We start from the raw sequence: 57,671 nt of genomic DNA on the forward strand, positions 1-57,671 counted from the left end.
AAGGACCATCTTAAGGTCCTTTTATTATTTTTATACACTGTTAATTTGGTAGCGGGGGCTGGATTTGAACCAACGACCTTCGGGTTATGAGCCCGACGAGCTACCAGGCTGCTCCACCCCGCATCGACAGGATGAGATACTACTGAATTCGCCGACAAAAATCAAGTAGTAAGTTAGATTTTTATTAATTAATGTGGTGATTAAAGTAAAATTCTAAATTGAATGATGCCTTTATCCACTATACAATAGCTAACATTCGTAATATTAATATTAAGTACATACCCATGGATAATCATGCTAACAATGATAATCATTATCCTCATACGCTATCTTTAGCACACTACCTTCAAATGATTATAAAACGTATTAAACTATTTTTAGCCATTCTTATTTTGGGCTTTCTGATAACAATAATCGCTTTTATTTATAAAAAAAATAATTATGATTACTCATATAACTTGACACCACCTGAGTATTTTTTTAATGCAAAATTTCAAAATATCATTGAAAACACAAAGCTTAATAACTATGTGGATTATTACTTAAGTAGATTTATCCAACAACAAAAAGTAGTTGAAGAAAAAGATTATGCAAAACGGATTCAACAGAGCTATTTAAAAGCTGGTACAAGCACTGCATTTATTAACCTAAGCCTTAAAGGCAATAAAAACGAATTAAAAATGATTACACAAACGTTAGATGATTATGTGCAATACCTTCAGAATCAATTTGATAGCAGTATTATCCAAAAATTAAAGCTTAGTTTAAATCTAAATAAAACAACACTTGAGAATAAATATTCGAGTTTATTAAAATTAAAAAATGATTTGGATAATAATACATCTGAAGTTAAAGAAGTACTAACACACAATACTTCGGTTAAAAGTAAAACACAATTCTCTCAAACTATTTTAGAATCAGATGCTTATCTAGCACTTGCTAATAAACAATTTGATTTATCAGTAAAATTAATTAACTTAAAAAATGATATAAACTCTATTAATCTAGCCATAGACACAATACAAAATCTACAGACACAAGGCCGACTAATTGAAAGTGATCAGTTAATTGGCTTATCAAAAATGGATGTTTTAATCATTGGTATCATACTGACAATTATTCTTGCTTTCACAGTGGTGTTATTAATTGAATCAATCAGGCTTAATTATGCTAAAACTACATCCAACAAATCAATGAATTAAATTCTATAAGGTCCTAACTCTATGGAAGAAAACAAACAATTAACCAACAATCAAAGTAGCAATGTAATTACTATAGCCGATCTTATTTTGATCTTAATAAAACGCATCAAACTATTTATTAGTATTGTTGTTCTAGGCATTATCATGTCTATTATTGCCTTTATCTACAAACAGAATGCTTATCTATACGGTTACACATTAAATCCTCCTCAATATCTATCGATCAACACAAGTAACCCACCTTATAATGCCAACTCAAAAATTGTCAGTAATAATAAGCTAATTATGTATCTAAATTCTTATATTGCTGAAATGCAGCAAATTGCTAAATATGCAGATATAAGAGAAAAAATTAGTCAAATTCAGTTATTTGGCACGATAGATTACAAAGAAAGTCCATATGTTAGTATCTACCTTAAAGGGCACTTAAATGACCAAAGTCAAACGTACTTTATTTTAAATAAGTATATCCAATTTACTCAGCAACAACTGCAACACGATATTATTCAACCACATAAAAATGACCAATTAGCAGCTAAACAAGTGCTAGAACAACAAGCAGCTACAACTAAAAATAAAATTAATGAAATAGATAAAAACATTCATGATCTAGCCGTACTATCTCACAATAATACACAATCACCTCAAACACTCAAAAGACAGCTAAACCTCGCCTCAAATCAACAATCGCAATATACTAAAGCACTCGCTAGACTTCAGCTACAAATTAATGCTATCAATGCTAGTCTTAAGTCATTTACCAATCTTAGCATTGGTAAAAAAATAGCAAAAATTGATAAACCTGTGGGACTATCAAAAGCAATGGTCCTGCCGCTTGGCATCATACTATCTATTATAGTTGCTTTAGGAATTGTATTTTTAGTTGAATATGTAAGTAATCTGTTCATTGAAATCAAAAGAAAAAAGAGCGCTAATATTTTATAAAATAATACGACATAAAGTATGCTAGCTATACCAACCCGCCCCACTTTCGCCAATATTTAAATGCAGATTTAATTGCCTGATTCCTCAGCTTTTTATTTTTATAAGCATCACCTTGATATTCATGACATACTTTAACACTTGGCACATAAGCAGTTTTAGCTATCTCTAAAGCTCTTCTTGAAATATCACTATCTTCCATATAATAAAAAAAACGTTCATCAAAGCCTTCAAGTTGTTTAAATAATGCTGTTCTAAATAGCATAAAGCAACCCGTACAATTTGGTATATTATAAATTACTTCATCATATGAATAACCTACATACTCATAATTTTCAAGATATTTTTTAAAAATTACTTTCTTTTGTTTAAATACAAATCTTAAAAACTGTATCAATAATGTTGGATTTTTTTTACATAAAAATTGCTGATTACCGTTAACATCAAAAACAGCAGGTGTTAATAAACCAACTTCATAATGTGCTTCTAAAAAAGCTAATGCTTCTGTCAATGTATTTTCTTCAAATACTATATCTGGATTAACAACTAAATGATAATCACTATCTAATCGGTCTATTACAAAATTGTTTCCATAGCCATAACCACCATTTTTATCTGATTCTAAAAATACTATATCAACTGAATATTTTTGTTTTATTATATGAAACTGATAATCTATCTGTTTTTCTGTATCATTATTTACGATATAAAGGCAAGCTTGCATATCACTATATTTTGATAATAATTGATTTATACTTTGCTCATAAGATGCTAAAAATTTTTCTAACATTTCTAAAGGATGCTTATATAATATAACCACCGATGTCATTTCCATAATTGACTACTTTTTATTTTGTTTCTGTTTATTATTATAGACTTCAATTGCAGATTTAACTTGAGATCTTTTTTTAATTAGTTCTAATACTTCTTTGTTACCTACTTGGTCTTTACTCGGTGCAAATAAGGCTTTGCCTCTATCTGAGGCACCTACTGTCGGTTCACTTAAATAATAAATAGCCAAAGACCGGCGAGCCTGATCTTTAGGGCAATTAATTGCTTCAGGCAAACCATGCCAACTATTGCATGTTGTATCAAAAATCACTGCTCTATTAAATACAGGCTCTACTGATTTAATCAACGTTTTTGGTTGGTTATTAGCCTTATCATGTGACCACATACCGAGTGCTCCGCCCCACTGTGTTTGCCAGGTTTCATTAATGTAAATGATAATATTTAATCGACGCTCTAAGCCTAACTTAGGGTGTATTGAATAATCAAGATGCGTATTTAATTTACCACCAACACCATGGACATGCCAACCTCCACCATTTAATCCCATATCAGGCCAAAGCTCAATTTCTGGCACCATTTGATTTAGTTTATCTATAAAACGTTTACTATTTAAATAGGCAAATAATTGGTAAGTATATTTAGGAAATTTTTCCCAATGATTATAAGTTTTTTTATACTCAATTGCATTTTGATACTGATACCACATATCGCTATCAAGTGAAGGAAATTCAGTATCTATAGCTTTTGCTAAATTTAATTCTAAAAAATCATCAACAACAACATGTGGAAATGGTTTTGCCTTACTAAACTGATTTTTTAATGAGGCAAAATCAGAAAATACTTTTGTTTCTAAATTTAACATTTAGACTCTCTCCAAATAAAATTCTATTGTTTCTTTAAACATTGTTTCAAAATCTTCTGATGGGCTCCAACCCAGTTCATTGTATAGTTTTGAGTAATTAATAGCATAACGCCAATCATGCCCTTTACGATCATCAACAAAAGAAATTAAACGCTCATGTGGTTGATGTTCAGATCTGTACTGATCCATTAACCGACAAATCATTTTAACCAGTGCAATATTACTAATCTCATTGTTACCGCCAATATTATAAACTTCACCTAATTTACCTTTCTGTATAATACAGTCAATTGCCTTGCAATGATCTTTCACATATAGCCAGTCACGAATATTACTACCATCTCCATAAACTGGAATAGGTAGTTGCTTAATACAACTATTAATAACTACTGGAATTAATTTCTCTTGATGTTGATAAGAGCCATAATTATTTGAACAGTTAGATGTTGTAACAGGTAAGCGATAAGTATGGAAATAACTACGTACAATATGATCAGAACCTGCTTTGGAAGCAGAATAAGGTGAATTTGGCTGATAGGCTGTCTTTTCTGTAAAAGCTTCTGCATCTTTTGATAAGCTACCATAGACTTCATCGGTTGATATATGATGAAAACGGCACTTAGAATCAGTCCATTTCTTCTCATCTAACCAGTAGGCTTTTGCTTGCTGCAATAGATTAAATGTACCCATGACATTACTTTGGAAAAAAATTTTAGGTCCATCAATCGAATTATCAACATGGGATTCAGCAGCAAAATGCACGATGGTGTCAATCTGATGTTCTCTTAAAATATTATAAATACACTTTTCATCTATAATATCCCCCTGAACAAATACGTGATTTTCTATACTCTTCACACTAGATAAATTAGCTAAGTTACCTGCATAAGTTAATTTATCATAAGAAATAATCTTAATATCATCATATTGACTTAACATCATTTTAACGAAATGGCTGCCAATAAAGCCTGCAGCACCCGTAACCAGTATATTTTTAGCTTTATACATAATTATTTCTCTTTACTTAACCTATCTACTATACGAGCAACTTCATCCATCCAGCTATACTGCTTAATACTAAAGTCTGTTTTAATTTTATCTGTGTCTAGTGCAGAATTTTTTGGCCTTAACGCTAATGTTGGATATTGGCTACTGGCAATTGGATAAACATGCTTTGTTTTAACATCATTTATCTGATCATTTAATTGTTCGATACTATACAGTGCTAGCTGGTGCCATGTGGTTACTGGAAAATCAGTATAATGGTATATCCCCCATTTATTAGTTCCAATACCATTGAACTTTAATCGACAGATATCAAAAATAACCTTTGCAATTGAGTTTGCACTTGTCGGTGCACCATATTGATCAGCCACAATATTAATATGATCTTTTTCTTTCGCTAAACGAATCATTGTTTTAATAAAATTCGAGCGATACTCGCTAAACACCCAGCTAACACGCAAAATGATATGCTGATGCCAAGTTTGTTGTAATATGCGCTCACCATTTAACTTTGATAAACCATACTGATTTAACGGGTTTGTTTGATCTGTTTCAGAATAGGCTGTCGCTTTTTTACCATCAAAAACATAATCAGTTGAAATATGAATTAACGGTATTTCATACTGTTTAGATATAATCGCTAATTTTTTTATGGCTAAATGATTAACGGCATCTGCAGTTATTTTATCATTCTCAGCTTGATCTACTTGAGTATATGCAATTGCATTTATAATAAAATCAAAATCATGATACTGACTAAAAAATTCATTGACTGCTATCATATCAGTAATATCAAGTTCACTTCGACTTACTGCAGTAAATAAAACATTTTCTTCTCTAGTTTTTTCTACTAAAGCAGAGCCAACCTGACCATTTTTCCCTAATATTAATAGCTTCATCATATTACCCTATTAATACTTTGGTAAGTCATCAGATGACAATTCATTTAATTGAGAAGCTTTACTATCTTTTTCAGATAATAAAGGCATACCATCTATTGGCCAATTAATGGCAATATCTTGATCATTCCACAGAATAGATTTTTCAGATTGAGGATGGTAATAATCAGTACATTTATAATAGAAGTCCGCATAATCGCTTAATACTAAAAAGCCATGGGCAAAACCTTTAGGCACCCACAACTGCCTTTTATTATCAGATGATAGTTCAACACCAACCCATTGAGCATAGGTAGGCGAATTAACTCGAAGATCAACAGCAACATCAAAAACACAGCCAGTAATTACAGTCACAAGCTTACCTTGCATTTGCTGTAATTGATAGTGCAGTCCTCTTAAAACATTTTTTTCTGAACGCGATATATTATCTTGTACAAATGTTTCATGAATCTCTAACATTTGACAATAACGTTCTTGTTGAAAGCTTTCAAAAAAGAAGCCTCTTTCATCCCCAAATACCTGTGGTTGAATGATTTTTACTTCTGGTATCTTAGTTGTTATTATTTTCACGTTTGATCTATTTCCTAAATTAAACTTAAAAGATATCGCCCATAGCCAGTTTTCTTAAGTGGCTGCGCTAACTGTATTAACTGATCAGTATTAATCCATTTTTTTTGTAATGCAATTTCTTCAGGACAACCAATCTTCAACCCCTGTCTATGTTCAATCGTTGCAATAAACTGAGAAGCTTCCATCATTGAATCATGAGTCCCTGTATCAAACCATGCATAACCCCTACCCATTAAACCAACTTTAATATTTGACTGCTCTAAATATAATTGATTTAAACAACTGATCTCCAACTCTCCCCTTTTTGAGCGCTTGACTTTTTTAGCAAGCTTACAGACATTGGCATCATAATAATATAACCCGGTAACAGCAAAATGAGATTTTGGTTTTTTAGGCTTCTCTTCAATCGACAAAACTTCGCCTGATTGACTAAATTCAATTACACCATAGCGCTCTGGATCAATAACATTATAGCCAAATACATATGCACCACCTTCCTCTTCTACTATATTTTTTGCCTTTATCAGTAACTCTGGTAAGCCGTGTGCATAGTAAATATTATCGCCTAAAACTAGGCAAGCTGGTTGACCACTTAGAAAATCTTCAGCTAAAATAAAAGCTTGAGCTAACCCTTCAGGAGATGGTTGAACAATATAGTCAAATGATAGTCCCCATTGACTACCATCGCCTAATAAACGCTTAAAAGATGACTGATCTTGTGCCGTTGTAATAATTGCTATTTCTCTGATATTAGACAACATCAATACAGATAGTGGATAGTAAATCATAGGTTTATCATAAACAGGAATCAATTGCTTACTGATACCACAGGTTGCAGGATAAAGTCGTGTACCGCTGCCACCTGCTAAAATTATACCTTTCATTAATATATCCTATCTAATCTTGTTGTTGTGCTTTATAAGTTACTACAGCACGTTCAAATAACTCTGCACTTTTTTGCCAACGAAAATCATTCGCTGTAATAAATGCATTAGTCGATAATTTTTCTCTTAACTGATTATCATTGATTAGTCTTATTACTGCATCTAATAATGCTTGTTTATCACCTATAGGCACAATCAATGCATTTACCTCATTTTTTGCGTACTCTCTAAAGCCTTGACAGTCAAATAAAACACAGGCACAACCTCTTGCCATAGCTTCAAGCGGCGGCATGCCAAAACCTTCGAATAATGAAGTTGATATAAATATATCACATGTATCATAAAATTGAATACATTCCTGATCACTAGAAGCTGTAACTATCTTTAAATGATTCAAGTCAAACTCACTTAAATCATCATGGCTCATCACCTTTGCATCAAATAAAATATTTCTCTCTCTTAATGCATTGATTAAGGATATAAAATACATAAAGCCTTTTTGCTTTTGACTTCTCCCTACTGTAGCAACGCTTAATCGCTGTTTATGACATTCACGCTTATTTAAGAAGTAACTATCTGCTAATGCTGGCTGAATATTCTTATAAAAAATTCTATCCTCTGCTATTAAATAAGGTGGCTGTAAAATTTTTTCACGCACAAAGTTAGAATTAACTAGATAAAATATATGCTTATTTTTATATGACCGGCGTTGCAAATACTTATAAACTTTAAGCATAAGGCTATTAAATTTAGGATGACCATTGAAAAGATGATAATCATCAGCCTGCATAAATCGAATATATTGCACTCGAATTATACTTAATAATGAACAGATAATTGGATCAGAAACAATAACTGTTTGAGCATTTTTTCTAACATAAAATAATAGTTTAACCAATGCTACTAATCTGCCAAAAACTGAAGATATTTCATAAATATTAACTTTTTTATCAATCATATTACGTAAAGTTACTTTAGTGCTAGTCGCACAACTAGTTAAAGCACAGATAGTGACAACTGAGGTTTGACTCAAAACATTAGCAATTTGAATAAATACCTTATTACCGCCTCCTATGTTTAAAGAAGGCAAAACAAATAAATAATTCTTTTTATGATGCATCATACTTAGCTCCATAATATAAAATGCATAATGCTAAAGCCAACCAAATAACACCAAGTGAGTATTGAAATAATGGAGCGACAGATGATATCACCAAATAAGCAAGTAATATTGTTGCACCATATACTCTGCTATAGTCTGTTACATTTAATTTCTGATAACGAACAAACACTTCAAATAATGATAAACCAAATACTAACAGGCCAAACACACCAAACACATAAGGTATAAATAATAACAATGAAAATGATTTTGCTCCCGTTGCCGCTCCAGATACTGTCGCATCAGCAACTGAACTCCATACAAAACCATGACCAAATAGCATAACCCATATATTCTCTGCAATACCATAAAAAGTTAATACAATAGATTCATAACGCCCATGGGCGCTTAAATCATGTAGCTGTGCCCTTTGCATAAAATAGGAAAGTTTTGACAAGAATATTTCAGGACTTAGCATATAAAGCGCAAATGCGGTTAAACAACATAGCGCCCAAAGGCTAAATAGTACTTTAATATTCCATATTTTAATATTATATAAACATACGATAATCAAAGCCAAATAAGCTGCTCTTGTGGTTGTAACGGAAAGTACAGCAAAGCATAAGATTAAAATTAGCCATAAGCTAGGTAAAGCAATCATCTTTATTTTTTTCATATACATGGCTAATAATAATGTTAAGACTGAACATTCTGCAACCCAAGTCGTTTCAGAGAAAAAAGATGCTGGTCTCATTTCAAGATTAGTCAGTTTTATATTAAATGGATTACCTTCCATACTAAATACATAATTGCCCAAAAATTGTGCCATTGAAAAAATTAGCGCAATAAGAAAAATTGATAAGCAAATGTGTAGTGCACGTTTATAATCAAAATTTAAATAACAGTATAAGATAAGAACCATCAATATATTAACAAAATAGTATTTAAAAGCATACAAAACTCCCATATCAGTCTGATTTATAAAATAATAAATTAGTGTAAAAAAGAAATAATATAGGGATATATAAAGCATAAATTTATTTATTTTAATTGTTCTTTTCAACATTAAAAAAAAAATCAATACGAAACTTGCAAAATACCAATAATAAAACCTACCAGCAACAATAAAATACTCATTTGATAATAAAAGTAAAATTAAAAAAACAACAAATGTAGTTGCTAAAAGCTCTCTATTGACAAGAAAATAGTAACAAACACACCAAATAATCCACAGCCATATGGCCAATACACTACCTGTATTTAAAGGGAATATCATGCACAACGCTAAAAGCGCAATAGAATTCACAATCACAGCAACGAGCATGCTTTTATCCGTTTGCTTTATTTTTATTAGAGCGTTTAAAATGGCTACAAACAAAGCATTATTTTTTGTTATTTTCATTATATTTCTCATGCTTATTGCTAATATAGTTCTTATAAAATTGACGAAATTTCTTTAACGGCATTTTAGAAACGAGATATGCCATTGTATTAACCATTAAAGTTTTAGTTCTTAATAAAATACCAATTTTATGGGCTTTTTGAATACGCCATATTTCTAGGTAAGAAGCATAATTAGAAGACATGCCACCTTTGCGCATAGCGGTTAATACTTCTGCCACATTAATAAAAGGGTAGTCATTTTCATATAAAGTTAGAAATAAATCCTGATCTGCTGCTGATTTATATTCGCTATTATACGTATATAAAGCATAAATATTTCTATGCACAAAACAGGTTGGATGATTTAAACACATAAAGCTTTTTAAATGTTCAACATTTAAAGGTGCTACAACATAGCCATCATTAACATCATAATCAAATGTAACAAGCTTGCCATAATAAATGCCCTCTCGCTTCGTACTATCAATCGCATTTTTAACCCGTGCTAGAGTATTTTTCATATAAAAGTCATCAGCATTTAATATCGCAATAAAATCACCTTTAGCTCTTTTTATACCTTTATTCATGGCATCATAAATACCATTATCAGGCTCAGATACGACAACAGAGAAGCCATCTCGATATTGTTGAATAATATCTAACGTGCCATCTTTTGAGCCACCATCAACAATGATATGCTCAAAATCTTTATATGTTTGATCTCTAATACTTAATATCGTTTGTTCAATGGTATCAGCAGCATTATAGCAAACTGTAATAATGCTAAACATAGTCATAAGGTTTCATTCACTTGAATATTAGACATTATAAACACCTAATCTTAACAAAATAGATTTGATTATTCTTTTATATATACTTAAATCATAGGATAATCCAGTACTACCAGAAAATCCAATAATAATAGGCAGTTCTTTAAATGTAACTTTATTGTATTTAGTCTTGCTCTCTCCGGACAGTTTATTATTAAAAACATCATAAAACAAATGTTCCATATAATAGCCACCTTTATCATTAATCTTATTAATATGCTGCATAATTTTCGATTGATACATATGGCAACTCATTTTAAAAAATCGTGTATCAAAGCTATCTCTATTTGAAATACCACTACGAATAAATACATTCTCATCATTTTGATGAATTTTTAGTAAGTGGTTAACGTTTTTCAATCTAACACGACCTGTCACTTTATAAAACTTTTGTGTTTTATTCTGTAAAATATCACTATTTCTCAATGCATAGTCAATTAACTTACATTCCAAATAACCTTTACTAGCATTGTTTGAATCATTCATCTGTTGATATATCAGAAACTCAAGTTTTTTATGATATAATTCTGCCAATTCATGCCAAAATGATTGATTGATCGACGCAGCACTATTCTCGCAAAAAACGATTTGATCAAAATTAGAATGACAAATCCAATAAAATAAACTTTCATAATATTGCTTTCTTCTTTGATCTCTATCTGTAATGGTTAGAAAGTCTGAGCTTGGATTGATTGTTGCTGTCATTAGTAACGTATTTTTCATATCATCCTCTTAAATAGCTTTCTTTTAAGATTATATGCAACACAAAGCATCAATATTGCAACGACATATTCACAAATCACCACAGAAAATGCTAGTGCCATTGCGCCAAAACGACTCACAAATATCACAGCTAATAAAACATTGATAATTCCAGAAATCAAATAAATCTTAGCGCAGATAGCTTCTTTACCAAATGGCATTAAAAAATGCATACTTAACACCGAACTAAATGCCACAGCTGGTAATATTGCTGATAAAACATTCAAAATACTAACTGCCTCTATGTATTGATTACCTAAGAGTATTAAAATAAACCATTTAGCAAATAATATGACAAAGATATGCATACCAATACCCAACAACGTTACAATCATAAGCATCCACTTAAAGATCCTAAACGCTTGATAGATATCATTTTTAAATCTAATTGACATCTCGGGTAAAAATGCTTGAGATATAGGTGCTAATAATGAACAGCCTGCACGAACGATCTTCTCTGAACCTGCAAAATAGATCAACTGTACGCCAGTCGCCATAATACCTAAAAATACAACATTAAATGATGTATATAAACTAACAAATGATACGAGAAAAAAAGCCGAAGATGCGCTTTTAATTTCATGTAGAATATTTAACAGACTAACTTGCATGCCTTTAGTTGAAAAATTATGCTTAACATATAAATAACAAACAATAAGATTAAGCATTCTAGTAAACAATAATGAAAATATAACCCATATCAATGTTCCTGATAGAAAAAATATAGCTAAAATACTTAATATAAACAATAAAGTACTCGCTAACTCTGCAACTAATAGCACTTTAACTTTTTGTAAACCTTGAAAAAACCAAGTAAAATTTAAACCCAATAAAACTGCATACAACCAGGCTAATAAATAAATTAAGTTATTTGAAATAAAATAAAATCCAATTGCAAAACACAGTAATATAAAAGATAAAAACAACTTACTATTATTGACTATCTTTAGCTTATTTTGTATAAAAGTTATCTCATTTTTATTTGACGCAATAGCTCTTGTCCCACTGATAACAAACCCAAATTCAACAATTAAGCTCATCCATGTCCCTAAGCTAATTAAAAACAAATAATAAGCAAAGTCATCATGGTTTAATAACCTAGATAATAAGGGTAATACAACAATTGGCGATAGCATTAAAATTATACGAATGATATAAAATGCTGCTGTATTGTAGATTACTTTTTTCACAATATTAACTACTGATTAAAAATTATTTTGATAGGCTTTATAAGTAGCTTGAATACCATTTTCTAAGCTCATATGATACTTCCAGCCTAAACGCGTTAAGTTTTCGACATCTAATAACTTTCTCATTGTACCATCGGGTTTGGTTTTATTAAGTACAATATCACCTGAGTAGCCAACAATTTCTTTTACCATCTTTGCTAGCTCTAATATAGAAATATCTTCACCACAGCCAATGTTAATTAAAGGTGGGTTGGTATCTGAGACAATTAAAGTATTATATGTTCCATCATCTAAATTCATTAAAAAAATGCAGGCATCTGCCATATCATCTGAATATAAAAATTCTCTTTTTGGTCTGCCTGAACCCCAGACTTCAACCTGAGCTTGATTGTTAATTTTTGCTTCATGAAATTTACGAATCAAGGCAGGTAAAACATGCGATGTAGTTAAATCATAATTATCATTAGGCCCATAGAGATTCGTCGGCATCACTGCTAGATATTGAGTATGGTATTGTCTATTATATGACCAGCACATTTCAATACCTGCAATTTTAGCAATCGCATAAGGTCGATTTGTCAACTCTAAAGGACCGCTTAACAAATAATCTTCTTTCATTGGTTGAGGACAATTTTTTGGATAAATACATGAGCTACCTAGAAATAACAAACGTTTTATTTGATGCTTATAAGCCTGATCTATCACATTTTGCTGAATATTAATATTCTCTCGAATAAAGTCCGCAGGATAGGTATTATTAGCATAAATACCTCCAACTTTAGCTGCTGCTAAAAAAACATACTCGGGCTGCTCTAATGCAAAAAAATCAGCGACTTTTTGTTTATCGGTTAAATCTAACTCTTTATGCGAACGCGTCACAATATTTGTATAGCCATAAGCTTGTAACTGGCGCATCAAAGCTGAGCCAACTAAGCCATTATGACCGGCAACATAAATTTTTGCATGCTGACTCATAAAATTCATTATTCCAACCCTCGTTTAATTTCGTAGCCACCATCCATTAAATACTTATCTTTTTTCATCAATGCTAAATCTGAGCGCATCATATCTTTAACAAGCATTACTAAATTATATTTTGGCTTCCAGTTTAATTTTTGATAGGCCTTAGTTGGATCACCAATAAGCAAATCAACTTCAGTGGGTCTAAAATAACGCGAATCAACTGCAACGACTTCTTTACCAATAGGTAGTTGATAATCAGGATCTGCACAAGAAACAACATAAGCTTTCTCATCGATGCCTTCACCTTTGAATTCAAGCTCAATATCTACTTCTCTAAATGCCAATCTAACAAACTCTCTTACTTGGGTTGTCACACCTGTTGCCATCACCCAATCTTCAGCTTCATCGGCTTGTAAAATTAACCACATCATCTCAACATAGTCTTTTGCATGGCCCCAGTCTCTTTTAGCATCCATGTTGCCCAAATACAATGTATCTTGTAAACCTAAAGCTATTTTAGCCGCTGCTCTTGTAATTTTACGCGTCACAAATGTTTCACCACGAACGGGAGACTCATGATTAAATAAAATACCATTACAAGCAAATAGATTATAAGCTTGTCGATAGTTAACGGTAATCCAATAGGCATATAACTTGGCAACCGCATAGGGTGAACGCGGATAAAAAGGTGTTTTTTCATTTTGAGGAATTGCCTGCACCTTACCATATAGCTCTGAAGTAGAAGCCTGATAAATCTTCGTTTTGTTATCTAACTGCAAAACTCTAACTGCTTCTAAAATACGCAATGTACCTAACCCATCAGCATTGGCAACATATTCTGGTGTTTCAAAACTAACATGGACATGACTCATTGCTGCTAAGTTATATATCTCATCGGGTTGAATCTTTGCAATGAGTCTTGTTAAATTTGAGGAATCAGTCATATCACCATAGTGTAGATGAAAATCTTTACTGGATTGGTGACCGCTATATAGATGATCAATTCTATCTGTGTTAATTAAACTACTTCTTCGAACTAAGCCATGGACTTCATAGCCTTTATTTAATAAAAATTCAGCGAGATAAGAACCATCTTGACCAGTAATACCCGTTATAAAAGCTTTTTTCATTCATACAATTCCTCAAACCGTTCAATATCATCATCTGAAAGATAACTACCTGACTGTATTTCTAACATTTCAGCAGGCAAATGCCCAATCGAAATTACTTGATGCTTTTGTAGCGGTAGTATATTAATCGACATACCTTGAGATAGCAAATGCTCTTTATTATCAATGCGTATTTTCACTGCACCACATAATACGGTAAAGTATTCACTCTTATGATAGTGCATTTGTAATGAGCTTTTTGAATTTACTTTAAAATAGAGTTTATTGACTATAAAGTTATTTCCTTTTGCAATCTGATCACTATAACCCCAAGGTGCGTAATGTCGTTTATGCTTAACAATCTCTTGGCGACTATCCAAATTTAGCTTATTAACTAATACTTTTATCTCTTGAGTATGGTTTGTATCTGCTACTAATATTGCATCTGCTGTTTCGACAACTATTAAATTATTAATCCCAGCAGTTGCTAATAGTCGATCATGAGAGCGCAAATAACAATCTTTGGTATTGACATGATAAACATCGCCTTTAACAATATTACCATCTTGATCTTTTTTAGCTAAATCAAATAAAGCTCTCCATGAACCAATATCTGACCAGTTTAAGTCCATCAATGGGATCAGTGCAATTTTTTCTGATTTTTCCATCACCGCATAATCAATTGAAATATCCATACACTGTGCAAAACTTTCACGATGAACACGAATAAAATCTAAATCTTTTTGTTTTAGATTAAAACTTTCAAGGCATTGTTGATATATTTGAGGCTCACTTTTTTTTAATTGATCTAAATAGGTTGATGCCTTAAACAAAAACATACCACTATTCCAATAATAATTACCTTCAGCTAGATAAGTTTTAGCCTTTTCTTTATTTGGTTTTTCAACAAATAAGTCAACATCATAAATAAAGTCATTTTTTTTATTACCAAGCTTAATATACCCATAGCCTGTATCAGGTGATTTTGGCTGTATACCAAAGGTATATAAATAATCATCATCTAATTCTGCTTGAGTTAGTGTTTTAATAACATGATCAAAATTATCGATATAATGATCAGATGGAGATACGAGCATATAGGCATCTTCATTTTCAAGCACTGCCAATGCAGCTAACGCAATTGCTGGTGCTGTATTTTTAGCTAATGGTTCAAGAATAATACTAGCGTTGTCAATTTCTAGCGCCCTTAATGACTCTGCCACCTGAAAGCGATGATCTTCATTACAAACGATAATTGGCGCTTCAAATAAAGACTCATTAACATAACGCAAACAGGTATTTTGCAGCAGTGTATGATCATCAATTAACTGAATAAATTGTTTTGGTGACTTCTTTCTTGATAATGGCCAAAGCCTAGAGCCAACACCTCCTGAGAGAATTACAGGATAAATCTTGCAACTAAAATTTGCCACTATAAAACTACCTTTTCTTTTTTATTAGAGACGATATTTTTTACATCAATGATCACATCTTTTGCATTGATTAATGTTTGAATTTGACTTTGTTTAAATTGATCATGGGCTACTGCAACAATCACACAACGACATAAGCTTAATGTTTCAATTGGCTGGATGTCAATATCATAGGCATTTTTTGCATCATCTTTATCTGCTTGGTCATCAATAACCAACGGCTCAATATAATATGATTTAAGTTCATTAATTATATCAATTACTTTTGTATTTCTAACATCAGGGCAATTTTCTTTAAAGGTAAACCCTAGAATGGCTACTTTGCTATTACGTATGGATAAATTATGTTTAATCATTTCTTTCACCGTTAATTCTGCAACATATTTACCCATGCTATCATTTATACGCCGCCCCGATAATATTACTTCAGGATGATAACCTAACTGTTCTGCTTTATAGGTTAAATAATAAGGGTCAACACCAATACAGTGCCCGCCAACAAGCCCAGGTTTGAATCTCAAAAAGTTCCACTTAGTTTCAGCAGCTTCTAACACTTCATAAATATCGATATCCATCAGATGAAAAATCTTGGTTAACTCATTAACAAAAGCAATATTAATATCACGTTGTGAGTTTTCAATCACTTTAGCAGCCTCAGCAACTTTGATCGAACTTGCTTTATAAACACCTGCTTCTATCACTGATGCATAAACATCCGCTATAATATCACAAATAGCTTTTGTTTGCCCTGATACGACCTTTTTAATCTGAGTAAATGTATGCTTTTTATCTCCTGGATTTATTCTCTCTGGCGAATAACCAACAAAAAAGTCACGCCCACAAATAAGCTTTGATTCTTTTTCTAATATTGGCACACAGTCTTGTTCAGTTGCACCTGGATATACCGTTGACTCATAAACAACAATATCGCCTTTTTTTAATGCTTTGCCTATTGTTTCAGATGCCTTTAATAAGGGAGTTAAATCCGGTTTATTTGCTCGATCAATTGGCGTTGGTACTGCCACAATATGAAAATCTGCTTTTTTTAAATCAGCTATATCATCAGTTAAAACTAAATTTGCTGATTGTAACGTGTCATTTGTTACTTCCAGTGTATAGTCAGAACCTCTTTTAAGTGCTGCTATTCTTCTGGAGTTAATATCAAATGCAATGACTTGCTGTTTTTGGCCAAAAGCCACTGCAACAGGTAGCCCAACATAGCCTAAACCAATTACTGAAATAGCTCTTTCAATCATTTATCAGCCTTATTTAAATGAGTATCATATAATTTTAATTGCCCTATGATTCTTTGACTAGCTAAACCATCTCCATAAGGATTAACTGCTTGCGCCATTTGACTATATAAATTAGCATCATCGATTAATGCTGAAACTTCATTAACAATATGCGCTTTATCTGTACCTACTAATTTGGCTGTTTTAGCACTAACACCTTCTGGCCGTTCTGTTGTATTACGCATAACTAAAACTGGTTTAGCTAATGATGGCGCTTCTTCTTGCACACCACCTGAATCAGTTAATACTAAATAACAATGAATCATTAAATAGATAAAAGGTTCATAATCTAACGGTTCGATTAAATGCACATTATCAATCTCAGATAATAAATCAAAGACAGGCTTTATAACATTTGGATTTAAATGAACAGGATAAATAAAATGCATATTGGGATATTTTTTTGCTAACACATGAATTGCCTGACAAATATTAATAAACCCTTCACCATGATTTTCCCTTCTATGACCTGTTATCATAATAAAGGGCTGCTTATCCTGAATAATTTTTGTCGCACTTTTAAATAGTTTACTCCATGAATGTTGCCAACTAATGCGATTTTTTATCCAAAGTAATGCATCTATTACTGTATTGCCAGTAACGGTGACATGATCTTTTTTAACACCTTCTGATAAAAGATTATCTTGTGAAATAGGCGTTGGTGCAAAGTGTAGATTAGCAATACGGCTGACTAATTGGCGGTTTGCTTCTTCTGGGTAAGGCGATGATAAATTATAAGTTCTAAGACCTGCTTCAACATGCGCTATATTTATCTGGTTATAAAAGGCTGTTAATGCTGCTGCAAAACAAGAAGTTGTATCACCTTGCACAATAAGCCAATGCGGTTTTTCTTTTTTAAGAATATCTTCTAATAACGTCACTGTTTTTGCTGTGATCATCGATAAAGTCTGATTGGGCTGCATAATATCTAAATCATAATCAACCTTTAGTTCAAATAATGCCACCATCTGATCAAGCATTGAACGATGTTGGCCAGTTAAACATACAATACTTTGAAATTGATCATCTTTTTCTAGTGCTTTAATCACTGGTGCCATCTTAATTGCTTCTGGACGCGTGCCAAAGACACTTAAGACTTTTATTTTATTCATAAAGCAAATATTCCCTTCGCATCAATAACACATTTATCTAAAATCATTGATTTATCTAAGTTTTTAAACTCTTTGTGATCAACCAGAACTAAGATGATATCAGCTTGCTTTAATGCATTATCTAAATCAACAAGTTCAATACCCTCTAACTGATCAATATTGGGTTCTACTACAATCACCCGCGATGAAAGTTTATCTTGAATTTGTTTGATAATAGATAATGAAGGTGACTCACGTAAATCATCAATATCAGCCTTAAAGCTAGCCCCCAAACAGGCAACTACTGGACTTTTATATTTATCAGCTTGCTTAATAACCTGATTGATAACCCATTGCGGTTTATAATCATTAACTTCTCGTGCCTTTTTAATTAGTTTTGCCTCTTTTGGTGCTGCACTGACGATAAACCAAGGATCTACAGCAATACAATGTCCACCAACGCCGGGACCTGGTTGTAAAATATTGACCCTTGGGTGATGATTGGCTAGGCGAATTAATTCCCAAACATCAATATCTAACTTATGACAAATTAAAGATAATTCATTGGCAAAGGCAATATTAACATCGCGAAATGAGTTTTCTGTTAACTTTGTCATCTCAGCTGTACGTGCATTAGTTGCTAGTACTTTACCCTTTACAAAACTTTGATAAAATTCAAGCGCTTTTTCTGTTGATGCCTGATTAATGCCACCAATGACGCGATCATTTTCAACCAGCTCCAATAATACGCGCCCTGGAATGACACGTTCAGGTGAGTGGGCAATATAAACTTCCGTTAGTTTGGGCCTTAATTCTTTAATGACATCATGAATAAACTCAGTCGTACCGACAGGAGAAGTAGATTCTAAAATAACTAAGTCTTTATTCTTTAAAACATCACATAGTGTTTTAATTGCTGATTCAACATAGCTTAAATCTGGTTGATAGCCTTCTTTAAATGGCGTAGGTACAGCAATAATATGTACATCAGCATCTTGAGGTTTAAGTGATGCTTGTAATTTATTTGAATTAACAGCTGATTTGACCAAAATATCTAAATCTGGCTCAACAATATGTACTTGAGCCTTGTTAATCATATCAACTACTTTTTTAGAAATATCAATACCTAAAACATCATAACCTTTAGTTGCTAATAGTGATGCGGTAGGCAATCCAATATAACCTAACCCATAAACATTAATCTTTTGCATATAAATACTCACTAAGCTTTCAATAACTTCAATTTGATTTCATCCAACATTCTAATCGCAATCTGATTTCGATCAAAATACATTGCAACAAAATCCTTAATTCTTTTATGATCAAATTCTTCAACTTTCATTTGAGCAATCGCTTGATTTAAACTTACTGCGTCTTCTGGTTCAAACGCGATACCAGCTTGTGCTTGATTAATAACAATATCTCTAACTTCTCCTTTAACACCCATTAAAATTGGCTTACCTAGTGCCATTGATTCAAATACTTTTGATGGAATAACCGTTTCAAAAAGCGGCGTATTTTTTAAATGGACAATACTAGCATCCAACATATTAGTTACTTCAATGGCATCAAAGCGACTACCACTATCGATAAACGTTACATTATCTAAAGTTTGTGCTTGTGATTTAATTTGCTCAGCATAAGCACCTGTACCCATAATTATAAAATGAACCGATTGATCTTCAGTTAACTTAGCGGCCTCTATGATTGTATGAACACTATGTGCCATACCAATTGTACCAATATAGCCAACTAAAAATTTTTCACCAATCTGATACTGTAATTTAAGAGACTGAACATCTAAGGGTGGTTTGATTTGACTAAAGTCTATACCATTTTTACAGACGATAATTTTTTCTGGGTCAATGCCATCCTGTTGAATTAATATATTTTTAAAACTATCTGTGACTGAAACAATCATATCAGCTTTTTTATATAGTCGTTTAACTGACCAACCAAATAATCTCAATAGCAAATTTTGTTTTCCCATCGCATCGACTGCAACTACTGATTCAGGCCATAAATCACGTAATTCAAAAATAAATGCCTTACGCTTAAGCCTTGCTACAAACCAAGCGGCAAATACTGAAAATGGCTGAGGAGATGTACCAATCACCAAATCAACTTTTTTGATAAACAAGCCTTGTATAGATGCATGCATGCCAAAGCTTAAATAATCAACAATACGTTTAAATGAGCCTTTATTTTGTGCAATAAAGCTTTTTATACGAATAACTTCTATTCCATCAACTACCTCTTTAGATCGCCATTTGTTTTTATAACCTTGAAACACCTTACCCTTTGGAAAATTAGGAACGCAAGTTAATATAGTCACCTGATAGCCTTCTTTAACCCAAATTCTTGCATGATCATAAAGACGGTTTGCAAGCGCATTCGACTCTGGATAGAAATTATCTGAAATAAATAAAATATGCTTCATTGATCATCCCATCTAATCATAATACTCGCCTTATGCGTTTGATTGTCTAATTGGTAGCTAAATGTTTTTGTTGGTTGGAGTGTACCAAATGTTAGCGCATATTGACTATCTTGTATTTTATATACACCACTAAATTTAAGCATTATATCTTTTTGATTCGGCAATGTGATAGTAATGCCTTGGCTGGTAGTTTCTGTAATTTGACACAGTGGGTGTAAATGTAGTAAAAGTTGTGCTTTTTGACTAGTCTCTAATTGATCAGTAATTAATAACTCCCCTGACCTAAATTGCCATTGCCGCCTATGAATGGCTTTGTTTTCAAGGCGCTGATAACCATTATGCATTGCAGTAATGTGGCATACACCACCTTGAGAGTTTCTCTCTATTATTTGTGTTGTTGCTCGTCTAGCTACTCTAAAGCTACCCCAGATTTCAGATGAATTATGATCAGCCATTACTAATGTATTATGCGCTTTTGTACTGCGTTCAAAATAACGACGTTGAGAGTCTCCATAGCATGAAGTACCCAAATTAACAAAAACCGGAAAACCATCAATAATTAATTCAAATGACAAATTATCTGCATGTGCATGCCCTGGCAAATAAGAAGCACCAATATCAGCTGTATCTAAAATAGCTTTAATACGAGAAAAATTATATACTGTATAACCTGTTGCATCTAAAATGGTTAAGCCTGTTTTAGGACTCGATTGATACTCAAAACCAAGTCTTTTGGCGTAATCAAATAAACTTCTAGGTGCCTGAGCAATCTGATCTGCTGCATCATTAAAGTAACTAATCGAGTCATCATTTCGCCTCATAAGGTCTAACCAGCTTAGCATTTGATTGATTTGATTCGACCATAAAAACAAATCAGAACGCCCATAAAGATCAAATATCGCCTTTAAATCCAATAAGCCTTCTAAGATAATGCTATGATACATAGCTGATAGTTCAAAATGGCCACCATCCGCTAAAACTTGTTCTTTTATTTCTTTTTTTAAACCATTTGAACCTTTTTTAAGCCAAAGGCTTGCTTCTTTTGATTCAAAAAATAAACCCGCAAAACAAAGTGCCTTAAAATTCTCAAATAAATGATTACCCAAGATATGATATTCACAAATTTTATTTAAATAACGTGCTTGAACATAAAGAGAGTACTTTATTTTTTCACTGACACTACCACCGAGTAAAACATATTTAATGATATTTACAATACGTAATGATATTGGATATGGCTCCCATCCATTACCTCGCTTTGAGATTGGATTTTCTTTTTGCCAACGCTCTAATAACTGATAAGATAAAGCACGATGATGTAAATTCTGAGCATTTAAACTATCAAAATAATGTAAGTTATATAACCAAAGCTTTGCTTGATTTTTATCATTCCAAATAGCACTACTTGAAATATCAACACAGTGATTTAAAAAACAAGCTTGCCTATTGTTAAAATAACGATGCCTTTTATATAAAAATAACGAATCAGTGGCTTCTCTATAAGTATTTATTTTAAGATAATCAACTTTCTCTGAGACTGATGGCTTTATCAATCGATACCATAAGCGAAATATAATTTGCTTGAATTTTAGATATTTAATTGTATGATAATAAAGACTTAATTTTCTTAAAGCCATCATTTTCTTAAAAGTTCAGCTATTTCGATCGACACGCGAGAAACTTCCATAATCTCTTCAAATAAAATAGGTGCAGCCGAACCTGTTTGAATCGCATCAATAAAAGCCCTAACACACTCGCTTTGTCCTTTATCTTGTTTTTTTAAATTTTGTTTTTTAAAGCCACTAAAACCAAAGCCTGTAAGCTTTCTAAAATTATCTAATTGTAAAATCTTCCCATCGCAAAACACTTCCAGACGTTCCTTAGGAAAGGATTTATGCCCATTGGCTAAGTAATGAATACTGCCACAAGAACCATCAGCAAACGTTAAAGTAATCATCGCTTTGTCATCATCTCCGCCAACACTAGAACTAACAGAGACAGCAGAATATGAAACAATTTTACTTTGAGCTAAGAACCTTAATAAATCTATAAAATGACAACCCTCACCGACAATTCTACCACCACCTACGGCTACATCTTGTGTCCAATGCGCTTGTGGTATCTCGCCTGCATTAACCGTCATAATAAATGATTTAGGTGCTTTTTGTTGACCAATCAATCGCTTAATCGTTTGGACTTGTGGTGCAAATCGACGATTAAAACCAACCATTAATAACTTATCATCTGCTTGCTGATAAGCTGCTTGAATTTCATTAAGCTCTTCTATGCTTAATGCTAAAGGCTTTTCAACAAATACATGCTTTTTAGCCTTTAATGCGTTAATTACTTGTCTTGCATGCTGATTATGTCTTGTTGCGACTACAACCACATCTAAATTACTATCTTCATATAAAACATTTTCATCGGTAATTGATTCTTGAAAGCCAAGCTTTTTAGCAACAAGTTTTGTTGAAATACCTTGACTTGAAACAATACTTTTTAACGTGATGTTTGTGTTTTTAAATGCGGGTGCTAATACCCTTGATGCATAATTTCCAGCACCTAAAAAACCAACGGCTATGGCCTCTTTTTTTGATGCCTGATGATTAACGATTACTTGGCGTTTTAATTTAAGCTCTTGTTGCGCTTGTCTATAATTTAATACAATCCCTAATGCACTTTTATCATTTTCTAAAATAGCATATGCATCATTAGCATGATCAAATTCAAAACGATGACTAATCAATGGTTTAACATCTAATTTTTCAGCTGCCATCATATCTAGTACAGCTTGAAAGTTTCTATTTTCACTCCAGCGCACATAGCCTAGTGGGTAGTCATGACCCTTTTGTTCATAATCATCGTCATATCGACCAGGACCATAAGAACATGACACTTGAAATGTTAATTCTTTTTCATAAAAGTCAGCACGTGAAAACTCATTACCAATCACACCAACTAAGATAATTCGTCCACGCTTTCTACACATGGTTGCTGCTTGGTGTAAAGGTTCGTTACTTTTAGTCGCTGCAGTAATAATCACAGCATCAACACCATTACCCCTTGAAAAAACCTCAGCAGCAGCAACTGGATCACTATTTTCAGATAAGTTAACGACTTCTGCACCAAACTGTCGTGCTAACTTACATTTATTTGCATCGAAATCAACACCTAAGACACGACAGCCAGAAGCTTTTAATAACTGCACTGTAATTAAGCCAATTAAACCAAGCCCAATAACAGTAAAACATTCACCTAGTGTTGGTTTTGATAATCGAATACCCTGTAATGCAATAGCAGCAAGTACTGTAAAAGCAGCCTCTTCATCACTAACAGTATCAGGTATTTTTGCACACAAATTTTTTGCTACTCTAACAATTTCTGCATGATTTCCATTAGAGACCACTCGATCCCCTACTTTAAAACCAGAAGCATTCTTACCTACTTCAAGTACTTTACCTACATTACAATAACCTAAGGGTATTGGTTGGTCTAGTTTAGCTTTCACTGCTTCAAGTGTCGTTGCCAAACCATCTGTTTTTATTTTTTCTAAGACCATTTTTACCTTATCAGGCTGTTGCTTGATTTTACCTAAAAGACTTGCCTTACCAAATTCAACTAGCATACGCTCAGTTCCTGCTGAAACTAAGCTTTTCGTCGTTTCAATTAATAGCGCTCCAGCACTATTTTTTGGACATGGAATATCTTCTATGACAGTTTCACCTGTCTTTAAAGACTGTAAAATCTGCTTCATTATCACTAATCAACCTTAAGGTAATTCTCATAATAAAATTAATCATACCGACACCAACTACAGTTGCAAACCATTTTATCTGAATTTAATGCTACAAAGCTTATTAATGATTGCTTTATAATTAATTGTTTATCGCTTAAAATAAGTACAAAACAATTATCTGTATTTTAAAAATGTTCAATAATCAGTTAGGCAAAATTTTAGTTGTTGGTGGCGCAGGCTACATCGGCTCGCATGTTGTATTACATTTACTTAAAAATAATTACCAAGTTGTTGTACTTGATGATTTATCAACTGGTACACAAGATGCTGTATTAACAGAGCATTTTTATCTGGGTGATTTAGCAGATCGAACATTATTAAAGCAAATATTCTCTGAACATCATATTATCGGTGTTATGCATTTCGCTGCTTTAATTGTTGTTGATGAATCAGTTAGCAAACCGCTTGAATACTATCAGAATAATTTTATCAAACCACTCACTCTATTAGATGAAATGATCAAACATCAAATTCATTATTTTATTTTTTCTTCAACAGCTGCAGTTTATGGCGAACCTCAATACACACCTGTTGATATCAACCACCCCAAAAGGCCGATGAATCCGTATGGACAGTCCAAATTAATACTTGAAGCAGCTTTAAAGGATTTTGATCGCGCTTATGGACTTAAATCTACGGTTTTGCGTTATTTCAATGCTGCTGGAGCTGATCCCAAAGGCTGCATTGGTTTTCATGAACCCATTACACATTTAATTCCACAAGTACTGAAAGCTGCCTCAGGTAGGAAAGAAGCCATTACTATTTTTGGTAATGATTACAATACAAAAGATGGTACCTGTATCCGAGATTATATTCATGTTATGGATTTAGCCTCTGCCCATATACTGGCTTTTGAACAATTACTATCAACCAAATACTCTCATACTTATAATCTCGGTAATGGTCAAGGCTTCTCCGTATTAGAAGTCATTGAATCGGTTAAAAAAATAACCAAAAAAGACATTAAAGTGATTCAATCGAATCGGCGAGCTGGTGATCCAGCGATTTTAATTGCTGACTCAAGCGATGCTAAAAAAAATCTAAACTGGCAACCACAATTTAATCAACTAGATCAAATTATACAAGATGCCTGGCAGTGGGAGTTAAATCCAAAATGGCATTAGATCAAATACTTAGTTACTAATTTTTTGCAATAGTTTTAATTTAGCATTACTAAACATATTGATTAACGTATTACCAAGTATATAAATAATCATTGCTACTGTACCAAAATACCATAATACAAAATTAAGATGCGTATGAATATATGAATGCGCCTTGGCTAAAACAAACCAGCTTAATGGGCTTAAAATCGATATGATTAAAAGAGGTAGTTGCTGCTGTTTTTTCTGATCACCATAAAAATAATGATAAATGGCAACAAATAAAGATATCATTAATAAATACTTAAAATAAGCACCTGATATACCATATAATAAAGGTGTTGGATAGGATGGAAACCAAAAAAAGTATAATAACACTATAATCAGTACAGGTGCATCTAAACTTTCGGTATATGCAGATGAAAAATCCATAGGATTACCATAAGTGCGGCGTTCAACATCATGAATTAAAATATGTTTTAAACCTAAAATGATATTATTATCAATCAAATAGGCATGGATAATAATAGCCATCATAAAGCCAACTAAACTTAAAACTACTAAATAAATAATTGCTTTAAATGCAGCTAAACGGCTAAAGTGATCACCTGGTAGCACAAACGCACAAACAAATGGCATAGATGCAAATAGTAAAATAGCACTTAAGTACTCATATCCTGCTGCTGATTTAATAAATACCGCAAGTGCAAATAATAGCAAATACAGTGAATATAACTTTCTATTATTCCTATAACTATAAGCAAGAAATGAAAAAAAGACAGGCAAAAACCATAAATAAGACACCCAATATAAATTTCTAGCAAATAAGACCATCCACGGTGAGAAAAATACTGAGACAAGAAAAGCTAAAGCTAACCCCTTGTCATATATTCGATAAAATGCCCACACAAGCAATAATATTGATATTGCTGTTAAGGTTGAATTTATCCAATGAAGCATACTGATACTAGCGCCCAGTTGATTATAAATAAATGAATACCAAATACCTTGAATACCAATTTGACTACGATAGGGTATATATTGCATCTGGTTTGATTGATCTAATTGATAACGCCCCAAGCCAAAAGGTGTTGCATTATTTGGATGAGTATGTTGCTCAAGTGTCGCATCAATAACCAAATTTTGTGAGACTTTCGCATTAAATTGCTTAAAATGATTAATCGATACAATATTAAACAAATCTAAATTAAAGTTAAGCGTCAATAAAAGTAGTAGTAATAAAGCTAATCCAGCGCTTAGCGTATAACCATTTAAAGTATAATGTTTTAGCTTCAAACACATGCTATTAGCTACTCCTTATGCTTGTGATAATCATCCAAACTATGATATTTTTTGTTTTTCAGCAATGATATTGTCATTATCATAGCGATTATTAATAAGGAGTCCTAGATACTTAATAATAATCGCAAAGCAGATAAAGACGCCTGTAAATGAAATCGATAAAAATAGCATTAATGTTGTCCAACCTGTAACAATATTATTCAGAAAGAAATAAGCACTCATGGCATAAATTGCAGCTAATATGGATATCAATGCAAATAAGATCGCAAATAAAATCGCAATTAATTTACCTAAATTAGTAAATAGCAATAATAAATCTGTAGCAAAATCAATTGTTGAGAATTTAAGTTGCCATTTTTTATGCTTTGCCACCGATGATTGATACTTAATAAAGGTATAATTTAGTCCTGTATTACAATAGGCATATTTTCGATAGTGAATGACTTTATTTAACTGATTGACACGATTAACGGCCCTTCTTGATATTAAATGGACGCGACTTTTGACAAGTAGCGTATGCTTACTTGAATATCGACTGACTAATCTATAAAACCAATGCTCCCAACTACATTTATAGTTTTCAGGCTGTAAAAACACAAAGTCATGCCCAATTAAGCATGCTTCATACATCTGCCACAGACTATCTTTTGGATAATCAACCATCGAGTCTTCAAACTCATAAATAAAATCACCAATACTTGCATCAATGCCTGCAAGCATTGCCTGCTCTTTATTTACCTCATAAGGCAAATTAACTAAGTTAGCTGTAATCGGCTGATTATGTAATAACGCTCTGAGTGAATCAACGAGTGCTTTAGAAGCATTATTATCAACAAATACAAACTCGTAATGCTCAAAGTATATTTTCGAAAAATCTAACATATACTGCAACCATGTCTCTATATGCCGCGATTCTTTAGTCAATAATAAGATAATTGAAATATAATTTTTTTCTTTATTTAGCATGAATTCTATAACACCTCTTCAAGATCATAGATTGTATTAATTTTTCCTGAAAAAATAGATAGCATATCAGGGTTGGTGTGAGACTTTTTAATCAATGTCGGACGCGCATCATCAACTTCACTAGATTGTAAAATTGCTTTAACTGCATATAAGGATTTGTGATAGGTTAATGTAATCTGATCATTCAAATATCTTTTAACTAATTGCCTCATATGCGCAAATGCACTTGAAGGTTTATAAGCGCATAAATTACAGTTTGCTAATTGACTTACTCTACAGTCTGTTGCATTATTTTGACAACTAAAGTTTGGATGCGTAGCTATTGATACATTATGTGGTGTATGCATCACAGAAGTTAATGAGTGATAGCCTGATTTGCCAAAAGGCATTAATGAAAAAAAAGGCCCATCCATTAAGGTGATACCAATATCTTTAATATTTGATGAAACATTACAAAGTGCAATTTCACATAATTCATATTTTAAATTTAATGTCTCAAGCCCACAAAGTGTTAAGACTTGATTTAAACTCGCATAAGTTGCATTAATCAAATAATTGGCAGTAAAGTGGCCATGATTACTAATCAATTGCCAGTTTTGATTACTGTGATTAATTTTATCCAATACTGCTTTATAATAAATATCACATTTACCGCTGGCATTTAGTTGACTTAATAAATATTCGCCAATCAATTTTGCATCAAAAGCATACTCTAGTGTTTCAAAGGCATTATCACAACTACCTTTTTTAAAGTATTTACTGGCTGTAATTGGCGCTATTGGAATACTGGCAGAGTGACAAAATTTACTGAATTGCTCTGCATTGGTATAAGAGAATTGATTAGCCAGTGCATAGATTTTTGTAAAACGTTTTAAAATTGCAAAATCAAACTCATCAACAAATCGATCAAAATAATAAGCTGATTTTAGTGCAGTTGCATAGCTTCTTGGATAATGATAGCCATTATGAACGCGTGCTTGATTAATCCAACTGGCACGTTTAAATGGTGCATTTTCATGCTCCAAAATAAGTACTTTTTGCCCCTTTTGTATACACTTTAGTGCTGCATATAATCCAAATATACCACCGCCTAAAATTATTTTATCATACTTGATCATGGCATTATGGATTATACTTTTTAAACAATAAGTTAACTAATACTTTCAACAACTGAAAATTCCCTTTAATAAAGCTTATCTTGGTCGGTATTTTACCTTTTTCAGGATAGCGTCTTGTTACTGGAATCTCAGTTACTTTATATCCAAGTTGGGGCGCTCTAACTGAAAGGTAAGCTAATAATTCATAGCTACGAAAAATTTCCCTAAATGGCTTAACTTTTTGATCAAGTAAATAGTTTTTTGAATAAGCCCTAAAGCCATTGGTTGTATCGCTAAAGTGATAACCTGCAATTAAGGAAATTACTGGAATATGAATCAGTTTAACTGCAATGTGTCTAATCAATGGTGTATTAATCGCTTTTCCATTTGTCATATAACGAGAGCCTTGAATAAAATCATATCCTTGGGCTAACTTTTTTGCCATCATGATGATATCTTCAACGCTATCTTTATTATTTCCATCGATTGTCACTATACCATCATAAGTTCTTTGATATAAAGCATAGTAGTAGCCCATTCTTAGCTGAGCGCTTAGCTTGCCTGTATCGCATTTAGTTAGTAAAAGTGATACACCATTAGCTAATAAAAGTTGTTCTGATAGTGACTGGTCATCACTACCACCATCACAAATAATAATATCAACATACTCACTAATATTAGCTTTATGCATACGCTTAAGCTGTGTTTTAATCTTTTCACCTTCATTAATCACTGGAATACAAAGACAGTATTTTTTCTTTTGTTTATGATACTCTTTAACCGTATAGTTAGGTATTTCAATTGTCTTCATATTATTTTCTATCTTGTATATACTGTTGTAATAAACTAAGTGATGCTTCTATTTGAGTTTTATCTGTATGAGTCATTTCAATAGATAAATAATGTTGATACTGATTTGATTTAACAATAGCTAAAAACTCATTAAGCCACTGAGTATATAGATGATGCTTTTCATTAAATGCATTTAAATATGGCATGCTAATGTGAATATGTTTAACATAGTCTAAACAATCAATAATTGACTCTGGCCTTTCTTGATTAATTAACATTGTACTTGTATCAATAATCATCTGAAAGCCATCACTTGAAACTGTTTCAACTAACCATTTTGCTTGCTTATGATTATTAATAAAATTAGTACCGTATACTTTTGGGTTGGCTTCAATACAAAAATAAACACTATGTTGTTGTGCATAGGCTCCAATTTCTCTAAAAAAATTAATCGCAATATGATTATCTAAAAGTTTATCGTGTTGTATACGTTGTTTGGGATTACCAAAAACTAATACAGGGCACTTCATTGCTTTTGCATAAATAATGGCTTTTTTGAGATAAGATAATAAACGATTACGTGCGCTCTCAGATTCAAACAGTGCTAAGCCTTTGACACCAAATAATAACGATTGCATGCTAATAATTGGTAATTGATAATCACTCAGTAAATGATTTTTAATCTTAAGTGCCATCTTAATATGATCGTAAGGATACTCACTAAATCGCGTTGGTGCAATTTCAAGACCTGAAAATCCATAACGCTTTAATAGTGTATAATACTGATAATCATCACTTTTCCAAGCAATATTTGAAATAGCAAGCTTCACTTAAGTACATCCTATGATATATTGTTTAATTTCTTCTAACAGAGTTGCTTTACGATAGATATATTGATGATTATCTGCATATTTAGAGTACATATTATATTGAATGGGTCCTTTTGAGGTATGGTTATTAAACTCACTACCTTGAACATATTCAACGAGTTCATCAGCTGAAATTGGCTCTGATGATAGATTATAAATAGGCCAATTGTTACTGATCGCTTTATTAATATCATTAAACAGATTTTTCAAATGATAAAACTGAAAAACACTACGACTATCGGTGAAGTTTAATGATGAAAAGCCTTTCGTTTTAAACATTCTAATTAGTTGATCTTGAACTGCTCTAGGCAGACTTTCTTTAAGTTTATAACCTAAATCCGTTTTTATATAATATTTTAAAATAAAATCAATTTCTTCTATATTATATTTAGATGATAATTGATCCCAAGTACTGATATTAATTAGTCTTGCTAGTGGGTTTATTAAATCAAAAATCAAATTTTTCTTTAAACCTTGACCGAATAAAGCTGGCAGACGAATGATATGGTAGTTTTTAAAGTTTTCATTTTGCATCACCCATTTTTCAAATTGATAGCGATTATATCCATAGGCATCCTGCTTAAGTTCATTAGGTCTATCATCTTCATTAACAGAAAGTGGTAAGTCATAAATATCGACTGTCGATATTAGAACAAATCTCTTGACCCTAACCTTAGATAAATGCCTTTTTAATTGGCTAATCTTTGCATAATCTTCTTTTGGATGTTGGTTAGCTCGCCACTTTAATGCGCTAATACCAGCACAAATGACAAACTCAATTTCCTTATCTTCTATTTCATTTATATTTTCACGATTATAACGAAGATCAAAATGATTCTCTAAAGACAAATTTGAGCCAACAAAACCACTATATCCAATCAAGGCACTTTTAAAATACATCGTTTATTATTTAATCTCTATAGACAAAAACCTTTATCAAATAATAATTTAAAAGAGTAACCAAGGCAATAGTAGTTATTTGTGCAATAACTTCATGTAACTTAAACTCTGAAACTAAAGTATATAAAACGATTAGATTCACTAGCAATGTTAGACAATAGACAAAGGCATATTTTAACAAACCTTTAAACATAATATTGACATTAAAGACCCACAGTGATGTAAAAACATAACCTTCAATAATGCCAAAAATATAAGTAATTGAACTTGCAACTAAATAATAAACACCAATATGTAATAACAAGATAAATAATAATAAAGAAATTAAAGTATTCAATCCGCCTGTTAATAAAAACATTATAAAATACTTTTGCTTATTAAACATTTCAAGCCATAGATACTGATTAAATTGACGTTATATTATGATGAACTAGCTGCTCTTTTTCCTGATAATTTGGATAATTAATCAAAACCGCCTTATACTTACCTTTAAAAACAAATAAACTGCCACAAGCAGCGCCAATAATAGGATATTTTGCAATTAGCTTTCCTACATCATCGAGACTACCTGCACCACCTAATACAGTGACAGGTACTCTGGTATGTTGATGCACCATATTGACTAAATCAAAATCATAGCCCTGCATCATACCATCATGATCAATTGAATTTATAACAATTTCACCAACACCAAGCGCTTCTATTTCTTCAATGAACTTTAATAAATCAAGCTTTGTCTTTTCTGTCGCATTATGTGTATAAATTTGATAGCCACCAAATAATTTTTTCTTAACATCTAAAATAGCAACAACACTTTGAGAACCAACTTCTGAGGCAATCTCTTGAATCACATATGGGTGCTTTACAATTGATGAGCTTAATGCAATTTTTTCAACACCTAGAGAGAAAATTTTACTTGCTTGTTGAGCTAGTTTAACACCACCACCATAACACATTGGCATTCGACATTCACAAGCTAAATTTTCAATCATCTGATAATCTGGCTCTTTCTCTTTAACTGTTGTATCAATCTCTAGTACAACCAGTTCATCTGCTTCTTTTTCATTGAAAATTCTTACAGCATTAATTGGATCACCAACGTATTTACCATCTTTAAATTTAACCGTTTTCACTAATCCTTTATCTTTAATTAAAAGACAAGGAATGATTCTTGGAAATAACATTGATTTAAAGCGCTCCAAAGTTCTTTAAAAAAGTAATACCATTATGATGACTCTTTTCAGGGTGGCACTGCATACCATAAATATTGCCCGCTTGAATAACTGAGCTAAATTGATCACCATAGTGTGTTGTTGCAATGATATTATCTTGATGATGACACTCAAAATAATATGAGTGCAAAAAGTAAAATCTTGCATGCTCATTTAATCCTTCAAACAAAGGATGCTGAGTTTTTGGGGTAATGTGATTCCAGCCCATATGCGGTAGTGGCAATTGTTGTTCATTGCTACTTTGCTTAAATTTATGTACTTTTCCCTTAATCCAGCCAAGCCCACTAAGCTTGCCTTCATCACTGTCTTCTGCTAATAATTGCATTCCAACACAAATGCCTAAAACAGGCAATTTCTGTTCTAATACTAAACGATCCAATCTATCCCTAAGACCTGAATTAGATAGTTTTTTCATCGTATGATCAAATGCACCAACACCAGGAAGAATCAGTTTTGTCACTGCATTAAAATCTGCTTGCCTCTGAACTAATTTATAGTCAAAATTTAAACGCTTATAAATCGTTGCAAATGCATTGATATTACCAACACCATAATCAATAATCCCAATCACCGCTTGCCACCTTTTTCTAATTTAAATAATCGCATAACCTTGGCACCAAGATCATAGATAGCTTGTTGTGATTTATAATCTTTATAGGTTTTATTTTCGGCCTTAAAATATGATTCTAGTTGATCAGCATTAATACCAAGTTTTGTCGCAATATATTCAAAATCATGTTTAATCATTTCAGGGTCATAAGCTGGTGTTTTTAATTTCTCTATTGCTTCTTCTCTTGTCATCTGCCCTGTTAGGATTAGGCTTGAGTATTGAACTTTGCGTGTATCATAACCAAATTTTTCAGGCAACCAGTAGCCCTCATAAAATTTAGTAAAGCGTGACTCAAAATGTTTTTGAGCATAGCGCTGATAACCTAATTCTTTTTCTAAAAACTGTGTTGCTTCTTCTTTAATATACGGAATATAATCCAACGGTCGAATTAATTTTACTTTCTTGATATAACGTAAATAGACTTTATGCCATAAAATACTTGTTAGTGGAAACCTCTTTAATGGCTGTCTACCAAATTGGCGATGAATATCTTTGATTTGTCTAGAATCAGACTGATAATACATCCACTCTAGTGGGTTTCTAATACATTCAGTTGAATAATTACCACCTGTTAAAATATATTTTACCTTATACTGATTTGCAAATTTATACATTGTTGCAAAAAATGCATGGTCTTGTGGTGTATCAATGTGGGAGACGCCTGACTTAAAAAACGCTAACTGCAAATCTTTCATCTCTTCCCAGTCGATCACTTCTGTATATAGATCAAGGCCTAATTTATCAACAATTTGCTCAATATTATGCACGGCTTGCTGGGAGTTCCAACCGGCATCAACATGAAAGACCAATGGTCTTAAATTTAACTTTTCTTTTGCGTACCAAGTCAAATATGAACTGTCAATTCCGCCACTCATACCAATAATACAGTCAAAGTCTTTACCCTTACCAGCAGCTCTAATTTTCTCAGCCATAACATTTAACTGCTGTTGGCCTTTTTCATCTGTATGCCAAAAGGGTAATATATCCTTATAAAATGTATTACAATGATCACAAACACCTTTCTCATCAAAAACAATTTTACTGTCTGTGGTATCCATAACACAATTTGTACAAATTTGGTAATGGCGAGTTTCTGACATTTTATCTCCACTATATTTTTTATCTATGTTGTAATCAATCGCAATGAGCATACATCATCATATAGTTAAAATCTACTAAAGGCGCTTCTTAGATGCTTGATAACATTGATACAAATAACGAAACGTTTCATCTGAAGTTTGCCGCCAAGAAAACTGCTTAACAATTTCAAACGCTTTTAATGCCATTGCTTCTCTTAAAGCACTATCTTGTAATAATGGTTTGACAGCTGTAACAATTGAGTCAATATCTTCAGGGTCAAAATAATTACCAGCATCACTTAAGACCTCAGGCATAGGACCTCTATTTGATGATGCAACTGGTAGCTTAGCTGCCATTGCTTCCATTAAAGTAATTGGCATATTCTCACAACTTGATGCAAAAATAAAAATATCAGCTTTTTTAAGATAATCAGGAATTTGATGATGTTCTACAAACGGCGTTTGCGAAATAAAATCACCTTGAGGATCTACTTCTTTTAAAGCTTCATCAACTAATGCTTGCGCTTTACCACTACCACCGCCTACAAGCTTTAACTTAATATCAAATCCAAGCTTGCGTAACTTACCCATTGCTCTGATTACATTCCACTGATGTTTATACATAGCGGCATTGGAAATATATAATAATTCAATATGATCTTTTTGATCTTTAATCTCTCGATTCTGTCCTACTGTTAGAAACGACTGATCAATACCATGAGGTATCACATGATAATTAATAAGCCCTGTTGTTTTTTGTATTACATCCGCTGCATATTGGGTTAAAAAAATACTCCCCAATGCGCTTTTTAACGATTTTTTTTGAACATATTTTAATACCCACAGCCTAAGCCAAGCTTTCGATGGCCAATAGCGCTTCATTGCGCCTGGTTCAAATGACAGCATATCTTGACTAATGGTAACTGATGGCTGAAATGGGCAAATACTACCAGCATCGGTATTTAAAACCATATCACAGTGATTGTTTTTTATTTCAATTGGTAAGTGTTTTTTTTGCCAATATAGCTGATGGACAATTGATTTTTTTAAAACACCTGGCGAGTGCTTGACTAACCAGGGTTGATCAGCTACTGCATTAGATAATCTCTCATATGCCCATAAATGAACTTGTTTAATGCCAAGCTTTGTTGGATCTTCAGATAATATACCGACCAAATGCGCAATCGCACCGCCTGATCGATTTCTTGAGGCATCAATTGCCAAAATCATTAAACCCTTACTCCTACTACGTTAAACACTCTTAATTTAAGAGGTTTGATTTAAATAAGTTGATAGATACTGGTATAACTGATCTATTTTGTGTTGCCACCTATAGTGTTTATCCATAAGCACACGTGCATTATCAGCAATTTCAGATAACTGATATGCACCTTGAGCCGTATTAACTAATACATCTAATAAAGCTTTTGGGTTATTTGCTGCTAAATAATGAAGTTTATCTTTTGCCTCTGGTATACCATAAAAGCCGACTGAGTAGCCGATAACAACTCTCGACATTGCCATACCTTCAAGTACTTTATTTAAAATGCCACAGTTTTTTAACACCGGTGTTAAAATGAGTGAATATTTTTCATAAACCACACGTAAATCGTCAACACCACCGATGATATTAACACCTAAATGCTCATAGCTTTGCATAATATCAGGCTTAATACGACTAACAATGGTTAAGCTTGCAGAAGGTACCTGTGCTTTAAATGCTTGCCATACTTCTTTAATAAAACGCTCAATATAAATTAAATTACCACCAGTTAAACCACCAACAAATAATAGATCAGATGCTTGATTATGCGTAATCTTTTTTTCTGTTGAGAAATAGTCAACATCAACACCATTTGAAACAACAAGCGTTTTAATTGATGAATTCAGTGCTCGAATATAACTTGCATCAACCTCTGAAACAAAATGACAACAATCAAATAATGGATAGGTCTGTGCTTCAAAACGTTTTGATTTTCTATAATTTAAATAAACCAATAAATGCTTAAGTTTGGACTGGTGAATTTTATAATGTAATTCATTATAAAAAGCCAATGACATCGAATCATTTGGTGAAATTATCTTAATCATTTGATTCGGTATCGCCTGATAATATGGTGCTAGATATTCGGCATCTATCACACATAGCTTTGGTGATAAATCAGTCAATTTTTGATTAAGATTTTCAGCGACTACTTTATCAAAAGCACCAACAATATATGATGGCTTAAAAGATATTAAAAATTTTAATAGCTTTTTTAATTTCGTTAACTTTTTTTTCTTTTTAAGAACATAAAAAAATTTGATACCCAACTTATTAAAATAGGTTTTATTTTTTGCTATATTTTCATCACTATCATCTGTGATGACAATAACAGCCAAGTTCAGGTACTTTAATAATAAAGTAATCATATAATAGCTTGGAATTCTCATACCATTAATCGGTGGATAAGGTAACTCCCCACACACAAAAGCAATATCAGGCTTAGTAGTATGATGATCACTAATTAAATTAGTACTTTCTTCTTGCTTCATTTAATTACTTTAACCTTTTGTCATGATCACACGCTCAAATAAAGCAATATATCGGTCAATGACCGCATCCCATGTATAAGTTTCACTTAGTACTTTAGCATTTTTCTTCATATGATTTCTTAAGTGTTCATTCTCGATAATGGTTTTAATTGATGTTACTAACTGAGATTTTGGTGCTTTAAGTAAAAAGCCACTATAAAAATCTTTAACTACTTCACGTGCAATACCCACATCTGTTGAACAAACAGGCACACCATAGAATAAGGGCTCTAAAATATTATGGCCAAAGGTTTCGATTTTAGATAATACAATTGCAATATCTGAGCGATCTAAAACCCAGGGAATATATTTTCGATCCACACGTCCAGGCATTACGACATTATCACCAATACCAAGTGTGCTCGCTAACTGCTTTACTTCATCAAATAAAACACCACTACCTAATAAAACCAAATGTGTTTTCGGATTTTGCCTAATTGTATCAGCTAATGAGTATAGTAAATTCTTATGGCCTTTATGTTTATGGAACTGCGCTAAGTAAACTATTTTAATTACATTTTGATCATCTAATACTTGTGCGAGTTTTTGATGCTCTGGTCTAATGAGTTCTTCTTGAGATAATCCTAAAGGAATAATACCACCAATATTTTTCTCAAAAATACGTTTTGAGTTAGCAAAAACATCCGTTGTATAGGCACACTGGAAATTAACATAGTCAGCATATTTTAAAAATTTAAAAGAATAATAATAAGATAACAATGGTCGATAAAATTTCCCATGACGAAACGCATTTAAGCGTATATAAAGAAATAACTTATCATGATACTTTTTTTTATAAGGAATTAAACTTGAAAACTGTAATAAGCCTTGTGTTAAAACAATCACTTTATCATACGTTTTATCATTTAATTTCTCATCAATTACATCACAAAAGCATAAGTAGTTATCAACTATTTTTATTTGATTTTCAGGAACTTGCTCTTTAACTTTATGCCATAATCCCTCATTTTGCTCACCTTTTTCAGATAGCAATAAAAAATCAAATATTTCGTAATTGTTTAACCTTTGCGAAAACTTTATTGATAATTCTGCAAAATGATATAAAAGGCCGACATTTTTCATCGAAGCCATAAACACGATACAAGCTTTCAAATAAATTACTCTCTATCTAAAATTCACTTTCAACACTGCATGCTATCGAGATTAGTCTTAAAATTCAATCCTAATTAAAAACATTATTTACAAAACCTAAGATAAAGATGTGATTAAATAGGTGTGTAATTGAGTGATTGACTCTAAAGACTGGTTGATAAACAAAGGTTCTTTGGCTAGAAGTTTTTTTATAACACGCGCATGATTTGCTTCAAAAACTACAATTTTATTTAATTTTCTTAAATGACGTTTTTCAACTAACTGAAATTTCATCAAATAGTAACATAAAGCTAAACCTTCTTTTATGCTAAGTTTTTTATTTGTTAAAAATTTTGATAGTAAGTCTATTAATTTATGATGAGATAAAAACAATATACTTTTGCTTAATTCCACATAGTTAAGTTTTCTACCTTGTAGCATAGAATCAATCAATACATAATTGCTCAATTTATTATCATCAGTTATCTGATGGCCATAAGTTAATAAATGCTCGATTATAGGTTTCAGTAGGTTTTTTTTATCAGCTAGGTTAAAACATGTAATGGTTAGCCGTGGCAATTGAGCATTAATTGTATTAAAAACATCTAAATACCGCCGCCATATGTTTGCCACATCGGCTTCATTTATTTGATGTAATTGAATTTTATATTCTAGTAATTGTGATATAGCTTTTAACTTAACTGTTAAGTCACCTTCAAATTGGCTGATTAAATACTGTATATATGGATTATCATGTGTAATTTCATACTCATTAATCCTATCTGGTTCACCAGCAGCTAATGCGATCGCTAAACAAACAAGGTCAAGATTTCTCGGATGATAATCAACATTATCTCCATCAATTAAAACAAGCTTATCTTGATAGTACATAATATTTGACGGTACTAAATCACCATGTTGAATGGATATATCTTGACTATGTCTATCATTAAGTTTGTTGGTACTTAATAGGTTTAAACACAAATCTATATCTTGAGGAGTAAAACTTTTTTTAGCTATAAATTGTTTCGATAAAATAATATATTTATTAACACGCCGATAGCCTTTAAAAAACTTAACCAGCTGATTTGATAAAACTTGATAACCATTTCGATAAATAGTCATACAATAGTGCTTATTTTGTTTATTTTGATAAAATAGAACAAGCTTTTTCTCTGCTATAATCATTTGTGACAAGTGACGCTTTCTCGTAAATAAAAATAGACAAAACCACTTCAATGACAAAATTAACGTTTTAAGATATTGGCTAGATTTTCTAATATAACTATCTGCACTATTTTCACGTTTTATTGTTGTTTTTAACAATTTTAATATCATAGTTTAGTCACTTTTTTGACATATCAATTGAACGACATAATCAGCTACCTCAAGTGCAGAACTATCGGCAGGCACGACACTGAAGTGATTTTTCTTTGCAAACTCCAATAACCTTTGATTAAAATTTTCTATATCCGATAGACCTAATTCACGTTTTCTCTGGCGAATAATCTCTGGCATCACCAAAAGAATAATCGTTTCTGTTGGTTTTGGCATAAGCTTTACTGCAATTTGGCGTACCCAATAATAAGCATTTGGATTAATACGTTCTGGAAAAAGTAAATAATCATAAATATAACGTTCACTAAAAATAAAACCACCTTTAACAAGCGCAGGGTAGACACTAAAATAATACTCAATGATAAAGTCTAACCAATGCCAGAGTAATCTAGCACTATGATAAAGCCTTTTTATCAAGCCACCTGTTTGATGTTTAATAACATGTGATTTTTCAACAACATGTGTTTCGTTATCGCTACTGATACTATCTGCTTGTGATTGCCTTGATAATGTTAGTACCCTTGGACGATTGTTCATTTGCTTTCTTAAGATGAACCTTGCATGGCGGTGAAATTTTTCGGCTAATAAATTGGCTATTGTTGTTTTACCTGCACCATCTGGCCCCATTAAGACAATAAATTTACCTGGTGGTGAAAATAATGATCTTAATTTCACCCAAAGACTTGCACATGCTGATTTAATAAAACCTAACATACTACCTTTGGTATAGTGAAATACGTATGAATTCAATACCTCGAGTGACTGTCCTTTATCAGATAAAATTTTCTCTAATATTGAGCGATATTTTTCCTTTTTATTAATCGTATATTCAACAAATAAATGCAAAAAATAATCATCTTCATTTAAAATGGGTATGCTACAATAAAATTTACGTTTCTTAATGGCATTATGTGTATCGAAATAATAACATTTCACAGGTAAGTTGATCAAAGCAACTTTATTATATTGATAAAAAAGCAGTTTAGTTGCAAGTTCAAGTGTAATTAACTGATTATCGTTAGCATAATAAATATAATAGGTAATACTAATATCAGCATGACGCTGTTGTGAATAGATAACAGCCGATGGTGGTAATAGCTTATAAATCTGCTGTTTGATTTTTTTAAATGATTGATTTGAAAATAAAAAATCCACATCTCCAGATGGATAACTTTCTAAAAGTGTTTCATAGTTTCGTAATACGACATAATCAAAAGATTGTTGATTTAACTGTTGAAAGAATAGTTCAAAAAAATTCATCTTTGTTGCCCAACTATCATCATATACAACCTAAAAACGAAATAAAGTATTATTAAAAAGATAAATGTATAGGTTGTTTTTATATCAAGCTGCTCACCTATAATTTGTCTAATTAGCCAGATCATCATAATATAAAAAGCACATAACTCCGCAGAAATGTTTTTTTGTTGAAACAATTTATAATAGATATAATGCCATATGCAGCTAATGATAAAAAATACCACAAACACAACCACTGCACTGCCAGTTAATATATAGATTGAACCTATTCCAGTAGATGAAACACCATTAATTTGATTGGCTGATTGCCCAATCACCATTTGAACATGATACTGTGCAATCGTAAGTTGATCATAATAGCTTGAATCAATTAACGGTAATATTAAGCCATGATGCAATGCTAAAACGATATGGTTTAAGTTATCTAACATTGAAATTCTCTGCGAGAGAATATCTAATACATTATATGGATCTACCAACAATAATGCTTGACTAAGTGGTATATCACTATCGGCTGCAGCACGATAGCCAATTGCAATATAAAATAAAACTAAAATAACAATAAAAGCTAAAACTATATAAAATAAATATTTAATTTTAAATAAAGAAATCAGCTTTATATCATTTCTCATCAGATAAGCTAAAAATATGCTGCCAATCCCAGAAACCATATTACCACGCCAGCCTAAATAAGCATTTCCAAAGCCATATAAAATAAAAAATATTACTACTGGCAAAGATAAAACCTTACGGCGAGTAAAACAAAGCATTGTAATATAAAATAGTAATGCCCAGGTTGTACCATTATAGGCAATAAAATTAATGATACTTGAACCTGAGGTAGGTAATTTACCTGGAATACCAATATCAAAGATTAAACGCAGATAAAAAAGAAATATACAACCAACAAAAATAATGCACTGTATCCATATAGACGTAAATACAGATGAATTAATTAACTGTTCAACATCTATCAATTTATCCCGTTGATAAGGTGTATTTAATTTAAATAATATACCTGGAATCGTAAAAGCAACAATAGAAATGATCACTAAAAAAATAGCATAACTATATTGGCTTTGAGCTCCTGAAAAAAAATAGCTAATAAAAAAGATTAAACAGTTAAAGCCAAAAAATACAACTAAAGGTGATATAATTCGACTATTTAATATAAAAAAACCATAGCCAAGAATAAATAAAATTAAACAAATTAACACTTACTACACCTCATAAATAGCAACAAACCTTAAATTTAGTTCAGCAAGCACAAGGTTATCATTATGCCTTCCATCTTAAAAGTACATTTAACCTATTTTTTATCGCTTACTAGGTTACCTTAGTGTTTAACAAAATAATACTTTAATATTTTTATAACAACCTGTCTTTCATCAGCCATAGTAAGAATAAACAAACAAAAAAATACTAAATTCATCATACCACTGACAAGGAGATGCCAAAAATCTGACATAAAAGGCATCCAATATACTAATAAAACATTAAATAAAATATTAAAAATTAAATACAAAATCAATTGCAAAACTAACATAGCATATTGCTTTAAACTTAGTTTCAGAAAACCAATTGCTTTTTTGACAACATACCAGTTATTTGTAGATAGCTGGGTAATTAAGAGTGCTACGCCAACACCAACAACACCATATAAATAGGCAAAAACAATACTCAAGATTAAGTTTAGTGCGCCAGCAATCAATGCTATTTTTGCAAATTTCACATAACCTGCTGCCATTGTAACCTGCCCACAAGAGACATGATGCACTTCTAATATAGTGCTAATACACATCACTACTAATAATGTAACATTGAAGCTAAATTTCTCACCTAACCAAAAATGCCCTAATTCAACATGATTAAATAAAATAAACACCGCCATAAAAATGGCTAGCATCGTTGCAAACTTAACATTAAAGATAAATAATTTATAGACACCTTGATGATCAGAAGCACCTTTTTTTGATGAAATAAATGGCACACTTGCACCATTAAAAATGCCAGATAAACCAATAATTGCAGAGCATAATTGCTTAATCACAGCAAAAACGGTAACTTCAACAACGCCAACGATAATCGCTAAAATAAATGCATCAATTTGAAAAATTAATACCGTGCCTAAAGTCATTAAAGACCACTGGATACATGGTTCAAATATTCGCTTTATGACAACCGTTTGTATTTTATTATTAGACTTTATTTTGAAATGGCGGCTTACATAATAGCTTGAAAATAAGCACAATAATAGAAAACTAAACAAATAAACTGCAGAAATACCAATTAAGCCACCACCCAAATAAAGTGCAATAGCTCCAAGTAATGCATTTATTGCTGATGCAATGGTTAATAACCATTTCTGTGTACTTACATAACCATAACCATAAATAAAAGCTAATGCAGGATTAGCAAGAAAACGAATAACAACGGCAATAGAGAATAAACTAAATGCAATGATAATATTGAGATCAACACTTTTATTAAATTCAATTACAATTAATGTAATCACTAGAACAACAAATACAATTAATGATAAAATACGATTCAATTTTCTAATTGTTGAATAAAGTAATCGCTCTCGATATTTTCTATTTCTTTTATAACTTGCAAGGCCTAATTCTCGACTTAATGTAGGGCTTAATCCAAAATCACATAAACTGATAAAGGTAAAAATGCCCAAGAATAAAAACCAGATACCAGCATTGACTGGATCTAAATAACGTATAACAAAAGCAGATTGTATCACACTGCCAAATAATCTAACGAAATAAGCGCAAAACCCTGAAAATACACCCCAAAATATAGACTTATTCACGATAATATTCCTAAAACAACAATCAACTAAAACACCACCTAAGTCTATTTAAAATGAATTCATAGCATAACAAGTTAATTTATTTCGCCCCAAAGCCAGTGATAATGATATATATTGTTTTTAATACAATACGTAAATCCATAATCAATGAATAGTGTTTGACATAATATAAATCATATTGCAGCTTTTTAAAATTACCTTCAGCACCAATTGCATGACCTTGGGTGACTTGTGCCCAGCCAGTGATACCTGGTTTTATTATATGGCGTAATCGATATAAAGGAATGTCTTTTTCAAATTGTTGAGCTGTTTCTATCCATTCAGGTCTTGGTCCAATTAAACTCATATCACCTTTTAAAATATTGATAAACTGTGGTAATTCATCGATACGAAACTTACGTATTAGCTGGCCAAAAGCTGTAATTCTTTGATCTGCATCTTCTGTCTCACCTTCTCTATCTGCATTTTGAATCATCGAGCGAAATTTATAAACTTTAAATGGCCTATTGTTTAAGCCCATACGATATTGGGTATATAAAATAGGCCGCCCCATGGTGATTAAAATAATTACAGTAACAACAATAAAAATTAACAATAATAATGGCAATAATACAAGTGCAAATAGAAATTCTATCACCCCTTTAAACCATCGATACCACAATGGAATACTAAACCCTGCATACATCCAGTTTTCATTTAATTGATCTAATGATAAGCGTTGTTCTATTAATTCTTCATAAGTACCAACCGTTAAAACAGGAATATCATGTTGGCTGGCATGTAGAATCAATTGCTCCCAGTCTTTTTGATAAGGATATTTTTTATTAATAATAATCGCTTGCGCTTCTTTTAAATCATTTTCAGTTACTTTTGCTTTTGTAATTAATTTTATTTTATAATTTAAAGCAACCTCATCTAATATATCAGGGTGAATAATAATTTTATAGGGATGGCCAAACGCATAAATAATCGCAAACCTTGCAATGCAGACGATAAAAAACCAACTAATAATCGTAGTTATACCAACAATAAATACATGACTACTACGATCAAGTGTTAGTGTTACTAAAACAACAATCACTATAAAAAGTACAAGCACCATAATCACATGAGTATAATACTCAAGTAACATCACAGAGCGTTGATAACGAAATAACCAACTAAATGAAAAAATTGCAATCAAGAATACTCGACTTTCTTGGCTAAGTCCAAAATGGGTTTGATAAACCAACATAAAGCCAATAAAAATGGCCAATTCTAAAATAAAAATTAAAACTGAAGACTTATTCATCTAAACCCTTACACCATGAATTTAATTAATATTGATAAATCAAACGAATTAAGTTCATAGTATAATAAGGTGCGATACCAAAAAATAAAATTGCAACACAATTAATCGATACAGCAATTTGTGCATCAAAACGCACAGGCACCGCCTCAGTTAAGGTCGGCTTTTCAAAGTAAACCACACGAATAACACGTAAATAGTAGAATGCACCGACTACTGACATAATTAAAGCAAATACTGCTAAATAGTAAGCACCAGCATGCTCCAAGGTATTAATAACTAATAACTTAATAGTAAAGCCTGCTAATGGCGGAATACCTGCTAAAGATAAAAATAGAATTAACATTAAAAACGCAAGCCACGAATTTCTTTGGTTTAAACCTGCAAAGTCATTTAAATTTTCTGCTTCAAAACCTGATTTTGATAAGATCATAATAATACCGAATACAGCAACTGCATTTATGACATAAACAATCATATAATACAATGCTGATCCTAAACTCATACTACCATCTGTATCAACTGATAAAGCTAAAAAGACAAAACCAACATGAGCAATAGTCGAATAACCAATCATGCGTTTTAAATTCTTCTGAACCAAAGCCGCTGTATTACCAATAACAATCGATAAAATACCCATTATCATTAAAATTTCAGACCAATACTGACTAAAGCTTCTCATCAAATCATGCATAAGAATCACAAGCATAGCATATCCTGCTACTTTTGGTACCGAAGCAAGATAAGCAGTTACAGCATTTGGTGAACCATCATAGACATCCGGTAGCCACATATGAAAAGGTGCTGCACCTAATTTAAAAGCAAAAGCAAGAATAAAAAATACCATTGAAAATAGAATAATTAACTGATATTGACTTGAAGCTTGTGCTAATTTCAATGCGATGGTTTGAATATCTAAGCTGCCTGTTAGCCCATAAACAAATGACATACCATATAATAATACTGCTGTAGCAACAGCACCTGTAACAAAGTATTTAATTGAAGCCTCACCACCTTGAGCATAACCCCGGCGCATTCCAATCATTGCATATAATGGTAAAGATAATAATTCAAGGCCAATAAAAACTGTAATTAAACTCATTGACTTAATTAAAACAACAGCACCAAGTGTTGATAATAAGCTTAAAAGATAATATTCAAGCTTCATCATATCATGGTCTTCTATATATTTTCTTGAATAGACAAAGACAAGAAAATTACAAATATAAACAACCATAGATAATAATAAGCTTAATGAGCTAACATGTAATTGGCCATTTAAAAATGTGCCACTGATATCATCTTGAATAAAAATCCAACTAACGATAAATACTGCAATTAGAGTCAATTGCGATAAGCCATAGGCAATATGGCTGCAAAATTTAGCTAAAAATATATCTGCAAGTAATATGATTAATATCATTATAGCTAATACAATCTCTGGTATTAATGCTACCCAGGTTTGTAGTGAATCTAAGCCCATCACAACGATCCTTTAATGTATGTTTAAATATTGAATGAATCCGTTTGATGCTGCTTGTGATAAATGCAGAATCGGCTCCGGATAGATACCAAACCAAATAGTCGGTATGGCTAATAAAACAAAAACAAGAATTTCCACACCACTAATATCTTTCATTGCGGCAATTTTAGGATTTCTAACTTTACCAAAAATAACGCGCTTATACATCCAAAGCGTATACGCTGGTGCCAATATCAAGGTAAGTCCTGCAATTAATGCCAATAAAGGTGAAGCTTTAAAGACGCCTAAAATCACTAAAAACTCACCGACAAAACCACTAGTACCAGGTAAGCCTACATTTGCCATACAGAAAAGCATAAAAAACGCTGCAAATATTGGCATTGAAAAAGCGACACCTTGATATTCATCAATCATTCTTGTTTTCATTCTTGCTGATAAGAAACTAACACCGATAAATAATCCACCCGATGAAAATGCATGGGCAATCATTTGAAAGACAGCGCCCTGGACACCTAATAGTGCAGAATCACTGTGTCCTGTTTTAACAAAAATCAAAAAGACTGAAAAAATACCTAAAGTAACAATTCCCATATGAGAGATAGAGGAGTAAGCAATTAAACGTTTTGCATCTTTTTGAACGATTGAAGCAATACCGACATATACAATAGCAATCAACGATAAAATAATTAAAAACTCATCAATTGTCATATGAATTTCAGGAAACATCGGTAATGAAAAACGAATAAAACCATAAGCACCCATCTTTAACATTAAAGCGGCTAAAACAACTGAACCACCTGCAGGTGCTTCGGTATGTGCATCTGGCAGCCAAGTATGTACAGGCCACATCGGTACTTTAACAGCAAACGCAATCCAAAAGGCAAGTGTTAGCATCCATTGTACTTCCACCGGCAAATTCAAATTATAAAAATCCTGAATCATAAATGAGTTTGTTTTTACATGAAGATATAAAATTGCAACTAGCATGAACACCGAGCCAAAAAAAGCATACAAGAAGAATTTCATCGCTGCATAGACACGATTTTGACCACCCCAAATACCAATTGCTAAAGTCATAGGGATCAATGATGCTTCCCAGAAAACATAAAATAACAATGAATCCATAGCAGCAAATACACCATTAGTAATCCCACAGGTCATTAAGAAAATGGTCATATGTTGTGCTACTTTAACATTAATTGTTTTCCAAGCACCAAGAATAATAATTACGGTCGTAAAAGAGGTTAAGATAATAAATAAAACACTAATGCCATCAACACCTAATGCATACTTAGCATTAAGAAGTGGAATCCAGTTAACATTCTGTAAAAACTGCATCTTATCTGATTCAGCATTAAAGTTCATATACAATAAAATACTGAATAAGAAAGTTACAATTGCAAAAATAAGTGCAACCCAACGTGCAATTAATGACCGTTTATCACTATTAAATAGCATCATTACAACAAAAGCGCCGATAATTGGTAACCAAATTAAGATATCTAATAAGGTGCCAAATTCTGAACTCAGTTGAAAATTCAACCAATTAAAGAAATTAGATAAATAAAACATGAACGATATTCCTCTTTCGCGCGCTTAATTTATAAAATACATCCAACTGAGAAGGGCCACTAATGCAATCATCATAACAAAAGTGTATTGATACAAATAACCACTTTGTAAGCGCCTAACTTTTCCACCTGTGAAATAAAAGAAGCCTGATGATCCATGAACAATGCCCTTATCAATAATCATTACATCACCCACGCGCCATAAAATCATACCTAAAAGCCATGTGCCTCGACCAAATAGATTATCAAAAATATCATCAACCAAATACTTTTTAACCATAAACCAGTAAAAAGGCCTAAATAATGCAAAACTTGTAATCCATTTTGGTATCGATGGTACAAGAACATAACAGATATAAGCTAATACAACACCTAAAATCGCCAACCAAAACGGTAAGGTATAAATAGCATGTTTAAGAAAATCAACTGGTGATTGATTCGATGCCTCTTTAGCTAACTCGGCAACAACTGGATAACGTGACATATCTAAGGTATTGCCAAAAAAGCTTTGTGGGTGTAATGCGTATTCAAAGAAGAAATATCCTGCTAATGCTGCAGGAATCGACAGTAAAACTAAAGCACATAATACGCTAATAGGTGACTCTTTAACATGTGGTTTAATCTCTGTTGGGATTCGCTCTTTACCATGAAACACATAAAAGAACATCCTAAAAGTATAAAAGGCTGTAACAAATGCACAAGCTGTTACCATAACTGTTGCAAAGTCATGTCCAGGAATATTAGAAGCTGTTACTGCATCAATAATTAAATCTTTTGAATAAAAACCAGCAAACGGTGGAATCGCTGCAAGCGCTAAAGCGCCAATCAACATACAAATATAAGTTACTGGCATATGACGACGCATGCCACCCATTTTAGACATATCTTGCTCATGATGCATGGCAATAATCACTGAGCCTGCTGCTAGGAACAATAAGGCTTTGAATGTAGCATGTGTCATCAAGTGGAACAAACCAATTGAAAACGCTGATGCTCCTTGTGCAGCCATCATATAGCCTAATTGAGAAAGTGTCGAATAGGCAATCACACGCTTAATATCCATCTGCACAATCGCCAATAGACCCATAAAAAAGCAAGTTGCTGAGCCAATAATTAAAATGAAACTTAATGCAACTTGTGATAACTCAAATAAAGGTGATAGTCGAGCAACCATAAATACACCAGCTGTAACCATCGTTGCAGCATGGATTAAAGCAGAGATTGGCGTTGGACCTTCCATAGAACCTTCAAGCCACATATGTAATGGTATTTGTGCTGATTTACCCATAGCACCAATAAATAATAAGACGCACATTAACGTAATACCATTAAATTGAATACCTAGGAAATTAATCGTTGGGTTTTCAGCTGCTAAATGGTTCACTGAATTAAACGCAACTAAATAATCAAGGCTATTAAAATAATATAAAACAACAGCGATACCTAATAAAAAGCCTAAATCACCAATACGGTTAACAATGAATGCTTTTAAAGAAGCATAGTTAGCGCTTTCCTTATCAAACCAAAAACCAATTAAAAGATAGGAAAATAATCCGACACCTTCCCAACCAAAAAATAACATCAAAAAGTTATTGCCCATGACAAGGCACAACATGGCAAAGGTAAAGCCAGAGATATAGCTAAAGAAACGCGCATAGCCTGGATCATTATGCATATAACCAATCGAATAAACATGCACTAAAGTTGCCACAAAAGTCACCACAACCATCATATAGATGGTAATTGGATCAATAATAAAGCCAACATTTAAATCTAAATCAAGCGTTGAGCCCCAAACATAAACATTAAAAGTAGTATTTGGGTGAATGTTTAAAAATGCTTGATATAAGCTACCATTGGCTAATACTTCATAAGCTAATAAAATTGAGCCTAATACGGCAATCGTCATCATACCAATTGTGACAAAATTAACCGATAATTTCCCAAAACGCCTGCCTAATAAACCAGCAAATAATGAACCCACTAATGGTGCTAAAACAACTATAATGGCTAATAATTCTATCATCATTGCCTACCCCTTGAGTTGATTTAGTTTGCTAATAGAAATATTACCGCGGCTTCTAAAGTACGCAACAATAATGGCAAGCCCAATGGCTGCTTCAGCTGCTGCAACCGTTAAGATAAAAAAGACGAACACTTCACCAATTGGGTTATGCATATATTCTGAAAAGGCGACAAAATTAGTATTAACAGCTAAAAGCATCAACTCAATTGACATCAATAATACCAGTAAATTTTTACGGTTCATAACAACCCCTGAAAAACCGATACAAAAAATAATGCCGCTAAATATTAAATAATGCATTAACGATATTTCAATCATTTTGGTCACCTTTTTTGTCTTTATTAAGTGATAAGTTTGATTGATAATCATCTAACTTAACCATTTGTATTCTACCTTTAGCTTTGACTTGAATTTGCTTATATGGCGAAATTGATTTATTACCTTTTCGCTTACCTCTAAAGGTTAAAGTAATCGCTGCGATCATTGCTGCTAATAATACAAATCCAGCTAGTTCAAATGGATAGATAAAATGTGCATACATTGATTCACCTAATTGCGCAATACTACTATGTGTTGGGCTAACAACTTCTATGCTTGCATATTGATTATAAAACGCCATATGAATGCCATAGACTAATAAGGCAATAAATAAAACCAAACCTAATGCTGATACAATCCAGTAAGAAACATAGGATGCATTTTCTGTCTCTTTTTTAATATCAAGCATCATAATAACAAATAAGAATAAAACCAATACCGCGCCAACATAGACGACAATAAGTAAAAGAGATAAATACTCTGCTTGCATACTCATCCATACACCAGCAGCAGCAATAAACGTTAATACTTTACTTAACACCGCCCGTACAGGATTTGTCGATGTCACAACCAAAAGTGCCCCAATAACTGCAATAACTGCAAACACATAAAATATAATCTCTAATGCCATTTTATATCCTCTACCTATATGGACGGTCACTTAAACGATCAGCAGCAATCACTTCTTCATACTGATCACCAATGGCTAATAACTTTTCTTTGGTCATAATATTTTCACCACGATTTTCAAAATGATATTCAAAAAGAGATGTCTCAACAATCGAGTCGACAGGACATGATTCTTCACAAAAACCACAATAAATGCATTTGAATAAATCAATTTCATATTTTGTTGTACGTCTTGAGCCATCATCTCTTGGCTCCGCTTCAATGGTTATTGCCAATGCAGGGCAGGTTGCTTCACATAATTTACACGCGATACAACGTTCTTCACCATTAGGATAACGTCTTAAGGCATGAAGCCCACGAAACCTAGGTGAAATCGGTGTTTTTTCATCTGGATATTGAACCGTTATTTTACGAGTAAAAAAATGTCGCCCAGTGACAGAGAGACCTTTCAATAACTCCCATAAAAAAAAGGTTTTAATATAATGTTTAACTCTTTTCACGCTATAACTCCTAACTCTTAAGCGCTTAGTTAATTACCACCAAATAAAATGGAAATAAACCATACATGCAACAACAATAACCCACACAAGCGTTAAAGGAATAAATACTTTCCAACCCAAACGCATTAGCTGATCATAACGATAACGTGGAAATGTTGCTCGAATCCATAAAAACATCAGCATAAAAAAGGCTGTCTTCAAAAATAACCAAACGATTGCAGGCACCCAATTAAATGCACTCTCAAGGTATGGAATACCCTGAAATGGAGATAGCCAACCACCAACAAATAATAATGCAGTGAGTATACTAATTAAAATCATACTGGCATATTCAGCCAAGAAAAATAATGCAAAGCGCATCCCTGAATACTCAACATGACAACCAGCGACAATTTCACTTTCACCTTCGACAACATCAAATGGTGCACGATTTGTCTCAGCAACGCCAGAGATAAAATAAACAACAAATAAAGGCAATAACGGTAACCAATACCAAGTTAAAATACTACCAGATTGACTCATGACAATATGTGTTAAATTAAGACTACCAGAGGCCATTAATACGCCAACTAAAGCAAAACCCATCGCTAATTCATAGGAAACCACTTGCGCTGCAGCACGTAGAGCACCAAACATGGCATATTTTGAATTTGAAGCCCAGCCGGCAATAATAATTCCATAAACACTTAAAGAAGCCATTGCAAAAATATATAATAAGCCAGCATTCGCATTTGATAATACCAATGTTTCTGAAAATGGAATCACAGCCCAAGCAGCAACTGCTGGTGTAAATGATAAAATCGGTGCGACAACAAATAAATAACGCGATGATTGAGAAGGCGTAATCACTTCTTTAAGTAATAATTTCACACCATCAACAATCGGCTGTAAAATACCAAATGCGCCAACCCGGTTGGGACCAACACGATCTTGCATATAGCCAATTACTTTACGCTCTGCATATGTATAATACGCAACAACCAATAATAAAGGCACCACAATCAGTAAGATTTTTAATATGATCCAAACGAGATGTAAAATAATATCTGCCATGTTATTTCAATCCTTTATTCTACTTTCTCAAGCGTCATTGTTTTCGTATAATCCCAAAGGGAAGTTGTTTTTTCAATACCTGATGCAATTTCAACTGACCTTGGTTTTAATAAAGGGTCAATATCAACTTCTAAAACAGCTTCAGATAACCCTTGAATGACTCGAATGTTATCACCATCACTAACTTGATAATGCATAGCTAATGCAGATGAAAGTTTAATCGTATCATAAGTCATACGATCTTTTGTCTGTTGTAATGCACTTGCACGCCTGATGATTGGATCAACACTATATAATGACACACTCATAATACGGCGAATACCATCATCAATACGCGGTAGCGCACTTGGTAATCTAACGTCATTTGAATAGCGCTTATTCATATCAATAGTACTTGCATCAATTTCAGCAATAACATCTGAAGTACTCTGGTATTCGAAACCATCTAAGTTCAAAAAGTTAGCTAAAACCCTTAATACCTTCCAAGCAGGTTTTACTTCATCTTTCGGTAATACACAAGCTTTAAATGATTGCTTCTGCCCCATTAAGTTCACCAAACTACCATCGGTTTCTGCATAAGTTGCAATCGGTAGCACAACATCAGCATAACTTGAGATTGTGTCATTCATATAACTTGAAAGCGAGATGACATAATCCATCTTCTCTAATGTAGAAAGTGCTTTTTGACCTAATAAAGTATCTAGTTCAGGCTCAGTATTTAATAAGATACATGCCTTTATCTCAGCAGCGCCTGATAAAACATCACCAAGATGATATGCTGCATGATTATCTTGATCACTGACTGGTCTTGCATTAACCAAATCTGCACCTTTTTGATTGGCACCAAAACCAATCACGCCACCTTTTGCATTTACCGCAACTTTAAGCGCTTGATACAATGAATAGAAAATATCGAAATGAGGATCCATTACAGCAATTTGGCCTAAAAAGATCATTGCGTTTTCTGCTTGCATTAAATTTCTTGCAATACGATCAGAATCTGCATTTGCTTTGGTATTACTTAATAAGGTTTCTAATTCAGTTTGAAATGATAATGGCGCTTTAACGAGTTTTAAAACAGATTTTAAAATCGAAGCTAACATATGAACTAATTCATCTGCTTCTGTTATTACTTCTTGTAATGGGAAATTAAAGTCATAGAAGCGTGGATTAACCACAGCAACTTTAGCACCCTGTTTTGCTGCTTTTTTCAATCTGTGATTTAAAAGCGGGACTTCTTTTCTTAAATTTGACCCGACTAATAAAATATAATCAGCCTCTTCAATCTCATCAAATGAACAATCAATGCCACAACCGGTGGATAGGCCATTAGATAACGCACCTTGACGTAAGCGTGTATCAATCGAATTTGATCCCAAACTACGCATCAGTTTTTGTAGTAAATATAACTCTTCTAGTGTAGAACTTGGGTGTGCAATTGCTGCAATTTTATCACTCGATACTTTCTTAACACTCTCTAAAGCAGTTTTAATAAAATCAAGCGCCTCTTCCCACGATACACGCTCCCATTCATCACGTTTTTTTATCATTGGATGAGTCAAGCGTTCATTAGATGTAATTCCTTCATAACCAAAACGATCGCGATCAGATAACCATGTTTCATTAATCTGGTCATTTTCTTTTGGCACGGCTCTAAAAATCTCTCCGCGACGTGTATGTAAATACTGATTACTGCCTAAGCTGTCATGCGGTGCGATGGTTGCTTTTTGATTTAACTCCCAAGCCCTGGCACGAAAACGAAATGGTTTTGAGGTTAATGCACCAACTGGACAAACATCAATCATATTACCTGATAACTCTGAATCAACTGATTTTGCCACATAAGTACCAATGGTCATATGCTCACCTCTACCTGTGGCACCCATTTCAGGCAAACCTGCAATTTCCTCACCAAAACGCACACAGCGTGTACACTGAATACAACGTGTTAGATCCGTTGCAACAAGCGGGCCTAAATCAGGGTCTTTAACTACTCGCTTACCTTCAGAAAATTTTGAAACATCACGACCATACCCCAATGCAATATCTTGTAATTCACACTCACCACCTTGATCACATATTGGACAATCTAGTGGATGGTTAATTAACAAAAACTCCATGATTGTCTTCTGATAAGCTAATGTTTTTTTATTTTTAGTATAGACTTTCATGCCATCCATTACTGGAGTTGCACAAGCAGGAGATGGTTTGCGCGCATTTTCAATATCAACTAAGCACATGCGGCAATTAGCTGCAATTGATAGTTTTTTATGGTAACAAAAACGCGGAATATAAATACCATGATCATCGGCAACCTGAATAATCATCTGACCAGGTTTTGCATGTAATGTTTTATCATCAATTTGAACGGTTATCTCTTTCGGTGCTTCTTTATCTGCCACTTTCACTCACCTTTTCAATTCAAAAATAAGCACTTAATTAGCTTATAATTTTGTCAACTACTTACCTATGCTGCTGTCATGCTACGTTTATGAGTTACAAAATATTCAAACTCATGACGAAACTTTTCTAAGTAACTCTGCACAGGCCAAGCAGCTGCATCGCCTAAGCCACAAATGGTATGACCTTCTATATTACTTGCTACACGCATAAGGTTATCTAAATCATCCATTACACCTTCGCCACATAAAATTCGTTTTAACATTCTTGCCATCCAACCAGTGCCTTCACGACAAGGTGTACACTGGCCACAGCTTTCTTCATAATAAAATTCTGAAATTCTTGCTAATGCTTCAACCATACAAGTTGTTTCATCCATCACCACAACAGCACCTGAACCTAGCATCGAGCCTGCTTTTGTAATTGAGTCATAATCCATATTTAAAACCATCATTTCTTCACCGGTTAAAATCTTACAAGAACTACCTCCGGGAATAACCGCTTTGATTGCGCGACTGCCTCTAACACCACCTGCCATTTGCAATAGCGTTTTAAATGGCGTACCAAGACCAACTTCAAATACACCTGGCTTATTAACATGACCTGAAACGCAAAATAACTTAGTACCACCACTACCTTCAACACCTAAGTTACTAAACCATTGGCCACCATGTTGTAATATCGGCGGCACTGAAGCATAAGTCTCTGTATTATTAATATTCGTAGGCTTGCCATAAAGACCGACATTTGCAGGAAATGGCGGCTTAAAGCGTGGCTGACCTTTTTTACCTTCCAATGAATTTAATAATGCTGTTTCCTCACCACAAATATAAGCACCAGCACCAATATGTGTATGCAATTGAAAGTCAAAACCTGAATTAAATAAATTTTCTCCTAATAACCCTGCTTGATTCGCTTCTATTAATGCATTTTCAAAACGCTCAATTGGCTCATAAAACTCACCTCGAATGTAGTTATAGCCAACTGTGGCTCCAAAAACGTAACCACCAATGGCCATGCCTTCAATTAATTGATGCGGATTATAACGCATAATATCACGGTCTTTACAAGTACCAGGCTCACCTTCATCTGAATTACAAACGACATATTTTTGTCCTGGTAGCTTTCTTGGTATAAAACTCCACTTAAGCCCTGTTGGAAAGCCCGCCCCACCACGACCACGAAGATTAGATTTTTTTAATTCCTCAATAATTTGTTCAGGTGGCGTTTGCTCTTTTAAAATTTTCTCCCACATGGTATAGCCACCAACTGCACGATAAGTTTCCAGTGACCATGGAGTCTCGCTATTTAGGGTACGAAAACAAACTTCATTCGTCATAACTTACTCCAATGCATCTAAAATCTGATCTACTTTCTCTGGCGTTAGATCTTCATGAAACTGTTTATCTACTTCCAACATCGGCGCACCACAACAAGCACCTTGACACTCGACTTCTCGAAATGTAATGCGACCATCTTCAGTCGTCTCACCAGGTTTAATGCCCAAACGTTTTTCTATATGCGCTATGATATCACCTGCACCATTAAGCATACAGGATATATTCGTACAGACATTAAGCTTATGACGACCAACTTTTTTTAGATCATACATGCTATAAAATGTTGCCACTTCATAGACACTGATATTTGGCATCTCTAAATAAGCTGCAAGCTTATCCATTAGATCAACCGTTAAATAGCCATCATGATAATCCTGTATAATATGCAGTCCAGGAATCACCGCAGATTGTTTTTGATCTTGTGGGTATTTTTTTACCCAATGATGCAATTGTTTTTCAATTTCTTCTGAAAAAATATTTTTATATTCATATGTATAATCGGTCATAAATTCTACCTTTAACGATCTACATCACCAAATACGATATCTTGGGTTGCAATAATTGCTGGTACATCAGCAAGCATATGCCCTTTTAACATCTCATTCATAGCACTTAAATGCGCAAAACCAGGCGCACGAATTTTTAATCGGTACGGTTTATTAGCCCCATCAGAGATAAGATAAATACCAAACTCACCTTTTGGATGTTCTACTGCCTGATAAACCTCACCTTCTGGCACACAATAGCCTTCAGTAAAAAGCTTAAAATGGTGAATTAACGCTTCCATATCATGTTTCATTGTCTGACGATCTGGTGGCGCAACTTTATGATCTCTAGCAATCACATCACCAGGATTTTCTCTTAGCCATTGTATACATTGACGCATAATATGATTACTTTGACGCATCTCTTCAATGCGAATCAAATAACGATCATAGCAGTCACCAGCTTTACCAATAGGAATTTCAAAATCTAAGTTTTCATAGACTTCATAAGGTTGTGTTTTCCGTAAGTCCCATTCAATACCGCTTGCTCTTAACATCGGTCCTGTAAAACCAAGCTGTAATGCTCGCTCAGGCGAGACAACCCCAATACCAACCGTACGTTGCTTCCAAATACGGTTATCGGTTAATAAACTTTCATATTCATCGACACACTTAGGAAAACGCTCAGTAAAGTCCCAAAGAAAATCAAGCAGTGAACCTTGGCGATTCTTATTTAATTTATCACATGTTTTTTGTGATCTAAAATGTGAAGGTTGATACTGAGGCATTTGCTCTGGCAAGTCACGATAAACACCACCTGGTCGAAAATAAGTTGCATGCATTCTAGCACCTGAGACTGCTTCATAACAATCCATTAAATCTTCTCGCTCGCGAAATGCATATAAAAATGCCGTCATTGCACCTAAATCAAGCCCATTTGCCGCTGTCCACATCAAATGGTTTAAAATACGTGTTATTTCACTGAAAAGCAC

The 57,671-nt window shown here is 32.9% G+C and carries 52 protein-coding genes and 1 tRNA gene (1 of these 53 cut by a window edge); 3 read left to right on the forward strand and 50 right to left on the reverse strand.

The features are described from left to right. Positions 1 to 46 precede the first annotated feature (46 nt). Positions 47 to 123, reverse strand: a tRNA-Met gene (locus tag KFE69_13480). Positions 124 to 284: 161 nt separating this feature from the next. On the opposite strand from KFE69_13480, the gene KFE69_13485 reads away from it, so the two are divergent. Both KFE69_13485 and KFE69_13490 read left to right on the forward strand, forming a co-directional pair. Next, positions 285 to 1,202, forward strand: coding sequence for a hypothetical protein (locus KFE69_13485; protein UTW42466.1), 918 nt, complete (start codon positions 285 to 287; stop codon positions 1,200 to 1,202). A gap of 21 nt (positions 1,203 to 1,223) precedes the next feature. Beyond that, positions 1,224 to 2,147 carry a hypothetical protein gene (locus tag KFE69_13490; protein ID UTW42467.1) on the forward strand — a complete coding sequence of 308 codons (924 nt, stop codon included), beginning with the start codon at positions 1,224 to 1,226 and terminating at the stop codon, positions 2,145 to 2,147. A gap of 25 nt (positions 2,148 to 2,172) precedes the next feature. On the opposite strand, the gene KFE69_13495 is transcribed toward KFE69_13490, so the two are convergent. The 20 genes from KFE69_13495 to KFE69_13590 form a co-directional block, all read right to left on the reverse strand. Then, a complete protein-coding gene (locus KFE69_13495; GenBank protein ID UTW42468.1) occupies positions 2,173 to 2,979 on the reverse strand; it encodes a glycosyltransferase in 807 nt (268 codons plus the stop codon). A 6-nt stretch (positions 2,980 to 2,985) separates the two neighbouring features. Beyond that, positions 2,986 to 3,798, reverse strand: a complete 813-nt coding sequence (locus KFE69_13500; GenBank protein ID UTW42469.1) for a 2OG-Fe(II) oxygenase — start codon at positions 3,796 to 3,798, stop codon at positions 2,986 to 2,988. Then, the gene (gene rfbB / locus KFE69_13505; GenBank protein ID UTW44093.1) at positions 3,799 to 4,809 is read right to left on the reverse strand and encodes a dTDP-glucose 4,6-dehydratase; all 1,011 of its coding nucleotides are present in this window, start codon (positions 4,807 to 4,809) and stop codon (positions 3,799 to 3,801) included. After that, positions 4,809 to 5,702 (reverse strand): dTDP-4-dehydrorhamnose reductase, encoded by an 894-nt coding sequence (gene rfbD / locus KFE69_13510; protein ID UTW42470.1) that lies wholly within the window; start codon positions 5,700 to 5,702, stop codon positions 4,809 to 4,811. Before rfbD ends, rfbB begins: the two co-directional genes overlap by 1 nt. 12 nt (positions 5,703 to 5,714) lie before the next feature. Further along, positions 5,715 to 6,272 (reverse strand): dTDP-4-dehydrorhamnose 3,5-epimerase, encoded by a 558-nt coding sequence (gene rfbC, locus KFE69_13515; protein ID UTW42471.1) that lies wholly within the window; start codon positions 6,270 to 6,272, stop codon positions 5,715 to 5,717. 14 nt (positions 6,273 to 6,286) lie between these two features. Continuing rightward, the gene (gene rfbA, locus KFE69_13520) at positions 6,287 to 7,156 is read right to left on the reverse strand and encodes a glucose-1-phosphate thymidylyltransferase RfbA (GenBank protein UTW42472.1); all 870 of its coding nucleotides are present in this window, start codon (positions 7,154 to 7,156) and stop codon (positions 6,287 to 6,289) included. A 13-nt stretch (positions 7,157 to 7,169) separates the two neighbouring features. Further along, on the reverse strand, positions 7,170 to 8,279 hold the full coding sequence (locus tag KFE69_13525; GenBank protein UTW42473.1) for a glycosyltransferase family 4 protein: 1,110 nt from the start codon (positions 8,277 to 8,279) through the stop codon (positions 7,170 to 7,172). Beyond that, positions 8,266 to 9,087, reverse strand: coding sequence for a hypothetical protein (locus tag KFE69_13530; GenBank protein ID UTW42474.1), 822 nt, complete (start codon positions 9,085 to 9,087; stop codon positions 8,266 to 8,268). Before KFE69_13530 ends, KFE69_13525 begins: the two co-directional genes overlap by 14 nt. Positions 9,088 to 9,640: 553 nt before the next feature. Continuing rightward, positions 9,641 to 10,432, reverse strand: coding sequence for a glycosyltransferase (locus tag KFE69_13535; GenBank protein UTW44094.1), 792 nt, complete (start codon positions 10,430 to 10,432; stop codon positions 9,641 to 9,643). A 27-nt stretch (positions 10,433 to 10,459) separates the two neighbouring features. Continuing rightward, positions 10,460 to 11,194, reverse strand: a complete 735-nt coding sequence (locus KFE69_13540) for a hypothetical protein (GenBank protein UTW42475.1) — start codon at positions 11,192 to 11,194, stop codon at positions 10,460 to 10,462. Next, positions 11,191 to 12,423, reverse strand: coding sequence for an oligosaccharide flippase family protein (locus tag KFE69_13545; GenBank protein ID UTW42476.1), 1,233 nt, complete (start codon positions 12,421 to 12,423; stop codon positions 11,191 to 11,193). The genes KFE69_13540 and KFE69_13545 overlap by 4 nt, the downstream gene beginning before the upstream one ends. 15 nt (positions 12,424 to 12,438) lie before the next feature. Next, on the reverse strand, positions 12,439 to 13,398 hold the full coding sequence (locus KFE69_13550; protein UTW42477.1) for a GDP-L-fucose synthase: 960 nt from the start codon (positions 13,396 to 13,398) through the stop codon (positions 12,439 to 12,441). An 8-nt stretch (positions 13,399 to 13,406) separates the two neighbouring features. Continuing rightward, the gene (gene gmd, locus KFE69_13555) at positions 13,407 to 14,516 is read right to left on the reverse strand and encodes a GDP-mannose 4,6-dehydratase (GenBank protein ID UTW42478.1); all 1,110 of its coding nucleotides are present in this window, start codon (positions 14,514 to 14,516) and stop codon (positions 13,407 to 13,409) included. Beyond that, positions 14,513 to 15,928: a mannose-1-phosphate guanylyltransferase/mannose-6-phosphate isomerase gene (locus tag KFE69_13560; GenBank protein UTW42479.1), complete on the reverse strand. Its 1,416-nt coding sequence runs from the start codon at positions 15,926 to 15,928 to the stop codon at positions 14,513 to 14,515. Before KFE69_13560 ends, gmd begins: the two co-directional genes overlap by 4 nt. Further along, positions 15,928 to 17,184 carry a nucleotide sugar dehydrogenase gene (locus tag KFE69_13565; protein ID UTW42480.1) on the reverse strand — a complete coding sequence of 419 codons (1,257 nt, stop codon included), beginning with the start codon at positions 17,182 to 17,184 and terminating at the stop codon, positions 15,928 to 15,930. The genes KFE69_13560 and KFE69_13565 overlap by 1 nt, the downstream gene beginning before the upstream one ends. Next, entirely contained in the window at positions 17,181 to 18,335 is a 1,155-nt protein-coding gene (gene wecB, locus KFE69_13570; GenBank protein UTW42481.1) for a UDP-N-acetylglucosamine 2-epimerase (non-hydrolyzing), read from the reverse strand. Before wecB ends, KFE69_13565 begins: the two co-directional genes overlap by 4 nt. Further along, positions 18,332 to 19,525, reverse strand: coding sequence for a UDP-N-acetyl-D-mannosamine dehydrogenase (gene wecC / locus KFE69_13575; GenBank protein UTW42482.1), 1,194 nt, complete (start codon positions 19,523 to 19,525; stop codon positions 18,332 to 18,334). The genes wecB and wecC overlap by 4 nt, the downstream gene beginning before the upstream one ends. An 11-nt stretch (positions 19,526 to 19,536) precedes the next feature. After that, the gene (locus KFE69_13580; protein ID UTW42483.1) at positions 19,537 to 20,754 is read right to left on the reverse strand and encodes a glycosyltransferase family 4 protein; all 1,218 of its coding nucleotides are present in this window, start codon (positions 20,752 to 20,754) and stop codon (positions 19,537 to 19,539) included. Beyond that, positions 20,751 to 22,391 (reverse strand): alginate lyase family protein, encoded by a 1,641-nt coding sequence (locus KFE69_13585; GenBank protein UTW42484.1) that lies wholly within the window; start codon positions 22,389 to 22,391, stop codon positions 20,751 to 20,753. The genes KFE69_13580 and KFE69_13585 overlap by 4 nt, the downstream gene beginning before the upstream one ends. Further along, positions 22,391 to 24,508 carry a bi-domain-containing oxidoreductase gene (locus tag KFE69_13590; GenBank protein ID UTW42485.1) on the reverse strand — a complete coding sequence of 706 codons (2,118 nt, stop codon included), beginning with the start codon at positions 24,506 to 24,508 and terminating at the stop codon, positions 22,391 to 22,393. The genes KFE69_13585 and KFE69_13590 overlap by 1 nt, the downstream gene beginning before the upstream one ends. A gap of 173 nt (positions 24,509 to 24,681) precedes the next feature. Between KFE69_13590 and galE the strand changes: the two genes are divergently transcribed. After that, the gene (galE, locus tag KFE69_13595; GenBank protein UTW42486.1) at positions 24,682 to 25,674 is read left to right on the forward strand and encodes a UDP-glucose 4-epimerase GalE; all 993 of its coding nucleotides are present in this window, start codon (positions 24,682 to 24,684) and stop codon (positions 25,672 to 25,674) included. Positions 25,675 to 25,683: 9 nt separating this feature from the next. On the opposite strand, the gene KFE69_13600 is transcribed toward galE, so the two are convergent. The 29 genes from KFE69_13600 to KFE69_13740 all read right to left on the reverse strand — a co-directional run. Next, on the reverse strand, positions 25,684 to 26,955 hold the full coding sequence (locus KFE69_13600; GenBank protein ID UTW42487.1) for a hypothetical protein: 1,272 nt from the start codon (positions 26,953 to 26,955) through the stop codon (positions 25,684 to 25,686). 39 nt (positions 26,956 to 26,994) lie between these two features. Beyond that, positions 26,995 to 27,921 carry a hypothetical protein gene (locus tag KFE69_13605; GenBank protein ID UTW42488.1) on the reverse strand — a complete coding sequence of 309 codons (927 nt, stop codon included), beginning with the start codon at positions 27,919 to 27,921 and terminating at the stop codon, positions 26,995 to 26,997. Between the two features lie 5 nt (positions 27,922 to 27,926). Beyond that, the gene (locus KFE69_13610; GenBank protein UTW44095.1) at positions 27,927 to 29,036 is read right to left on the reverse strand and encodes an FAD-binding oxidoreductase; all 1,110 of its coding nucleotides are present in this window, start codon (positions 29,034 to 29,036) and stop codon (positions 27,927 to 27,929) included. A 7-nt stretch (positions 29,037 to 29,043) separates the two neighbouring features. Next, positions 29,044 to 29,829 (reverse strand): glycosyltransferase family 2 protein, encoded by a 786-nt coding sequence (locus KFE69_13615; protein UTW42489.1) that lies wholly within the window; start codon positions 29,827 to 29,829, stop codon positions 29,044 to 29,046. A 1-nt stretch (position 29,830) separates the two neighbouring features. Then, positions 29,831 to 30,640 (reverse strand): sugar phosphate isomerase/epimerase, encoded by an 810-nt coding sequence (locus tag KFE69_13620; protein UTW42490.1) that lies wholly within the window; start codon positions 30,638 to 30,640, stop codon positions 29,831 to 29,833. Then, on the reverse strand, positions 30,641 to 31,579 hold the full coding sequence (locus KFE69_13625; GenBank protein UTW42491.1) for an NAD(P)-dependent oxidoreductase: 939 nt from the start codon (positions 31,577 to 31,579) through the stop codon (positions 30,641 to 30,643). Positions 31,580 to 31,589: 10 nt separating this feature from the next. Then, positions 31,590 to 31,937 carry a GtrA family protein gene (locus KFE69_13630; GenBank protein ID UTW42492.1) on the reverse strand — a complete coding sequence of 116 codons (348 nt, stop codon included), beginning with the start codon at positions 31,935 to 31,937 and terminating at the stop codon, positions 31,590 to 31,592. A gap of 46 nt (positions 31,938 to 31,983) precedes the next feature. Continuing rightward, complete coding sequence (locus KFE69_13635) at positions 31,984 to 32,763, reverse strand: AglZ/HisF2 family acetamidino modification protein (GenBank protein ID UTW42493.1); 780 nt, start codon at positions 32,761 to 32,763, stop codon at positions 31,984 to 31,986. Between the two features lie 4 nt (positions 32,764 to 32,767). Continuing rightward, on the reverse strand, positions 32,768 to 33,382 hold the full coding sequence (gene hisH / locus KFE69_13640) for an imidazole glycerol phosphate synthase subunit HisH (GenBank protein ID UTW42494.1): 615 nt from the start codon (positions 33,380 to 33,382) through the stop codon (positions 32,768 to 32,770). Beyond that, positions 33,379 to 34,521 (reverse strand): N-acetyl sugar amidotransferase, encoded by a 1,143-nt coding sequence (locus KFE69_13645; protein UTW42495.1) that lies wholly within the window; start codon positions 34,519 to 34,521, stop codon positions 33,379 to 33,381. Before KFE69_13645 ends, hisH begins: the two co-directional genes overlap by 4 nt. Positions 34,522 to 34,596: 75 nt before the next feature. Then, a complete protein-coding gene (locus KFE69_13650; GenBank protein UTW42496.1) occupies positions 34,597 to 35,730 on the reverse strand; it encodes a glycosyltransferase family 4 protein in 1,134 nt (377 codons plus the stop codon). 36 nt (positions 35,731 to 35,766) lie between these two features. After that, positions 35,767 to 37,035, reverse strand: coding sequence for a glycosyltransferase (locus tag KFE69_13655; GenBank protein UTW42497.1), 1,269 nt, complete (start codon positions 37,033 to 37,035; stop codon positions 35,767 to 35,769). Between the two features lie 9 nt (positions 37,036 to 37,044). After that, entirely contained in the window at positions 37,045 to 38,166 is a 1,122-nt protein-coding gene (locus tag KFE69_13660) for a glycosyltransferase family 4 protein (GenBank protein ID UTW42498.1), read from the reverse strand. Positions 38,167 to 38,283: 117 nt separating this feature from the next. Then, entirely contained in the window at positions 38,284 to 39,504 is a 1,221-nt protein-coding gene (locus KFE69_13665; GenBank protein UTW42499.1) for a hypothetical protein, read from the reverse strand. 3 nt (positions 39,505 to 39,507) lie between these two features. Further along, positions 39,508 to 40,764, reverse strand: coding sequence for a hypothetical protein (locus KFE69_13670; GenBank protein UTW42500.1), 1,257 nt, complete (start codon positions 40,762 to 40,764; stop codon positions 39,508 to 39,510). Continuing rightward, positions 40,761 to 41,981 carry an oligosaccharide repeat unit polymerase gene (locus KFE69_13675; GenBank protein UTW42501.1) on the reverse strand — a complete coding sequence of 407 codons (1,221 nt, stop codon included), beginning with the start codon at positions 41,979 to 41,981 and terminating at the stop codon, positions 40,761 to 40,763. The genes KFE69_13670 and KFE69_13675 overlap by 4 nt, the downstream gene beginning before the upstream one ends. A 119-nt stretch (positions 41,982 to 42,100) precedes the next feature. After that, complete coding sequence (locus KFE69_13680; GenBank protein UTW42502.1) at positions 42,101 to 43,585, reverse strand: oligosaccharide flippase family protein; 1,485 nt, start codon at positions 43,583 to 43,585, stop codon at positions 42,101 to 42,103. 79 nt (positions 43,586 to 43,664) lie between these two features. Next, on the reverse strand, positions 43,665 to 44,876 hold the full coding sequence (locus KFE69_13685) for a sugar transferase (protein UTW42503.1): 1,212 nt from the start codon (positions 44,874 to 44,876) through the stop codon (positions 43,665 to 43,667). Positions 44,877 to 44,901: 25 nt separating this feature from the next. Then, complete coding sequence (locus KFE69_13690) at positions 44,902 to 46,356, reverse strand: NADH-quinone oxidoreductase subunit N (GenBank protein ID UTW42504.1); 1,455 nt, start codon at positions 46,354 to 46,356, stop codon at positions 44,902 to 44,904. 12 nt (positions 46,357 to 46,368) lie between these two features. Next, a complete protein-coding gene (locus KFE69_13695) occupies positions 46,369 to 47,928 on the reverse strand; it encodes an NADH-quinone oxidoreductase subunit M (GenBank protein UTW42505.1) in 1,560 nt (519 codons plus the stop codon). 24 nt (positions 47,929 to 47,952) lie between these two features. Continuing rightward, positions 47,953 to 49,956: an NADH-quinone oxidoreductase subunit L gene (gene nuoL, locus KFE69_13700; GenBank protein ID UTW42506.1), complete on the reverse strand. Its 2,004-nt coding sequence runs from the start codon at positions 49,954 to 49,956 to the stop codon at positions 47,953 to 47,955. Positions 49,957 to 49,959: 3 nt separating this feature from the next. After that, the gene (nuoK, locus tag KFE69_13705) at positions 49,960 to 50,271 is read right to left on the reverse strand and encodes an NADH-quinone oxidoreductase subunit NuoK (GenBank protein UTW42507.1); all 312 of its coding nucleotides are present in this window, start codon (positions 50,269 to 50,271) and stop codon (positions 49,960 to 49,962) included. Then, positions 50,264 to 50,902: an NADH-quinone oxidoreductase subunit J gene (locus KFE69_13710; GenBank protein UTW42508.1), complete on the reverse strand. Its 639-nt coding sequence runs from the start codon at positions 50,900 to 50,902 to the stop codon at positions 50,264 to 50,266. The genes nuoK and KFE69_13710 overlap by 8 nt, the downstream gene beginning before the upstream one ends. 10 nt (positions 50,903 to 50,912) lie before the next feature. Then, positions 50,913 to 51,401: an NADH-quinone oxidoreductase subunit NuoI gene (nuoI, locus tag KFE69_13715; GenBank protein ID UTW42509.1), complete on the reverse strand. Its 489-nt coding sequence runs from the start codon at positions 51,399 to 51,401 to the stop codon at positions 50,913 to 50,915. A 33-nt stretch (positions 51,402 to 51,434) separates the two neighbouring features. Beyond that, on the reverse strand, positions 51,435 to 52,445 hold the full coding sequence (gene nuoH, locus KFE69_13720; protein UTW44096.1) for an NADH-quinone oxidoreductase subunit NuoH: 1,011 nt from the start codon (positions 52,443 to 52,445) through the stop codon (positions 51,435 to 51,437). Between the two features lie 23 nt (positions 52,446 to 52,468). Next, positions 52,469 to 54,856, reverse strand: coding sequence for an NADH-quinone oxidoreductase subunit G (locus tag KFE69_13725; GenBank protein UTW42510.1), 2,388 nt, complete (start codon positions 54,854 to 54,856; stop codon positions 52,469 to 52,471). A gap of 65 nt (positions 54,857 to 54,921) precedes the next feature. After that, positions 54,922 to 56,193 (reverse strand): NADH-quinone oxidoreductase subunit NuoF, encoded by a 1,272-nt coding sequence (nuoF, locus tag KFE69_13730; GenBank protein ID UTW42511.1) that lies wholly within the window; start codon positions 56,191 to 56,193, stop codon positions 54,922 to 54,924. A gap of 3 nt (positions 56,194 to 56,196) precedes the next feature. Further along, positions 56,197 to 56,700, reverse strand: a complete 504-nt coding sequence (locus KFE69_13735; GenBank protein UTW42512.1) for an NAD(P)H-dependent oxidoreductase subunit E — start codon at positions 56,698 to 56,700, stop codon at positions 56,197 to 56,199. 11 nt (positions 56,701 to 56,711) lie between these two features. Continuing rightward, on the reverse strand, positions 56,712 to 57,671 hold the 3' portion of the coding sequence (locus tag KFE69_13740) for an NADH-quinone oxidoreductase subunit D (GenBank protein ID UTW42513.1). The gene runs 297 nt beyond the window's last position; 960 of the gene's 1,257 nt are visible here — the last part of the coding sequence; its start codon lies beyond the right edge, outside the window; the stop codon is at positions 56,712 to 56,714.

Source organism: bacterium SCSIO 12844 (assembly GCA_024397935.1).
Taxonomy (GTDB): domain Bacteria; phylum Pseudomonadota; class Gammaproteobacteria; order Francisellales; family Francisellaceae; genus M0027.

What these genes read in the sequence shown, in the direction of transcription:
- KFE69_13530 (UTW42474.1), bottom strand. Translation starts at nt 9,087, where the DNA reads ATGGCACAATTTTTGGGCAATTATGTATTTAGTATGGAAGGTAATCCA.
- KFE69_13630 (UTW42492.1), bottom strand. Translation starts at nt 31,937, where the DNA reads ATGTTTTTATTAACAGGCGGATTGAATACTTTAATTTCTTTATTATTA.
- rfbD (UTW42470.1), bottom strand. Translation starts at nt 5,702, where the DNA reads ATGAAGCTATTAATATTAGGGAAAAATGGTCAGGTTGGCTCTGCTTTA.
- KFE69_13690 (UTW42504.1), bottom strand. Translation starts at nt 46,356, where the DNA reads ATGGGCTTAGATTCACTACAAACCTGGGTAGCATTAATACCAGAGATT.
- KFE69_13540 (UTW42475.1), bottom strand. Translation starts at nt 11,194, where the DNA reads ATGAAAAATACGTTACTAATGACAGCAACAATCAATCCAAGCTCAGAC.
- nuoK (UTW42507.1), bottom strand. Translation starts at nt 50,271, where the DNA reads ATGATTGAAATATCGTTAATGCATTATTTAATATTTAGCGGCATTATT.
- wecB (UTW42481.1), bottom strand. Translation starts at nt 18,335, where the DNA reads ATGAATAAAATAAAAGTCTTAAGTGTCTTTGGCACGCGTCCAGAAGCA.
- KFE69_13670 (UTW42500.1), bottom strand. Translation starts at nt 40,764, where the DNA reads ATGAATTTTTTTGAACTATTCTTTCAACAGTTAAATCAACAATCTTTT.
- KFE69_13585 (UTW42484.1), bottom strand. Translation starts at nt 22,391, where the DNA reads ATGGCTTTAAGAAAATTAAGTCTTTATTATCATACAATTAAATATCTA.
- KFE69_13710 (UTW42508.1), bottom strand. Translation starts at nt 50,902, where the DNA reads ATGGCATTAGAGATTATATTTTATGTGTTTGCAGTTATTGCAGTTATT.
- nuoF (UTW42511.1), bottom strand. Translation starts at nt 56,193, where the DNA reads ATGACGAATGAAGTTTGTTTTCGTACCCTAAATAGCGAGACTCCATGG.
- KFE69_13605 (UTW42488.1), bottom strand. Translation starts at nt 27,921, where the DNA reads ATGCTAAATAAAGAAAAAAATTATATTTCAATTATCTTATTATTGACT.
- KFE69_13685 (UTW42503.1), bottom strand. Translation starts at nt 44,876, where the DNA reads ATGAATAAGTCTTCAGTTTTAATTTTTATTTTAGAATTGGCCATTTTT.
- nuoL (UTW42506.1), bottom strand. Translation starts at nt 49,956, where the DNA reads ATGATGATAGAATTATTAGCCATTATAGTTGTTTTAGCACCATTAGTG.
- KFE69_13550 (UTW42477.1), bottom strand. Translation starts at nt 13,398, where the DNA reads ATGAGTCAGCATGCAAAAATTTATGTTGCCGGTCATAATGGCTTAGTT.
- KFE69_13665 (UTW42499.1), bottom strand. Translation starts at nt 39,504, where the DNA reads ATGATATTAAAATTGTTAAAAACAACAATAAAACGTGAAAATAGTGCA.
- KFE69_13500 (UTW42469.1), bottom strand. Translation starts at nt 3,798, where the DNA reads ATGTTAAATTTAGAAACAAAAGTATTTTCTGATTTTGCCTCATTAAAA.
- KFE69_13735 (UTW42512.1), bottom strand. Translation starts at nt 56,700, where the DNA reads ATGACCGATTATACATATGAATATAAAAATATTTTTTCAGAAGAAATT.
- KFE69_13615 (UTW42489.1), bottom strand. Translation starts at nt 29,829, where the DNA reads ATGAAGACAATTGAAATACCTAACTATACGGTTAAAGAGTATCATAAA.
- wecC (UTW42482.1), bottom strand. Translation starts at nt 19,525, where the DNA reads ATGCAAAAGATTAATGTTTATGGGTTAGGTTATATTGGATTGCCTACC.
- KFE69_13485 (UTW42466.1), top strand. Translation starts at nt 285, where the DNA reads ATGGATAATCATGCTAACAATGATAATCATTATCCTCATACGCTATCT.
- KFE69_13695 (UTW42505.1), bottom strand. Translation starts at nt 47,928, where the DNA reads ATGTTTTATTTATCTAATTTCTTTAATTGGTTGAATTTTCAACTGAGT.
- KFE69_13590 (UTW42485.1), bottom strand. Translation starts at nt 24,508, where the DNA reads ATGAAGCAGATTTTACAGTCTTTAAAGACAGGTGAAACTGTCATAGAA.
- KFE69_13565 (UTW42480.1), bottom strand. Translation starts at nt 17,184, where the DNA reads ATGATTGAAAGAGCTATTTCAGTAATTGGTTTAGGCTATGTTGGGCTA.
- KFE69_13580 (UTW42483.1), bottom strand. Translation starts at nt 20,754, where the DNA reads ATGAAGCATATTTTATTTATTTCAGATAATTTCTATCCAGAGTCGAAT.
- KFE69_13635 (UTW42493.1), bottom strand. Translation starts at nt 32,763, where the DNA reads ATGTTATTTCCAAGAATCATTCCTTGTCTTTTAATTAAAGATAAAGGA.
- KFE69_13495 (UTW42468.1), bottom strand. Translation starts at nt 2,979, where the DNA reads ATGGAAATGACATCGGTGGTTATATTATATAAGCATCCTTTAGAAATG.
- KFE69_13660 (UTW42498.1), bottom strand. Translation starts at nt 38,166, where the DNA reads ATGGCTTCGATGAAAAATGTCGGCCTTTTATATCATTTTGCAGAATTA.
- KFE69_13645 (UTW42495.1), bottom strand. Translation starts at nt 34,521, where the DNA reads ATGTCAGAAACTCGCCATTACCAAATTTGTACAAATTGTGTTATGGAT.
- KFE69_13525 (UTW42473.1), bottom strand. Translation starts at nt 8,279, where the DNA reads ATGATGCATCATAAAAAGAATTATTTATTTGTTTTGCCTTCTTTAAAC.
- rfbA (UTW42472.1), bottom strand. Translation starts at nt 7,156, where the DNA reads ATGAAAGGTATAATTTTAGCAGGTGGCAGCGGTACACGACTTTATCCT.
- KFE69_13650 (UTW42496.1), bottom strand. Translation starts at nt 35,730, where the DNA reads ATGATTTTGGCAATTGATGCCTCAAGAAATCGATCAGGCGGTGCGATT.
- KFE69_13535 (UTW44094.1), bottom strand. Translation starts at nt 10,432, where the DNA reads ATGTTTAGCATTATTACAGTTTGCTATAATGCTGCTGATACCATTGAA.
- gmd (UTW42478.1), bottom strand. Translation starts at nt 14,516, where the DNA reads ATGAAAAAAGCTTTTATAACGGGTATTACTGGTCAAGATGGTTCTTAT.
- galE (UTW42486.1), top strand. Translation starts at nt 24,682, where the DNA reads ATGTTCAATAATCAGTTAGGCAAAATTTTAGTTGTTGGTGGCGCAGGC.
- KFE69_13600 (UTW42487.1), bottom strand. Translation starts at nt 26,955, where the DNA reads ATGTGTTTGAAGCTAAAACATTATACTTTAAATGGTTATACGCTAAGC.
- KFE69_13625 (UTW42491.1), bottom strand. Translation starts at nt 31,579, where the DNA reads ATGTATTTTAAAAGTGCCTTGATTGGATATAGTGGTTTTGTTGGCTCA.
- KFE69_13655 (UTW42497.1), bottom strand. Translation starts at nt 37,035, where the DNA reads ATGAAGCAAGAAGAAAGTACTAATTTAATTAGTGATCATCATACTACT.
- KFE69_13490 (UTW42467.1), top strand. Translation starts at nt 1,224, where the DNA reads ATGGAAGAAAACAAACAATTAACCAACAATCAAAGTAGCAATGTAATT.